The sequence below is a fragment of the Paraburkholderia sp. SIMBA_030 genome, from assembly GCF_046535245.1.
Lineage (GTDB): Bacteria > Pseudomonadota > Gammaproteobacteria > Burkholderiales > Burkholderiaceae > Paraburkholderia.
On sequence record NZ_JAWRXB010000012.1, the window covers coordinates 228,005 to 268,931 of the forward strand.

Here is a 40,927-nt window from a genome sequence, read left to right on the forward strand (position 1 = left end):
GTATGACGCGTTGCGTTTTTGCGGTGCGCTCTACCTGCTGTATCTGGCCTGGCAGGCGGTCAAACCCGGCGGACGCTCACCGTTCCAGGTGCGCGATCTGCCGCACGACAGCCGCCGCAAACTGTTCACGATGGGACTCGTGACGAACCTCGCGAATCCGAAGATCGCGGTGATGTATCTGTCGCTGCTGCCGCAATTCATTTCGCCGGGGCACGGCAGCGTGCTGGCGCAGTCGATCGCGCTCGGCTGCGTGCAGATCGTGGTGAGCGTCACCGTCAATGCGCTGATTGCCGGCATGGCCGGTTCGATTGCCGGGTTTCTCGCCGGACGTCCGGTCTGGCTGCTGGTGCAACGCTGGTTGATGGGCACCGTGCTCGCCGGGCTCGCGGTACGGATCGCGTTCGATTCGCGCCGTTGAATGCCTCATGGCGATCAGTTGGGAAGGTAAGCCGCGTTCTCCGTCACATCGAAAAGCAGGGCTTGAACACGTCCGACTTTCCCATCGACAACCCGTTTGTCGAATCGCCTGGCGTGACGCTGATTCGGCATCGTGTCGTAGTCGAGCTGTACCGTGCCGGCGATGCGGTCTTCGCTCGCCGCGGGCCGTTGCCGAAAATCGTACACAATGGGCGGCCGGGCCGTTTATCATAGGGCTCACAAACCAAAAACGCCGCTCGGCCATGCGACGGTACGCACGCCGCGACCCACTCGAGCCGGCGGCGCCTGCCGCGACATCATCCATGAACTCCACGCCCAACGCTTTTTCCCGTCCGTCCATCCGCGCGCTGACGCAACTCGAAGGGCGCGTGCTTGGCGTGCTGGTCGAGAAACAGCACACCGTACCGGACAGTTATCCGCTTTCGCTCAACGCGCTGACCTTGGGCTGCAACCAGAAAACCGGCCGCGCGCCGGTGATGAACGCGACTGAAGCTGAGGTGTTGACGGCCATCGACGGCTTGAAGCGTCTGAGCCTGGTGCTGGAGGGCAGCAGCAGCCGTGTGCCACGGTTCGAGCACAACATGAATCGTGTGTTTGGATTGCCGGGCCAGTCGGCTGCTTTGCTCACCACTTTGCTGTTGCGCGGCCCGCAGACCGCGGCCGAGTTGCGATTGAACAGCGCGCGCTTGCATGGTTTTGCGGACATCTCATCGGTTGAGGCATTTCTCGACGAACTCGCTGCCGGTGAACCTCCGCGCGTGGTGAAGCTTGCCCGCACGCCGGGCGAGCGGGAGAACCGCTGGATGCATTTGTTGTGCGGCGAGGTCAGCGCCGGTGATCTTGCCCAACCGGGCGGGGATGACGATCTGGTGCCGTTGTCGGCGTTCGAAGCTGTTAAGGCGGAGCAGAAGCGGCTCGCTGAGGAGGTGAGTCGACTTCAGGCGGTGGTGGGGCGGATGGCCGCGGAATTGGGGATTAGGCTCGACGATCTCGAAGGGCCGGTGTAAATCGCCTGCTCCGTTGGGCTTTATTTGATTTTTGCCGGTGCGGCCAAAAAACGCCGGAAAATCATGCCGATTGGGGGCGTATCAGGTGCGGGTCCGATTGTGCTGGCGCCGAGCTTAAGTGATGCTCAAGCGCACTGCGTTGCGCGCTCAATCATCGCGGCTTCTTTCCGTGTTGCCGGACAGGGTGCGTTGCGTACGATAAAAAACCGCCGGCGGCACGTTCGGCGAATCTTCCGCCAGCCGGTCCAGTTCGTCGCGAATTGCCGTGAGGTAGTGACCGTCGCGCGCATCGGCGTCGCCGGCAAAGATCGCTTCAAGCCTGCGCCGCACGGCGCCGTACCTGGCGCCGGCGGCACGATGCTTTTCCGCGCGCTCGGCAAATCGGAAGAAGGTTTGCAGCGCGGCAGAGACCGCGGCCGTTACGCTCACCAGACCTACGATGATCCTGAGCACCGGTGAGACGGCCACCGCATTCAGGGACGCAAACACCGCGGTGCCGACAAAGGCCGTCAGCGCGGTCACCAGCCAGCCGACGCGGCGGTCCCGCGCGGACAGCAGATCGGCCATGTCGTAATGGCTCATCTGGGATTCACGCGCGCGCCGGATCCACTTCAGCAGAAGCGCGTCTTCGTCGACCGGCGGTTCGTACGCAGTCAGGTTCTTCATGTGGCTGTGATAGTTGTCCAGTTCCGCAAGCGTGGCGCATGCGCTTGACGATACTGTGCCACATGCCGGTGATGAGATGAACCCCGTCCCGGTGGGTGCAATCAGGCAAGCAGTCTTCGCACGCGAGGAATCACCTGTTCGGCAAAGCTGCGCATGCCGGTCTCGATCTGCTATTCCAGTTTCTGCCCATATCGATCGATGAAATCGGTCTTTGGCAGTGCGTCGACCTTTTATATATTGGGCGATTCCACATACCCTCATGGACCTCGATCGATGCACCTCGCCTTCTCCGACTCCCGAAGCCTGCGGCGCCTTTGCGTGTGCCTGATGCTGATTGGCGCCGTGCTTTCCGCCGGCTTTGCGCAGGCCAACGAAACAGTGTCGATCAGCTATCAGCGTTCATCGACACTGTTCATTCTGCTGAAACGAACCGGCGCGCTGGAGAAGAAGCTCAACGCGCTCGGCTACGACGTGAGCTGGCACGAGTTTTCGACAGGCCTGCTGCTATCGCTCAACGCCGGCAGCGTCGATCTCCACGCGGATGTGGCCGACGCCTTCGCGCTCTTCGCGCAAGCCGCCAACGCGCCGTTGACGTACTACGCCGAAGAAACGTCGGCGCCTAACGCCCAGGCGATCATCGTGCCGCCGGATTCGCCGATTCATACGGTGGCCGATCTGAAGGGCAAACGGGTCGCGGTTTCCAAAGGTTCGGGCTGCAATTTCCTGCTGCTGTCCGCGTTGGCCAAAGCGGGTCTGACAATCGACGACATCCAGGTGCGCTATCTGCAAGCACCTGACGCGCTCGCTGCATTCCGCGGCGGCAACGTCGATGCGTGGGCCATCTGGGATCCGTTCCTCGCGGCGCAGCAGCGCGAAGCGCATGTCCGCGTGATCGCGGACGGCGGTGGCGGCGTCGCGCAATACAACCGTTTCTATACGGCAACGACCGCGTTCGCCGACAAACATCCGGACGTGCTGCGAGTCGTATTCGACGAGCTGCAAGCGACCGGCAAGTGGGTCAAGGCGCATCCGCACGACGCCGCGCAGATTCTCGGCCCGGTGTGGGGCAACATTCCCGCGCCCACCGTCGAGCTGGCCAACGGCCGCCGCAGCTACGACATCGTGCCGGTCAGGCGCGATCAGCTGGTGGAGCAGCAGCGCATCGCCGACGCATATCACGCGGCCGGACTGATCCCCGCCGCATTGAAAGCAACGGACATCCGCATTTGGACGCCGCCGGCGAAGTAATCGGCGCGTGAGTGCAGCGCGGCCGGATAATGAAAGGCCGCGAAAGCGGCCCGAGTTGTTTTAGCTTGCGTGATCGGGCTATTGACTTGATGCCGTCTGTCGCGCTACGCCGAAGCGTTCGTTATGCGCGGTCCCATTCAGATAGAAGTTGCCGATCGCGGCCTCGCGAACGATGGCCGGATTGTGCGACGCCAGCACGCGTGCATTTCGCCAGTAGCGATCGAAGCGGCGCGCCTCGCTGGTCGCCGAAGCGCCGCCCACTTCGAACAGCAATGTAGCGGCTTCCAGCGTTTGCTCGATGACGATCTGCTGCGCCTGGAAGGTCTGGATATCCAGGCGGATATAGGTTTGCTCATCGGTGCGGCCTGCCTGTCGCGCGACCGAGACTTCATCGATTGCGCGCGCGAGCGACGTGCTGATGCTCTGTGTCGAATAGGCGAGGCTCGCAAGGCGGCCGACTACACGATGCACCAAAGGATTGTCGCGTGGGCTGGATTCACCTGGGATGCCGAAGATTCTGGTTTTCCCCTGCGTGAACGCGACGGCATCGCGCAGCGCCGCACGGCTGATGCCGGCGAGGTTGGCGACATGCAGCGCCTGATAGTAAGCGGTGAGCAGGCTGTTGCGGCGCGGCTCGGACGCGTTATAACGGCGGTACAGGTTCTCGGGCGCGACCGGCACATGGTCGAAACGCGCCGTGCCGCTGCCGGTGAGACGTTGCCCGAAACCGTCCCAATCGTCGATGCGGACGAGGCCGGGCGTATCGGTTTTGACCAGCACGCGGACGTCGCTCTGACCGTCGTGGGCGGTGACGTCGACCCAGTCCGCGTAGAGTGCGCCGGTTGTGTAGTACTTCTCACCGTCGAGATGCCACGTGTCATTGGTTTGGCTCAGACGTACGCTGTTGTTGGTGACGCCGGTACGTTCGGAAACGGCGCCGCCGACGATTTGACCTTGCGCGATGCGTGTCAGCCAGCGGTCGCGAAGCGGTTCATCGCCATTTTCCAGCAGCGATTCGATGAAGCCGCCATGTACTCGCAGGATCTGCGGGAGATTCGAGTCGGCTTCGCCGAGTCGCGTGACTAACGCAAAGAATTCTGTGAGTGCGATGCCGTCGCCGCCATATTGTTTCGGCACGCGAAGCTTTGTGTAGCCCGCTTCGCGCAGCCATTCCACCGGTGCGTAGGCTAGTTCGCGATTTTGCTCACGATGGATTGCGCCTTCGGCGATTCTGTTGAAGATCGGCGCGAAGCGGCGGGTCAGGTCGTCTTCGCCGAACAGGCGGGTTGTATCCGCGATGGGAGTGGAAAGGCGGGTTTGGCCTTGCTCGCCGGATGGGGCCGCGCCCGGCCCGGTTTGTGTGAAGGCACGGGATTCGATTGCTGTCATGGAGTCTCCGAAACGGGATAAGAGCAATGCGAGATGCTCAATCCGCTAACGGTAAGGGAGGCGTCGGGTGGCGGGCAAATAAGGATTTGCCAGATTCTCAGCAGCGGCGAAGAAATGGTTTTTTGCTTTGGCGGCGCCGTGGCTGTTGTGTCTTCGGCGGTGGCCTTTCCTCGACGCAACGCCTTCCCGTTTCACCGGGACGGCCACGGTCCACACGACAGTCGCAATGGGATTAATCCGATTTCCCAAATTCGTTGTTGTCCGACGACGTTTGACAATGCTTGACTTGATTATTACGAATTGCTTTCGGTAACCTTGCGCACCATCTGTCACGATCCGTTGTGAGAACAACGAAACAAGAAGAATGAACAAGAACGCTTTCCGGCTGGTGTTCAGCCGACGCCTCGGGATGCTCGTCGCCGTAGAGGAAACGGCGAGCGGCGCAGGCAAGACCAGTCAGGGAGAAACCGCAGGCCCGGCATCCACCGCTTCGGCTTCAGCGGCTGGCCGGCAGGGGTTCCGGTTTGCGTTGCATGCTGTCGCGTTCGCCGTACTGGCGCTGGGGCTCGGCGGCGCGATGTTCGCCCCGCTGGTCGTCCATGCGCAGATCGTGCCGGGTGGCGGAGCGTAATACGTGGGGAATCTAAAAATCTGGATTGGTGGGGTACTAGTGCTGGCGTTTGCGTACCTCTTCTTTCATGACGTACTGGTCAAAAACCCAACAGACGTCTCACGCAAGTTCAATTTGATGAAGTCTGACAGTGACTACATGCTTGGGATGGGTGGAGACGTGGTGTTTCGAAAGGATTTGGATCGTGGAAGCTCAGCGTCCATAACGCGCGGCGTCAGCGCAGACTCATGGTCTGACCAATTATTTGAAAAATATCGGGTAGCCCTTCAGGGGCGAGGATGGAAAGTCAGGCAGCACGCCGACCATGAAAAATGGGAAGCATGCAAGCTTGGTGTACTAGCCACACTCGACATGAAGCCGGAGTTCTTTCCCGCGCTCTCCGCCAACACATATGGGATTCGCTTCGAGTACAGCGCATCGAGCATTCGCGAATGTGGTCCGTAAGCGAAAAGAACTTCCGGTGACCAAGACTGTTAGATGACTACGATGAAAATCAGAAAGAGGCTGGCGGCCTTGCCGCTCACAGCCCTAGTAACGCTCGCGTCCAACGCGCAGCAGGCGCCGACGCCCGCCGATACGGCCGCCGCAGCACGCGCGAATGCCGAACAGAACCAGCAGGTCCAGCAGCAGCGTGAGGCGCAGGAACGCGAGAAGACCATCAGCGCGCCTTCGGTGCGCTCGACCGTGCCGAAGCCCGGCGCGTATCCCGACCTGCCCGTCGAGCAGCCGTGCTTCCGCATCGGGGCGTTCGCGCCGGAAACGCCCGAAACCCTGCCGAGGGTCGTGCGTGCGAAGGGGGCCTCGGCACTGCCCCAGGACCCGTTTGCATTCGCCCGCGACTGGCTCGCCTACTACACCGGCCAGTGCATCGGCAAACAGGGCCTCGACGTGATCGTGAAAGGATTGCAGCAGACGATCCTCAGTCGGGGTTACATCACGACGCGGGTGCTGCTGCCCGAACAGGACCTGTCGTCCGGCACGCTGAAGCTGGCGCTCGTGCCCGGCGTAATCCGGCAACTGGCCTTCGCCGATCCTGATACGCGCGGTACGTGGAAGACCGCGTTCCCGGCCCGTGCCGGCGACCTGCTGGACCTGCGCGACCTCGAACAGGGACTGGAGCAGATGAAGCGCGTCGCGAGCCAGGACGTGGACATGAAGATCGAGCCGACCGACACGCCCGGCGAGAGCGATGTCGTGATCGCAGTGAGGCGCGTGAAGCCCTGGAGCGTCGTCGCGTCAATCGACAATTCAGGCTCACGTGCAACCGGCAAACTGCAGGGCAACCTGAGCGTCGGCCTCGACAACCCGCTGGGACTGAACGACATCCTCACGCTTGGCGCGAACCAGGATCTGGAGTTTGACGACAAGGGGCTCGGCTCGCACGGCTTCAACGGCTCGTATTCGGTGCCGTGGGGCTACTGGACGGCGACGCTCTCGGGCAATACGAACACGTACTACCAGCAGATCGCGGGCGTGAACCAGACATTCGTCTCCAGCGGCAATGCGCAGACGGCGGGCCTGAAGCTGCAACGCGTGATCCACCGCAGCCAGACTGACGTGTCGGGCGTGGAGTTCCAGCTGACGAAGCGCTTCGGCGCCAGCTTCATCGATGACACGGAAATTACGCAGCAGAAGCGCGACAACACGTTCTTCGAGGCGGGGCTGACCAACCGGCATTACTTCGGCGCCGCGCAGTTCGACGGCACGCTCGCGTACCGCCAGGGCATCAACGAATTCGGTGCGACACCGGACCCGTACGACACCGGCCCGACGTACCGTTTCCACATGGCGGTGCTCGATGCAAACCTGTCGGTGCCGTTCGCCATCGCGACACAGAATTTCCGGTATGTGACGACGGTGCACGGCCAGTTCACGAACGACACGCTGTTCTTCATCGATGACCTGACGATCGGCAGCCGTTACACGGTGCGCGGCTTCGACGGTGAAACGCTGCTCGCCGCGGAGAAAGGTTTTTACTGGCGCAACGAACTTCAGATGCCGATCGGCCAGACCGGACAGTCGCTGTATGCAGGGATCGACTACGGCCACGTGTTCGGCCCGAACACGGCGTTTCTCGCCGGCACGCAACTGGCGGGTGCGGTGATCGGCGTGCGCGGCAGGGTGCCGGCGAAATACGGTGCGTTCGCATACGACCTGTTTGCGGGCACACCGCTGTATAAGCCGTCAGGCTTCGATACGGCACGGGTGACGGTCGGTTTTCAGCTGACCGCCCAGTTCTGACTGGTCATGCCTGAGTGTCCCCTCGGCCTCAGGCATTTGGCGCAACGGCTTCGGTCGCTGCGCATTTTTTCTTCAAGGTGTTTCCTTTCAAGGTGGGTGAAAAAGCATGATGAAAAGACAAGGGGTATTGCTGGCAAGCCTGATGGGTATCGCAATGCTTATGGCGGCATGTGGGGGGCACGATGGGAATGGCAGCAATCCCGCCACGGGCCAGAGCGTGGACGACGCTCAATCGACGACGCCACAGCCGGCCGCTTTTTCCTGTCCTGCCGGATACAAGAAATTTGATCTCGCGGACGGCACTGTCCCGAACGCCGACGTGTCCATCATCACGGATGATGGAATAGCGATGTTTACGTTCAGGACGCCGGCAACCGGAAGAACAGATGTTGCCGTGTGCCTCGGCAAGCCGGACCCAGTTCCGGCTGGCGTTCAGGCGGACTACGTGTACGAGTTGATCGAGCATGGAGACATAAAACAATTGCTGGATCGCAGGCTTACACTGAATTTCACGACCGACGTAAGGCCAACGCGCACGCCGACGAGGATTGAGCAAGCGAAGATAACCGACGGTGCGGTGACGTATTTGCCCGTGATTGACGGGCCGATTTATGTCGCCCCGCCCAACTATAGTCTTGTAGCAAAACCGAATGAGGCTGGGCTCTATGTGGTCCGGTTGACCCAATAGGGTCGCTGCCATTTGGACGGCTTCGCGCACCAGCTATTTGCCGGTATGCCCCCTCTACAAGCCGGCGGATTTTCCGACCGCACACGTGACGGTGTGTTTCCACTCACCGCGCAGTTCTGACATGCGTATGGGACTGCCTGATCGCCCCTACGCGCCAGGCATGTCGTCGCTGGTCCAGATTGCCGGACGCGCGCATTTTTAAAACTAACTCACTTCTCCAACGGAGCCATACAAATGAAACCATCCATAAGGTCCGCTGCCCTGTCTGTGGCAACTGTCGCCGTCATCCTGAGCGGCTGTGCGACCGAGACCTCGCGCACGCTGGCTGTGCCGGAGGTCAGTGCCGCGCAGATACCGTTCACCGGCAGTCCGGTCCAGATCGCCGTCGGCAAGTTCGATAACCGTTCGAGCTACATGCGCGGCATCTTCTCCGACGGCGTGGACCGGTTGGGCAGCCAGGCGAAGACGATTCTGGTCACCCGTCTGCAGCAGAGCCGGCGCTTTAACGTGCTCGATCGCGAAAACCTCGACGAGATCAGGCAGGAAGCAGGCTTCCTGAAAAAGGCGCAAGCCGTGAAGGGCGCGAACTACGTCGTGACCGGTGACGTAACGGAGTTCGGCCGCAAGGAAGTCGGCGACCAGCAGTTGTTCGGCATCCTCGGGCGCGGCAAGAGCCAGGTTGCCTATGCAAAGGTGAACCTCAACGTCGTCGACACGACGACGTCCGAAGTCGTGGTGTCGAGCCAGGGCGCGGGCGAATTCAGCCTGTCGAACCGGGAAATCATCGGCTTTGGCGGCACGGCCAGCTACGACTCCACACTGAACGGCAAGGTGCTTGATCTCGCGATCCAGGACGCGGTGAACCATCTGGCCGGACAGGTCGATGCTGGCGCCCTGAGGGCGGCCCGCTAGGCGCGTCGGGCTATTACAGGGTACTTGATTCAACCACCAGTCTTCAATCACAGGAATGACAATCACGATGAGACACAGGACCATGAAACGGCGCACGTGGCTGCCGGCAATGGCAGCCGCCGTTATGCTCTCCGGCTGCGCGGGCAGCGGGCAGACCCCGCCGCTCTATCAGTGGACCGGCTACCAGCCGCAGGTCTACGAGTACTTCAAGGGAACCAGGAGTTCGCAGGAACAGGTTGATGCACTGGAAAAGGCGCTCCAGGAAATCCAGGCGAAAGGCGATACGCCACCACCTGGCTTTCATGCCCACCTCGGGATGCTCTACGCGGGCATCGGCAAGGGAGACCAGGCCCAGCAGGAATTTCAGACCGAGAAGCAGCTGTTTCCGGAATCGTCAACCTACATGGATTTCCTGACAAAGAAATCCACCCAGCGATAAGGACGCAGCCATGCGCAGATTTCTTTCTCTCAGATTCCTGTTCGCGCTGTCGATGGCCGCGCTGCTTACCGCGTGCGCGGCTCCTGTGCAGCACGCCGACTATACGGCGTTCCGCAAGAGCCAGCCGCGCTCGATTCTCGTGCTGCCACCGCTGAACGAAACGTCCGACGTGCAGGCGACGTACGGCATGCTGTCGCAGATGACGCAACCGCTGGCTGAATCCGGTTATTACGTCGTGCCGGTCGCCGTGATGGACGAGACTTTCAGGCACAACGGCCTGGCCACGCCGGTGGATATCCAGGAGGTCTCGCCCGCAAAACTGCGCGAGATCTTCGGTGTCGACACGGCGTTGTATTCGAAAGTCACGCAGTACGGTTCCACGTACAGGGTGATCGACAGCACGACGGTCGTCGCGGCCTCGGCGAAGCTCGTTGATCTGAAAACGGGCGATGTGTTGTGGCAGGGCACAGGCCGCGCGACCGGCAAGGAAGTTGGCATGAACGTCAACGTGGGTTCCGGGCTGGTTGGCATGCTGGTGCAGGCGGCCGTCAAGCAGGTTGCCCACACACTGACGGACGAAAGTCACGATGTGGCGGCGTTGACGAGCACCCGCCTGCTCGGCGCCGGACCGCCGAACGGCCTGCTGTATGGTCCGCGCTCGCCGAAATACGGCACCGACTGATACTGGGCGTGCCTGTTCATGTGCGCGGCACGATACAACGTTGCCGCGCACCTCACACCACCTGGAAGACAAGCCTGTTACGACAGCGGAAGCCATCGGCGGCTTTGTTGGGGGAGAAACCTACCTTATTCCACTAACCGCCCGCCTCCGCGCCAACCCCCGCACTGCGAGCAAACAAACAACCATCACGGTAAGTGACAAAACCGTAGTCACAGTCCCAAGCGCATAAATCACGGGTGTAGTCACCGAAGTGGTGAGCCCCTGCAACTCCAGTGGCAAAGTATTCTGATCACCGATAGCCTGCGAGGTACGAGCAATCTCATCCCATGAAAGAGTGAACCCGAACATGGCGACGCCGACCACCGAAGGTCCGATGATTGGCAGAACGACATGCCGAAAGCTCTGCCACGGCGTGGCGCCCAGGTCCCTTGAAGCCTCCTCATAAGCCGGATTGAACCGGTTAAAAACGGCGAACATCACCAACAAACCAAAAGGCAACGTCCAGGTGAGATGCGCGCCAAGCGCAGAGGTGAACAACCCCATCGAAGTGGTATAGCCATCGGCGAAAGACTGATACCCCCATGCGGCGGCGAGATACTTGACACCGTTATCCAGCAAGCGAAACGTCAACCCAATCCCAAGCGAAACAATGATCGAGGGCATGATGAGGCTGGCGACAGACACATAAAACACCGCCGTATCGCCCCGAAAGCGCCTGCGAAAAGCCAATCCCGCAGCAACGGAAAACAGCACAGTGAGAACTGTGACAGCCAAAGCGAGCCGCACGGATCGCCCAAATGCGGCCCAGATATCGACGTCGCCGACACCGTCGCGCAACACGGCAAACCAGTGCAGAGAAACACCACGCATCGGAAACGTGAGTCCGCCCTCAGGCCCCTGAAAGGACAGAATAAAAATTGTGATGACCGGTCCATACAAAAACAGCACGAACCCCCCGAACAGCAATGCGAGCCAGTAAAAGCTCGCTGCACGATGCTCGCGATGTTTGAGGCGAGTAGCCTGCATGTCAAAGCTCCTTCCGGATGTCGACCACCCGCGTCAAGCCCCACACAATCATCAACACGACTACAAGAAGAATGATCGCGTTAGCCGCCGCAGCGGGAAATTGCAGGTAGCCGGTCTGAACCTGAATGATCTTGCCGACCGAAGCAATCTGCTGACCGCCCATCACGCCCACGGTCAAAAAATCGCCCATCACGATCGTGATCACGAAGATCGAGCCGATCACGATCCCGGTCTTCGACAACGGCAACACCACGTTACGAATCACCTGCCAGCCACTCGCGCCGGCATCGCGCGCGGCTTCGAGCAATGAGCGGTCGATGCGCATCATCGCGTTGAAAATCGGCACGATCATGAAAAAGGTGTACAGGTGGACGAATGCCAGCACCACCGAAAAATTCGAATAGAGCAGCCATTCGAGCGGCCGGTCGATCAGATGCGCGCCCAGCAGTGCCTGATTGACGAGCCCGTTGCGGCCGAGCAGCGGCATCCACGAAATCATCCGGATCACGTTCGAAGTCCAGAACGGAATCGTGCAGACGAGGAACAGCACCGTCTGCATACTCGTCGTGCGCACGTGGAACGACAGGAAGTACGCGATCGAAAAACCCAGCAGCAACGTGACGGCCCACACGATCGCGCAGAACCTGAGCGTGGACCAATACGTCTTGAACGTCACGCAGACATCCGTCATCGACGAGCAGCCATTGAAAATCGCCGCGTAATTCTTGAGCGTGAAGGCCGGAATGATCTGGTATTCGTTGAAGTCCCAGAAACTGACGATCAGCGTGATGACGAGCGGCACAATGAAGAACAGCACAAACGTCACCGTGAGCGGGGTGGCCTGCAGCCATGCCGGCGCGCGCCGGTGCTTGACGGCTTCATCCTGCGCGTGGGAGGGAAAGTCGATCGTTGCCATGGGCGGTATCCGAGGATTTACTGCGGCGGATTCACTGCGGTGGAATTCCAGCGCCGTCGATAATGCTGCGGCTGCCGGCGCGCGAGGCGCCGGCAGCGTGTCAACCCGCTACGGCGATCAAGCCGCGATGAACTCGTTCCACTTCTGCACCATATAAATGTTCTCGTCCATCACCGCATTCCAGCAGGCAATTGCGCCCATCCGCTGGTTGTACGAGCCGCCGTCGCGCACGGTGCCGGCCTTTTCGAGCAACTGGCCGTCCGGCGCCTTGATGTCCTGGGTGGCCGGCTTGCCTTCGATCCAGTAATCCCACTCGTAAGCTTGCATGTGGGCTTTCGCGGTTTCGAGCACGCCCGAGTAGTAGCCCTGGCGCATCAGGTAAGCGCCGGCCCAGCCGTTCTGGAACCAGTTGACGAACTCGTACGCGGCATCGAGCTTCCTGCCTTGCAGCGAGCGCGGAAAGCCGAAGCCCGATGCCCACGAGCGGTAGCCTTCCTTGAGCGGCTGGAACGTGCAGGCGACACCCATGGTGCGCACCTTCGTCACTGCCGGCGACCACATTGACTGGATCACCACTTCACCGGAGGCCATCAGGTTCACGCTTTCGTTAAAGTCCTTCCAGAACGCGCGGAACTGGCCGGCGCGTTTGGCTTCGATCAGAATCTTGATGGTCTGGTCGATTTCGGCCTTCGTCATATTGCCCTTGTCGCCATACTTGACGTGCCCCATCGCCTCGATCGCCATCGCCGAATCCATGATGCCGATCGCGGGGATGTTGAGCAGCGCCGCCTTACCCTTGAACTGCGGATTGAGCAGTTCGGCCCAGCTGTTGATCGGGCGCTTGATCAGGTCGGGGCGAATGCCGAGCGTATCGGCGTTATACGTCGTGGGAATTAGCGTCATCCACTCGGTGGGTGTCGCGGAGAATTCGGTGGAGCGCGGACCGGTCAGGAACATGACCTTCTTCGGCGCGGTACCTTGATCGCCGATCTTCTTGCCGTTCACTTCGCCACGCGTAAGTACCGGCGTGATCTTGTCGGCGAGCTTGATCCGCTTTGCGTCGAGGCCCGCGAGCGTGCCGGCCGGAATCAGCTTCTTGAGCGCAAAATATTCGGTGTCGACAATGTCGAAGGAGTTCGGCTGCGTGATGATGCGCTTGGCGACGTCGTCGGTGGTCACCGGCACGTATTGAATCTCGATGCCGGTGTCTTCCTTGAATTTCTTCGCGATGTCGGCGCTTTGGTTGACCGCCGTGCCGAGGTAGCGCAACGTGATTTTCTCTTGCGCATGCACGTACGGAAAGCCGGCAATACCGGCCGCCGCCACCGCGCCCTTGATGAACGTGCGGCGCGACAGGCCTTTTTCCGTCGGCTCGGATGCGGCCGCTGCCGGGCTCTCGTTCGCTTCACTCATTGCTTTCTCCTCAGTTGACGCTCGGTTGACGTTCCAGTTCATCAGACGTTCTCTTTACCGCCATATAGCGCGATACCGTGCAAACGCTCAAGCTGCCAGCGGGTGGGCGTCCTGTTCGTTCCACCAGACCACCACGCGCGCGTTGGGACCCAGCCGCGCCGGATCGTAATCGCCGTCGCTCACGAGCGAGATCAGTTCGGGTGAGCCGTCGAGCGGGTCGAGTGTCACGCGCAAATGGGTGCCCTGGTATTCCGCTTCGCGCACCGTGCACGGCACGCCGCCAATTCGCGTGAGACCGCTTTCGCCGCCCGCCGTCTGGACCGGCGTCACGCCGTGCGGGACCACGCGCAAATGGTCGGCGCGCACGGTAAACAAGCGGCCGTTCGTATTGAATACGTTGTGGCCGCCAAGAAAGCGCGCGACGAACTCGGTACGCGGACGGTTGAAGACTTCGTGCGGCGACCCGCTTTGTTCGATGCGGCCATGGCTCATCACGACCACCAGATCGGCGAGCGCCATCGCTTCTTCCTGCGAGTGCGTGACATGCACGAAGGTGATGCCGAGTTCTTTCTGCCAGCGCTTGAGTTCGGCGCGCATCTGAACCCGCAGGAATGGATCGAGCGCGGACAGCGGTTCGTCGAGCAACAGGCAGCCGGGCTGATTCAGCAACGCACGCGCGAGCGCCACGCGCTGCTGCTGGCCGCCCGATAGTTGCGCCGGTTTGCGTTCGGCATACGCCGACATCGCGACGAGCTCCAGCAGTTCGCCTGCACGTTTGCGGCGCATGTCCTTAGCGACGCCGCGCATCTTCAGGCTGAACGCGACGTTATCGAGCGCGCTCAGATGCGGGAACAGCGCATAGTTCTGAAACACCATGGCGGTGCCGCGGGCGGCGGGCTCTTCGCGTGTGACGTTGCGGCTCGCGATCAGGATGTCGCCTTCGGTGACCGATTCATGCCCGGCGATCATGCGCAAGGTCGACGTCTTGCCGCATCCGGATGGCCCGAGCAGACAGCAGTACTGGCCGCCCGCAATGCGCAGATCGATCGCGTCGACGGCGAGCGCGTCGCCGTATTGCTTCGACACGTGCACCAGTTCGATATCGGCGGCTTTGGTTTCGAGCACCGTTGAAGCAGGCTGAATCATGAAGTGGGTGTCCTCGTGAACGGCGAAGGCTGGCCGCGAGCGCGGTGGAAACCCGCAGCGTATGCGAAACCATGCAAACGCAAGACATGTGCCATCCGTCGCATCGGCATGCTTGCTCATTGCAAGCGCGCTGCGGTGCTTAACGTCTACAAGTTGGCTCACATATTGCAAACGATCCGACGCATCGATCGTCGGCGATCAAACGGGCTTATCTGCGCGATCGCGGTGCGTTTTCGATCCGTGACGGGGCACGATCCGGCCAACCCGGTTCATCCGGCGCACTACCCGTCGCTTATCGTCACCGATGGCTTCTTTAAATGAACGACTCACGGAACATGCCCACAGTGCAGAACCGCGCTCGCCAGTTGCTCGCCACGCACGGCCGCTTCGCCTATCGCCCGATCACGGACAGCGACGCGTTCCGCTGGCCCGGTGATACCGGACTTGCGGTCTATCTAGGCTTCAACATCGAACACTTTGCCTTCGGCGAAGGACTCGGCGCCGCGCTCGGGCCGATCTCGCCGCAACCGGATGTGCTGAATTACAGTTGGCGCGAGTATGGCAACCGGGTAGGGGCCTGGCGTTGCATCGAACTGTTCGATCAGCTCGACTTGCCGGCCGGCGCGCTCATCAATACCGCGCTCTACGACCATTGCCCGGAACTGATTGCGGCCTGCGTGGCGCGTGGCGACGAATTGATCGGCCACGGTCACACGAATGCGCATCGGCAGAGCGATCTCGACGAACACGGCGAACGTGCGCTGCTTCTGCATTGCCGCGAGCGCATCGCCGAGGAAGCCGGCACGCCGCCGGACGGCTGGCTCTCGCCGTGGATCTCGGAGTCGCATCTGACGCCCGATCTGCTGGCCGAGACCGGCTATCGCTACACGCTGAACTGGTGCCACGACGACCGCCCCGTGCGAATGAGCACGCGTGGCGCGCCGTTGTGGTCGATTCCGTATCCGCAGGAACTCAACGATTTGCCGATGATGGTGGGCCGTCATATGGACGGCCGCGCTTTCGGCGAGATGATCGTCGATCAGTTCGACGAGATGCTCGAACAGGCCAACCGCGCAACGAGTCCGCAGGCGCTCGTGATGGGCATCGCGCTGCATCCTTACCTGGTGGGGCAACCGTATCGGCTGAGGCATCTGCGCCGTGCGCTTGAACACATCGCCGCCGCGCGGGCGAAAGGCGATGTGTGGATCACGACGCCAGGCGCGATCGCGCGTCATATGGACGACCTGGAACGGGAAGGCGTACTGCACCCGGCACGCGCATGAACGCTGAAGCCGGCGCGGCCACCGCGAAAAATACGCGAAAGCACGACGCGGACGTCGACGCGCGCATCTATCAGTCGATCTTTGACGGCGTGCTGAACCACCGTCTGACGCCCGGCACGAAGCTGCCGGAACCCGATCTGTGCCAGCTGTTCGGCGTGGGACGCGCCGTCGTGCGACGAGTGCTGGAAAAGCTCGCCTACGACGGCATCGTCGTGTTGCGTCCGAACAAGGGCGCGGTGATCGCCGAACCGACGCCGGAAGAGACGCGCGAGATCTTCGAAGCGCGGCGCTCCGTCGAACGCATGCTGGTCGAGTTGGCGGTTCAGCGCGCGAGCGGCAAGGACATCGAGGTGTTGCGTCAACAACTGGCCGACGAGCACGAAGCGATGCATCGCTTCGATCAGCCGTCGTGGGCCACGCTCACCAGCGGTTTTCACATGCGCATCGCCGCGCTGGCGGGTAATTCGATCCTGCAAAACTATCTGAAGGAACTGGTGTCGCGCTGCTCGCTGATCGTCGGCGTGTACGAACCGCCGGGTCACGCGCCATGTGAGCACGCGGAACACGCGGCAATCGTCGATTGCATCGAGGCGCGCGACGCAACCGGCGCGATGGCCCATATGGAAGCACATCTTCGCGACCTCCAGGAGCGTATTGAAACGTCGCGAATGCGGGGCGAAAAAAGTCTTGGCCAGTTGCTCGGCATCTCTGCGGCCAACCATGGAAATCGACTTTGAAGCGATCACCGAATATCAGCGCTACAAGCTGATGGCGAGCCTGATCGTGCCGCGCCCGATCGCACTCGTCACCACACTCAAGTGATTCAGGCGTCTTCATCGACGCCGAGCGCGCGGCCGTCGCTGCGCGGATCGTGCGCACCACAGGCCGCGCCGTTCGGCTCGATGCGGATCACGCCGGGGTGACCCGCGAGCGGACTTTGCGCCGGAATGGCGCTCACCTCGTGACCACGCGCGGCTAGCTCCGCGAACACGTCGGCGCCCGCGTCTTCCTCGAGCTTCAACGCATCGCGCGTATCGGAGAAGGTCTTGCCGAGCAGAAAGCGCGGGCGGGCGAGGGCGGTGAGCGGATCCATGCCGTAATCGATCAGGCGCGTGAGAATCGCGGCTAGCGTTTGTGGCTGACCGTCCGCGCCTTGCGTGCCGAACAGCAGATGTGGACCTCCGTGTTTCAGGTAAATGCCGGGATTGAGCGTGTGGAAGGGCCGTTTGCCGGGTTGCACGGCGTTGTGATGGACGGGATTCGTGCTGAACGACGCGCCGCGGTTGTGCCACAGAATCCCCGTATCGCCCGCAACCACGCCGCTGCCCCAATCGAAGTAGACCGTTTGCAGCACGCTTACGCTGCGGCCCTGACTATCCGTCGCGCCGATGAACACAGTATCGCCCGGACGGAAAACGTGCGGCCATGCGCGGGCCGCGCGCATGTCGATCGAGCGCGCGTGCGCGTCGAGACTGGCGGGCGACAGCATGTCGTCGACCGGCACGTGGTTGAACTCGGGGTCCGATACGAAGCGGTCGCGATCCACGAACGCGCATTTCACCGCTTCAACCAGCAGGTGGTAGTAATCGGCGCTGCCTTCGGCGATCGACCCAAGGTCGAAGCGATCGAGCGTGCCCATGATCTGCAAGGTCGTGACGCCCTGAGTCGGCGGGCGCATGCTCACCAGCTCGCCGCCGCGATAGGCGACGCGCAATGGCGCTTCATCGCGTGCCTGCGTTCTTGCGAGATCGTTCAAAGTCAGCGGCGAGCCTGCCTCCTGCAAACCGCGCGCGATCCGTTCCGCCAGCTCGCCTTCATAAAACTCGAGCGCGCCGAGGCGGGCAATCCTCTCGATGCTGCGCGCAAGCGCCGGCTGCACAAAGCGCTCTGCGATCGCGGGAATCCTGCCGTGCGGTGCGAAGATCGCCGCAAAGCCTGGCTGCGCGTGCAGTTCATCAGCGCGCAAGCTTTGCCAGAAGTGCTGCGACGGCGTAACTGGAAATCCGTCCGATGCATACTCGAGTGCACGGTCGAATAGCGAGGCCCATGACCGTTGACCGCCCCATGAGGTCTTGCTGATCGCGTAAGCCTGATGCCACGTATCGACGGTCGCTGCGGTGGTGAGGGCGGATGCAGCGCCGCGCAAAGGAACGGCGCCGTCGAACGAAGGAAGTGTCGCCGCAGCCTGGCCGACGCCTGACACCGTGCGCAACATCCCGTGCCGGTCGCCGATCACCCAGAAGGCGTCGCCGCCAAGACCCGTGAAATGCGGATACGTCACGCACAGCGCCGCACCAATCGCAATCGCGGCTTCGATCGCATTGCCTCCCGTGCGCAATACGTCGAGTCCGGCGGTACTCGCGAGCGCATGAGGGCTGGTGACCATGCCGCCGCTCGAGCGGGCGAGATTCAGGTGGTGCATCGCTACTCCTGGCGCGCGCCTCGCAAGCGTCATTCGTACGAGAACGCTCCGCCGAATTTATCCATGCGCTCGAGCGCCATGCCCGAGCCGCGCACCACGCACGTGAGCGGCGCTTCGGCGACGAACACCGGCAGGCCGGTCTCTTCGGCCAGCAGCCGGTCGAGATCGCGCAGCAACGCGCCGCCGCCCGCCAGCATGATGCCGCGCTCGGCGATGTCGGCGCCGAGTTCCGGCGGTGTCTGTTCAAGCGCGATCTTGACCGCCGAGACAATCTGGTTCAACGGATCGGTGAGCGCTTCGAGAATCTCGTTGCTGGAAACCGTGAAGCTGCGCGGGATGCCTTCCGACATGTTGCGGCCCTTGACTTCCATCTCCTTGATTTCCGAGCCCGGAAACGCGGAGCCGATTTCCTTCTTGATCGCCTCGGCCGTCTGCTCGCCGATCAGCATCCCGTAGTTGCGGCGGATGTAGTTGACGATGGCGTCGTCGAACTTGTCGCCGCCCACGCGCACCGAGCCTTTGTAGACGATGCCGCCCAGCGAGATCACGCCCACCTCGGTGGTGCCGCCGCCGATGTCCACCACCATCGAGCCGGTCGCCTCCGACACCGGCAGGCCGGCGCCGGTTGCCGCGGCCATCGGCTCTTCGATCAGATAGACCTGCGAGGCGCCCGCGCTATGCGCGGCTTCCTTGATCGCGCGCCGTTCGACCTGGGTGGAGCCGCACGGCACGCAGATGATGATGCGCGGCGACGGCGCGAACATCCGCGATTCGTGCGCCATCTGGATGAAGCGCTTGATCATCTGCTGGGTGATGTTGAAGTCGGCGATCACGCCGTCCTTCATCGGGCGGATCGCCTCGATGTTGCCCGGCACTTTGCCGAGCATCTGTTTCGCTTCCTTGCCGACGGCCAGAATGATCTTTTTGCCGTTCGGGCCGCCTTCCTGGCGGATCGACACGACCGACGGTTCGTCCAGCACGATGCCCTTGCCGCGCATGTAGATCAGGGTGTTCGACGTGCCGAGATCGATCGCCAGGTCGTTGGAAAAATAGCCGCGCAGAAAACCAAACATGCCAATTCCTGTCTCGCTGATGCCGGGGCGCGTGAGCGCGCCGCTCGGGAACGCCGCTCGGGGGCGGCGGCAGGCGACCGGATGACGGTCGGGAGAGGGAAGAATAACAGCAACGCGGCAGGCGCATGGGAACATGCCGCCGCGAAAGGCAAGAATATTACCGGATCGTAATCTCTCTCCCCACCGCTTGCCGGTATGATTAAAAAATCAAGCAAAGCGGAGTCAACCCCATGCGAATCCTGGTGATCGAGGACGAGCTGAAAACAGCGGCCTATCTGAAGAAAGGCCTTGAGGAGTCCGGCTACGCAGTCGACGTGGCGAACGACGGCCCGCAAGGCCTCATGCTCGCGCAGGAAGAGGAATACGACGTGATCGTGCTCGACGTGATGCTGCCGGGCATGGACGGCTGGACCATCGTCAAAACGCTGCGCAGCACGCGCACGACCCCGGTGCTGTTCCTGACCGCTCGCGACGACGTCGACGACCGCGTCCGCGGCCTCGAACTCGGGGCAGACGACTACCTGGTCAAACCCTTCGCATTCGTCGAATTGCTGGCGCGCGTGCGCACGCTGGCGCGCCGTGGGCCGCCGCGTGAGAGCGAGCTGATCAAGGTGGGCGACCTGGAAATGGACGTCAATCGCCGGCGCGTGAAGCGCGCCGGCATACGCATCGATCTCACGCCGCGCGAGTTCTCGCTGCTGCAATTGCTCGCGCGCCGTCAAGGCGAAGTGCTGAGCCGCACGCAAATCGCATCCTATGTCTGGGATATGAACTTCGACAGCGACACCAATGTCGTCGAAGTCGCGATCCGGCGGCTGCGCACCAAGATCGACGACAACTTTCCCGTCAAGCTGATCCATACGGTGCGCGGCGTCGGCTATGTGCTCGAACTGAAGGACGCCCCTTGATGCGCAGCCGCTCGCTCGCCGCGACGCTCGCGTTTGCATTCGGCGCCACCACGCTCACCGTCTTCGTTCTGGTCGGCAGTTTTCTGTATCTCGCGCTGGAACGGCAGATCAAGGCGCAAGACGATCTCGACATCGTGCTCGCCGCCCGTCATGCACGACGTCTTGCACAGGAGCTCGGCACGTCGAAGGGGATTCGCGAACACAGCGACCGTCTGACCAGCATCGTGCTTGGCAATCGTGCGATGTCGATGGAAGTCTTCGATCCCGACGGACGTCAGGTGTTCGGACACAACCTCGCCAACACCTTCGCCGCGCCGGTCGGCGCCGCTGAAGCCCATGACGCCGGCGCAGCCAGTGAGGCCAGTGAGACCGCAGCCAGCGACCCCAATGAAGCCAGCGAGGCCAGTGAAGCCAACGAAGCCAGCGGCGTCGCGACCACCGCCGCCTTGCCGCCGTTGACGCGCATTCCTGCTTCAGCGCGCATCACCGAGACCGCCATCGCTGACTGGAGCGGCCGCGACGGCGCACCGATCCGCGGCATCCTGACTGACGCGAGGTTGCGTGACGGCGAAGTGGCCAGCGTGTTGGTGGCGCGCAACATGAGCGACCGCTGGCTGATGCTCGATCGCTATCGCGACAAGCTGCACCTGGCGGGCACCGCCGGCGTGATTCTCGCGATGCTGCTGGGCTATCTGCTGATTCGCGCAGCATTGCGGCCGTTGCGCGATATCGCGGCAAGCGCGAGCCGCGTCACGGTCAATCGTCTGAATACACGGGTTGCCGTTGCGCGCGTGCCGCGTGAACTCGAAGCGCTGGTGGTGTCCTTGAATGCAATGCTTGAGCGCGTGGAGCAAGGCTTTCAGCGTCTGTCGCGTTTCACCGCCGACCTCGCACACGATATGCGCACGCCGCTCAGCAACATGCGCGGCGCCGCCGAAGTGGCGCTTGCCCGGCCTCGTTCCGCGGACGAATACGAGGCGCTGCTGGCGTCGAATCTGGAGGAATGCGATCGCCTGTCGCGAATGATCGAAAACGTGCTGTTCCTCGCGCGCGCCGAACATCCGCAGTTCGTCAAACACATGCGCGAGTTCGACGCCGGACAGGAATTGACGCACATTGGCGAGTACTTCGAAGGTATCGCCGAAGATGCGAACGTCAGCCTGCGCGTTACCGGCGCCGCCAGGCTGACGGCCGATCTGGAGCTGTTTCGCCGCGCCGTCAGCAATCTGCTCGCCAACGCAATCCGCTACACGCCGCGCGGCGGCGAGATCGTGCTCGACGCCGCTGCATCCGGCGACGAGGTGCGCGTCACCGTCTCGAACCAGGGGCAGCCGATTGCTCAAGAGCATCTCGAACGGATTTTCGACCGTTTCTATCGTATCGACCCGTCGCGCAGTTCACTGCCGTCTTCCGGCTTATCGCAAGGGTCCACGGGTTCCACCGGCCTCGGCCTCGCCATTGTGCGCACGATCATGGAACTGCATGGCGGCTCGGTGCATGCCGAGAGCGACGCGCGAAGCACGCGTTTCATTCTCACGTTCCGGCGGGTTGCGTGACTTGACCGTGCCACGTGCCGCCCAACGCCTTCAGCAACAACACACTCGACTCCAACTGGCGCGCGGCAATCTGATCCGCGGTGCGCTGGTTCGTCAATGCGATCGTCTGTGCGGTCACCACGTCGAGATAGCTGACTGCGCCGGCTTTGAAGCGGTTGGTCGTCAGCCGCAATGACAGGTCGGCGGCCGTCGTCGCGCGCTGCTGGCTGGCGGCTTCGTCGGCGAGCGAATGTAAGGCTGACAGATTGTCTTCGACCTGCTGGAACGCCACCAGCACCGTTTGCCGGTAGTCGGCGACCGTGCCGTCGTATTGTGCCGTCGCGCCGTGCAGAGCGGCCGTGCGCCTGCCGCCGTCGAACAGCGTGCCGGCGAGTTGCGACCCGAGGGACCAGAACAGACTCGGCGCGGTCAGCCACGGCGCGAAGAACGTGCTCTCCAGCCCGGTGCTGGCCGACAGAACCAGGTCCGGGAAAAATGCCGCGTGCGCCACGCCGATCTGCGCGTTCGCCGACGCCACGCGCCGTTCGGCGGCGGCAATGTCGGGCCGCCGTTCGAGCAATTGCGACGGCAGTCCGACCGGAATCGGCGGCGCGCTCGGCGAGGAGCCGTTCGGCGGCAGCGTGAAGCTCGAAGCGGGTTCGCCGATCAAGGTCGCGATCGCATGCTGCATTTGCGCGCGCGTCACGTCGATGTCGGTGTCCTGGGTGCGCGTCGCTTCGAGTTGCGTGGTGGCCTGGGCGACCGCGGATGCATCGATCGCGCCGTTTTTCAGTTGCTGCTGCAGCAGTTGCAGCGCGGCGGCGTACGCGCTCACGCTATCGTCGAGCAGCTTCTTCTGCGTATCGAGCGAGCGTAGCGCGAAATAGTCGACGGCCAGATCGGCGCTCATCGACAGCCGCACGGCTTCGAGGTCCGCTTCGCTTGCCTGGGCGTCGGCCTGCGCGCCGACCACGCTGTCGTGCACCCGGCCGAACAGATCGGGCTCCCAGCTCGCCGACACGCCGGTCGAATAGTCGGGAATGGTCTTGCCCGCGAGCGCGCGGTCCACGAGGTTCTGCGAGGTCCGCGAGCGATTTTGCGCGAGACCGGCCGTGACGGTCGGGAACAAGCCGGCGCGCTGATAATCGACCATCGAACGCGCTTGCTGGACCTGCGCGACCGCTTTGCGCACGGTCTGATTCGAGACGTCGATACGCGCTTCGAGTTGATTGAGTACCGGGTCGTTGAAAATGGTCCACCATGGGCCGCGCGGCGCCGCGTCGGCAGGCGCGGCCTGCGCCCAGCCGGCTGTGGCGCCTGCGTACTGCGCGGGGATCTCGGTGGTGGGCCGCTGGTAGGGCGGCAGCGTCGAGCACGCGCTCAGTAGTGCACCGATCAGCGTGACGGCAAGCACACGGCGCGATAGCGGGCACCGACGCGGGTGCAAGTGCGTTTGCAAGCGCGGCAGCAAGCGCAGCTCCAATCGCGGCAGCAAGCGCAAGCTCAAGCGCGGCCGCAAGCACAGGCCCAACCGCGGACTCGGTAAACGGCGCATCAACGTGCGTGGCAATTTCATCTGAAACATCGGCAGATCCTTTCGAAGACGGGCGCTCAGCTATGGGTGGCCGGGATGATCTGGACGGCTTGTCCGGCGCTCAGCGAATCGCCCGGGCTGTCGATGACCCGGTCGGTTGCCGCGAGACCCGTGGTGATTTCCACATGCGTGCCGAAATCGCGGCCGATGTGAACCGTCTTCAGCGCCACCTTGCCGTTCTTGTCCACCACGGCGACTGTCACGCCGTCCGGGCGGAACAGCAGAGCGCTGACCGGCAGATCGAGCGCGGGCGACGACGCTTGCAACTGCAGATGCACCTGCGCGTACGCGCCGGGCATCAACGCGCCATCCTTGTTATCGACGTCGACTTCGACCCGCAACGTGCGGCTCGCGGGGTCGATCGCGCCCGTGCTGCGCGCCACCTTCGCGGCGATCTGCCGGCCCGGATACTGCTGGGCCGTCAGATACACGCCGGTGTCGGGCGTGACGTAGGGCGCGTCGTTCTGCGGCACGTCGATGAACACGCGCAGCACGCCGGTCTGCTGAATGTGAAACAGCTCGCCCGACATGCCGGCCGTGCCGGGCGTGCCGCCCGCCGTCACCAGTGCGCCGACGTCGACGTTGCGGGCGGTGATGACACCGTCGAACGGCGCGGTGATCTTCTCGTACGAGACCAGTTCGGCCAGATGCGCGACGTTGGCCTGCGCCGACGCCAGCATCGCGCGCCGCGCTTCCATGTCGCTGACCTTGGTATCCGCGTCCTGCTGCGCGACCGATTGCGTTTTCAGCATGTCCTGCCAGCGCTGTGCGGTGGTCTTTGCGTAATCGAAGTTGGCCTGCGCGGTCGCTTCGTCGGCGCGGGCCTGGCGCAGTTGCGCGTCCAGATCGGGCGCGTCGATGGTGGCGAGCGTCTGGCCGCTTTTTACCTTGGCGCCGATATCGGTGTTCCAGTGGGCCAGATAGCCGCTCGTGCGTGCGTAGATCGACGCTTCCGCGAACGGCGTTACCGCGCCGGGCAGCAGTAGTTCGTGGACCGACGGCGCGGCGCGCGGCGTGACCACCGCCACGTTGACGAAGCTCTGTGCTGCCGTTTGCTGCGTCAGCGCGGTGCTCGCATGCAAACGCGGCACGATGCCGGCGATCAGCAAGGCAGCGGCAAGTCCGCCCAACGCGAGCGGCCACAGGCGGCGGCGCGGGTTTGGGCCGGCATCCGCGGCGGGCGTGGACGCGCGTGCAGCCGTGTCGGCGGGCGTGAACGCGGACGCAGCCGTGTCGGCGTGGGTGGTTGTTTCTGCGTCGCTCATTGGCCGACCGGAATGAGCAGATTGATCGGACCGTACGGGCGGAAGGGATGAATCGTTCATGGGAAGGGTCTCGTCGGAATCAATGTGTGCGGGCGGGTATGCCGGATTCTTGCGTGTCTTGTCGAGCCGCGCGGCGTCTTTCGAGCCACGCATGCACCGTCCCGTAGACGACCGGCACGAACAGCAAGGTCGAGACCGTGCCGAGCGCGAGGCCGCCGATCACCGCCCGCCCGAGCGGGGCGTTCTGTTCGCCGCCGTCGCCGAGGCCGAGCGCCATCGGCAGCATGCCGATCAGCATCGCGAGTGCGGTCATCAGCACTGGACGGAAGCGGCTGAAGCCGGCTTCGAGCGCCGCCTGCAACGGCGGCTTGCCGCCGTGATGCAGTTCGCGCGCGGTGTTGATCACGAGAATGCTGTTGGCCGTCGCAATGCCGATGCACAGAATGGTCCCCGTCAATGCCGGTACGCTCAGGCGTGTGCCAGTGCTGAAGAGCATCCACGCGATGCCCGCGAGCGAGCCCGGCAAGCCGCTGATGGTGATGAACGGATCGAGCCACGACTGGAAGTTGACGACCATCAGCAGGTAGACGAGGGCGATCGCGAATACGAGGCCGCTTGCGAGACCTGTGAACGAGTCGTGCATCGCCTGCACCTGGCCGCGCACGACGATCGATGCACCGGGCGGCAGTTGTGGCCGGATCTGATCGACGAGCCGGGTCACGTCGGCCGCCACGCCGCCGAGGTCGCGGCCTTGAGCCGACGCAAAAATGTCCAGCACGGGCTGCACGTTGTAGTGCGACACGACCGCCTGCTGGGTGCCGCGCGACAGCGTGCTCAGCGCGCCGAGCAGGTTCTGCGGCGCGGGGCCGGCGGGATTGGCCGCGGCCGTCGTGGTGCCGCCGGCCGTGCCCGCACCGCCGATCTGCGCGACCGGAATGTTGGCCAGTGCCTGAAGCGAGTTGATATCGTACTGAGGCATCATCGACATCAGCGGATAGCTGACGCCGTTCTTCGGGTCGAGCCAGAAATTCGGCGATGTTTGCGAACTGCCGGACAACGCGATCAGCAGGTTTTGCGACACGTCGCGTTGCAGCAGACCGGCCTGAATCGCGCGCGTGCGGTCGACGTTCACGTTGATCGCCGGGGCGTCGCCCGGTTGCTGGATACGCGCGTCCACCAGGCCGCGCACACTGCGCAATTGCGTGAGCAAACGGTCCGCGACGACGCGGTTGGCGTCGAGCTTGTTGCCGACGATCTGGATATCGATCGGCGCGGGCAGGCCGAAGTTGAGAATCTGGCTGACGATGTCGGCCGGCAGGAACGCAAAGGTCACGCCGGGGAACGCGTGGGCGAGCGTGGTACGCAGCGTCGCCACGTATTGCGCGGTGGGTTTGTGATGGGCCGCGAGCGTGATCATCACATCCGCATCTTCGGGGCCGATCGGGTCCGACGAGTCGTAGGTCAGATTGATGCCGCTCACCGGCACGCCGATGTTGTCGAGCATCGCCGCCAGTTCCTGCTTCGGAATTACGCTGCGTACGCGGGCTTCGACTTCATCGGTGATACGTGCCGTGTCTTCGATACGTGTGCCGGTCGGCGCGCGCAGATGCAGGCGGATTTCGCCGGTATCGACGGCCGGGAAAAAGTCGCTGCCGGCAAACGGCACCAGCGCGAGCGAGCCGATACACAGAAGCAGGAAGATCGCGATGAAACGGCGCGGCCTCGCGATCGCCGAGCCCAGCACGCCGCGATAGCGTTCGCGCAACCGTTCGAAGCGCTGCTCGAAGCCCGCCTGGAAGCGGATCAGGCGGGCAAACGGACCGTTGCCCGTGAGCGGCGCATTGCTGCGCGCGCGCATCAGGTACATCGCGAGCGTCGGCACCAGCGTGCGCGAAAAGAAGTACGACGCGCACATCGCGAACACCACGGCTTCCGCGAGCGGCACGAACAGATAGCGCGCGACGCCGGACAGCAGGAACATCGGCACGAACACGATGCAGATCGACAGCGTCGACACGAAAGTCGGCACCGCGATTTCGCCGGAGCCGATCAGAATCGCATCCTGCAGCGACTCGCCGTTCTCCAGATGATGCGTGATGTTCTCGATCGCGACGGTGGCGTCGTCGACGAGAATGCCCACGGCGAGTGCAAGCCCGCCGAGCGTCATGATGTTGATGGTTTGCCCGAGTGCCGCGAGTGCGATCAGCGAGGTCAGCACCGCGAGCGGAATCGATACCGCGATGATCAGCGTGGCACGCCAGCTGCCGAGAAACAGCAGGATCATCAAGGCGGTCAGGCAAGCGGCGATCAGCGCTTCGCGCGCCACGCCCACCACCGCTGACTTCACGAATACGGATTGATCGGACAACGCGGTGATGTGCAGCGCGCTGGGCAAGCCGGCGGCGATATGCGGCAGCATCGCCTTGACCTGCTGGATGATGGTCAGCGTCGACGTGCTGCCGGATTTCTCGACGGTCAGAAGCGCCGCGCGTTTGCCGTTGCTGCGCACGATGTTGGTTTGCGGCGCATAGCCGTCGCGCACATGGGCGACGTCATGCACGTACACCACGCCGCCGGCGACGGTCTTGATCGGCAGATCGTTCAGCGCGGCGACGGTGTCGGTGCTGCCGTTCATCTGCACGTTGTATTCCTTCGTGCCGATCTTCGCGGTGCCGCCCGGCAGAATCAGGTTTTGTGCGTTGACCGCGTTGACCACGTCGAGCGGGGAGAGGCCTTTTGCCTGCAATGCGCGCGGATCGATGTCGACCATGATCTGCCGCACCTTGCCGCCGAACGGCAACGGCACCGAAGCGCCCTGGACCGTCGCCAGTTGCGTGCGGATCTGGCTGTTGCCGAGGTCGTAGAGCTGCTGTTCGGACAGCGTGTCGCTGGACAGTCCCAGTTGCAGGATCGGCACTGTCGACGCGTTGTACGTAATGATGTTCGGCGGCAGCGTGCCGGGCGGCAGCACGCGCAGAATCGACGCCGAATTGGAGGCCGCCTCGGCAATCGCGCGGTTGATGTCCGCGCCCTGGTGGAAAAAGATTTTCACGACCGACACGCCGTTCAGCGATTGCGATTCGATGTGCTCGATATCGTCGACGTCGGAGGTGAGCGCGCGCTCGTAATTCGACGTGATGCGATTGGCCATGTCCTGCGCGGAAAAGCCGTTATACGACCAGACGATGCTGACCACCGGAATGTCGATGTTCGGAAAGATATCGGTCGGCGTACGCAGTATCGCGAGCGGGCCGACGATAAAGATCAGCACCGCGAGAACCACGAACGTATATGGGCGGCGCAGCGCGAGCTTGACAATCCACATGACGGATTCCTGAAAAGAGACAGAGGGAGGCGGCCGTCTTCGACATAATGAGCGGCGCTTGATACGAGCTTCGTTAGGTCAGGAGTGTGGATGATGGGGCCTTACCCGCTACGGTCTGCTAGATTACAAGTCTGTTATCTGCGAGAGGGTTGAAGCGCGGCGTGCGGGTGGAGGTGCAGATATCAAAACGGTAATGTGCGGGTCAGTGCGCGGACAGCTGAAATGACAAGAATGGGAGGCGTGGTTCAAGCCACTTACTTCTAGTCAAATCGGAGAGACGTCATGAAATTGCTTACTGCCTTTGTTGCTGCTGCTCTTGGCTTGTCGTTCGGCGCGAATGCTTTCGCACAAAGTGCTTCGTCAGGACTGACCCGCGCTGAGGTTGTTGCGCAACTGGCGCAAGCGCAGGCGGAAGGCTATGTGCCGACGTCGGAAAATAACTATCCGCCTACGGATGCCGCCATCGCGCGGAACCGCGAGATTTATGCTATTCAGCATGGTATTGATGGTCATGGCGCGGTGAAAACCGCGGGGTCGGCCGTGGTGCATACTGAGTCCGTATCGAATTGATGGTGATTTTTTTGCCTGCTCGGCGATTTGGTTGTGCGCCTGCGGCGTTGGCCTTTCCTTGATTTGTTAGTGGTCTATTAGCGTTCCCCCTGTGCGGGGGGCACCTACTTTTCTTTGCCGGCCGCAAAGAAAAGTAGGCAAAAGAAAGCGGCTCAAACCGCTAATTCTTAAGCGGGGCCCCTGGCTTGGAGGAGGTAGTGGAGCATCTGGAATCGGTGTTCTCGCACACTCCGCGCTGGTGACAAGGCAGTCATTTTTCCGGCGGCGCTGCGCGCGCCGTAGCGGTACTTCACAACACCGATAGCGGATTGGCGCCTCCGGCATCATTTCTCCCGCCTCGCACTATGTGCGCCGCGGACGGGTCTGCCAGGGAAACCAGTGGCTTCGTTTGCGCGTGGTTGGGGGCCATCGGCTTCGCCCCGGCGAGGTGCTGAATTATGGAAGTGCGGGTCGCTTGGCCGAGCGAAACACAGTTGCGAGTTGCGTCAGCGAAGCAAAGGAATGCAGTCGCGAGTGACGCTAGCGCCGCAAAGATAGGCCGTTACGCTTGATCCACGGCAGGTGCCGGAAGTACCCGATGGTTTTGTGAAGTACCGCCACGGCGCGCGCAGCGCCGCCGGAAGTATGACGGCCTTGTCACCAGCGCGGAGTGTGCGGGAGCACGGATTCCAGATGCTCCACTACCTCCTCCAAGCCAGGAGACCCGCTTAAAAGTTAGCGGTTTGAGCCGCTTTCTTTTGCCTACTTTTCTTTGCGGCCGGCAAAGAAAAGTAGGTGCTCCCCCGCACAGGGGGAACGCTAATAGACCACAACGAAATCAAGGAAAGGCCAACACCGCAGGCACACAGACAACAAGCGCCGAGCAGGCAGCAAAAAGCAAGGAAAGACCAACACCGTAGGCAAACAGCCAAACCCGCCGGGAGGGCAACCGGAACATGAGTAACCCTGACGATTTCATCGTGCGAACCATGTCGACCGGCGAGGTCGAGCTATCGGTTGAGTGGGCTGCCTCGGAGGGCTGGAACCCCGGCCTCCACGATGCACCGTGCTTTCGGTCAGCCGACCCGGACGGTTTCTTCATCGGCGAATGGCGAGGCGAACCGATCGCCTGCATTTCAGCGGTTGCCTACGACGAACACTTCGGCTTCATCGGCCTGTATATCGTGAAACCCGCCTTTCGCGGCAAAGGCTTCGGCATCCGCATATGGCAACGCGGGATGAACTATCTGCAAAACCGCAACGTAGGCCTCGACGGCGTCCTCGCTCAGCAGGCGAACTACAGAAAGTCCGGCTTTGCACTCGCGTATCGCAACATCCGCTTTCAGGGCGTCGCGCAAGGCGCAACTCACTCGAACCTTTCAAATGCCTCGGACCTGCCGTTCGAGCAGCTTGTCGACTACGACCGCCAATGCTTTCCTGCCGCGCGTGCGCGCTTCCTCGCCGCATGGATCGGGCAACCGGACGCCGTCGCGCTGGCGGCAGACCGCGCTGGCCGTGTCGCGGGATACGGCGTGCTGCGCCGTTGCAGGACAGGTTGCAAGATCGGCCCGCTGTTCGCGGATAGCGAGCAGATTGCGAGCGATCTGTTCGACGGCCTGGTCGCGCGTATGCCGGGCGAGGTCATCGTTCTCGACGTGCCTGAGACCAACCCGGCCGCTGTCGCGCTGGCCGAACGGCACGGCATGACAAGTGTCTTTGAAACCGCGCGAATGTACACGCGGGAGCCTCCCACGCTTGCACTCGAACGTGTGTTCGGCGTGACCTCGTTTGAACTCGGGTGAGATCGGCTGAGATCGGGCGAGTTCAAGCCAGGTTGGCCGCAAGCGCGCCTTTGCTTGCGTTACGGGGCAAACGCGCGGGCAAAGGCGCTTGCGGGTTAGCCGGGCGTTTGCGTCGCCGGGACTATTTCCATTTCGATCCGAGATTCTCCAACCCGGCTTTTCTGAGGTCCTCCACCACCATCGCGATGCGGAACTCGCAGTCGGCGTTGAATTTCAGAAACCAGGGCTCCGCGAGTGCAGGAATCCCCGACGGATCATCGAGGTTGACGACGAGTACTGCTCCGCGTGCCCCATTTTGCTCGGTAAAGTACGCGGCCTCCGGTTTCGTCTCTTCGAGAATCCTCGCCATCACTTCCCCGACCGTGCCGTCGCGCACAAAAGTGTTGAACGGTTCATGGGGTATTCGTATGTTGAGAAGCATACGCATGGTCATCCTCCTTTCTGATTGACGCCCAACCGGGCATCTTAAGAGTAGGCGGTTTCCGGCGCGGGGCATCGGCATTCGTCACCAGCGTGGGGGCTCATGCGACCTCGCACGCCCGCTACGATGCACCGCTTTCGTCGGACATCAAGGGATACGCACTTTCGTCGCGTTGCATGCAAGCCGGTTATGGAAACGCGGGAATGGTCGGATCTGTCCCCCGGATGTCGGCCTCCGCGTGGTGAAGCTTGACCATCTGTTCGATTTCGTCAACGCGATCTTTCGCAACATCGACCAGCATCAGGATTTCACCGCGCGCGATCGCGTCCTCGAAGCGCTTCAATCGCGTGTTCGGCACGTCGACGCCGATCATCGGCGCCACCCACGCGCCGAACCCCGCGCCGGCGAGCGTGATTGCAACCAGCGCGCCGCCCGCAATCGTCAGACCGGCAGGTGGGAAGGCCATTGCGACCAGGCCTGCCAGCGCCCCGACAGCGCCGCCCGCCGCCGTCCCTCGCGCGAGTGCCGGAAGCAGGTCGCTGCGCTGCGTAAGCGTGGCTTCCGGCAAATGTTCGAGCGGCACGTCCTGTCTGGCAATCACGTGAATATGTCGCCACTCGATCCGCTCCAGCAAGAGTTCGTTGATGATCGCCTTCGCGCTTTGCGCGTGAGGTAACAAAAAGTACAGGCGTCTCATGTTGGCCTCCGAAAGAGGGGGAGACCAGAGCAGGGCGTCGGACTCCCGCAAGTATTCTCGCGCGAACGAACGATGGGAGGAAGTAGGGATGTTCGCCGAAAGGTGTGGGGCGTGACCCGCTATGTATGCGCGAGCGCTGCCGCCGTCAGCGTGGCTCGCCGTCACCTTGCCGGCCAACCCAGCCGCTGCCGAACCGCCGCGAAGCATCCGGACGCAGGTGCACGCAATGCGGTAACCTGATGCAACGGCGGCGGCCTTTGCCGTCGTTGGACAACGGCGTGCTCTCACGACTGAAGTCATGGAAAATTTCGACGACGCGCGCAACCGGATGGTCGAGCATCAACTGCGAGCCCGGGGCATTCGCGACACGCGCGTGCTGGAGGCGATGCGCGCGGTGCCGAGGCACCGATTCGTCCCGGAGGCATTGTCCGGGTTCGCGTACAGCGATACGCCTTTGCCGATCGGCGAAGAGCAAACGATCTCGCAGCCGGCCGTGGTCGCACGAATGATTGAAGCGGCTGAGGTCAAACCCGGCGACCGCGTGCTCGACGTCGGCACAGGCTCCGGCTATGCGGCCGCTGTGCTCGCGCAGCTTGCCGCTCACGTGGATAGTGTCGAGCGGCATCGCTCGCTTGCGGACCGTGCGCGCGCCGTGCTGGCGGAACAGGGCTACGGCAATGTCGACGTACATCATGCCGACGGCACGCTGGGCCTGCCTGAGCGCGCGCCGTTCGACGCGATCATTGCCGCGGCGGGCGGGCCCCGGGTTCCGCAATCATGGCTCGACCAGCTGGCGCCCGGTGGGCGTATTGTCATGCCGGTCGGACGGGGGCGCGAGCATCAGCGGCTCATCAAGCTGACGCGCAAAAGCGAAACCCGATTCGATGAAGAACATCTGGGCGATGTGGTTTTTGTGCCTTTGATCGGCGAAGAAGGGTGGTTTTCGGATTCCGCTTAGTAATACAGCCGTAGATATAACGAAGCGGGAGGCGCACAGTGATCAGTTCGGCGGCCGCTGTGGCAGATTGTCGATGCGCGGCCCGCAAACTCTGGACTGCCCGAGGCACGCTGAAAGTGCCTGCTCGCCGAACCATTTCTGCGTGTCCAGGTTGTAGTGCACACTCCCGTCCCCGCCGCCTAGCGTACCGCCGTCGAAAATGCCGAAGCCAGGCGGCTGTCCATTCCAGTCAGGCGACTTCGACGCATCGACGAAACTGAAGACGCGAGAGTTCGCTTCGATGAAGCTGCCGAACACCTTTTGCATGGATTCAAGCGCGGCGGGATTATAAGGAGCGACCCCGTTGGTGACGTTGTCGTAAGCAACCGACAACGGCCTCACGATCATCACCGGAAATGTCGAGCCCACCGCCGCAAAGAAACTGCTGAAGAGGTGCGCGTAATTCTGCGGCGCGCGGCGAATCGTCGTCGCATTGCCAGCGGTATTCAGCGGAGCGGCTTCCGCCTCCCACTGGTTCCACTCCAGGCCCAGGATCCGCGGTTTCTTACCGGTCGCGAGAATCTGTTTCAGTCCGAGGTACATCATGCGGCGAGCAAACGGTGCAAGCGCATAGGTCGGCGTCTTGCTCGAATCGAGCATGGGCTGCCAGAGATTCACGCCGTGCATCGTCCAGTCGCAGCAGCCGCTGAATGCATCGTCCGCGACATCCACGCCCTGGCTGCCCCAGCCGATATGAACGATGTACAGATCGGGCAACGGCTCACCCGCGTTGATCGCCGACTGCCACGCATACGCGGCGAAATTGGCGGCATTGCCGCTGCCGCCGTAGTAGCCCAGGTTCATGTCGGACGATGTGCTGTCGGTCCAGTTCACCCACGACACGTGATCGATGGAGGAGATCGGTTGAGTGAACGGCGCACCCGATCCGTCTGCGTTGCCGGTGATGTTTCCCCAGCCGTCGTTCCGGATACCCCATACGTTGGGGGCCGGCATGCCACCGCCGGTCCCGGCACCCGATGCTCCCGTCAACGTCAGATCGGCGGGTAGGCCGTTAAGACCGGCGCTGTTGCTCTGCCCCATCACGAACAGGACCGCTACCTCATCGGGCCGGAATCGCGAGCCTTTGTTCCAGGCTGTCGCCGCGACAGAATTCGACTGGGCCATCGCGTCCGCGGCGACGGCCACCTGCACCCCGCTCGCAGCCAATACGACCGGCAGGGCAATCCGCATCAAGAGGTTCTTCATACCTGTCTCCCTGAGTCTTCGATCACTGTTTCACCGGCTGGCTGACCGGCTGGCTCACCGCCTCACCCAGACCATCGATATCGGGACCGTAGTTGCCTGAAACCATGGAGAACTTGATGGTGTTGGCTACGCCGGCCTTGAGCGGGACCACGACCTGAACACTCGAGAGGATTGGGAAGTCCCAGGTGCCTTCACCCGGAAACTGCACCGGAATCGGCGGGCCGTTGTTGACGCTCACGTTCATCGCGCGAGGCTGACCACCGCCGTCGTCCGCACTGATATAAACCACGGGGACCGCATAGTTGCCATCGGCAGCCGCGACGATTCCGTTGAACTGCAGGCTGGAATCCGAGTTCACGAAATTGCCGAGCTTTTCGTGACCGCTGCAGATATTGCATGCCTGTACCGATGCATCCTGAATGATGTTGGTGGGGCCTTCCGCTTCATGGATGACGGGCGGCAACGCGGGCTGCGGAGCGGCGATCAGCGTCACCTTGCCGATTGACGGAGCGCGACCGCCCTTGCCTGGAAGAACGAACGTCAGCTTGTTGCTACCCGGCACGAACGGCATGTAGACCGTGACGGTGCCCTGAGACTGACCAGTGGTGACGGGGAGCTGGATCGTCGTCAGCACGCTCTCGTTCAGAATCAGCGACACCTTCACCGCGGACTTCCCATTGTTCCGGTAAGTGACGTCGATGTACCCGCCCGTGGTTGCATTCACCGTATATCGGGCCACGCCGTCTTCATGCGTCATCGGTTTGGCCGCCTGGACCTTCGATGCATCGTCCGTGCCGACGATCGTCAGCATGACGGAGCCACCGGCCGGAACGGCAGGCACCGTGTATCCGGATGTGTGCGAACCGAGATCCTTGTGTGCCCAGATATCCCGAACCTCGGCCGAAGCGGCAGGGTCCAGTCCGAGGTCCTTCCAGTTCACCGTGATCGGTGCGGCGAACCCGGTCGTATTGAGTAGCACCACCGCGCGGCGACCTTGACCGGACAGCAGTTTCGCCCACACGCCCAGACCGTTCTGCGGGACGGCCACGCGGATCGCCTGCATGCCGCGCGGATCCTGATCGACGGCAAGCACCTCCGGATTGGTCAGCGTGTCCATCGTGGCCGCGCTGAGCGGCGTCGTGAGATCGACACCCAGGATAAGCGGTGCGCCGGAAATGGCCCACAAGCTCATGTGCGTCTGGTCCTGAGCGGCAGTCAGACCGAACCCGGCAAGCATCATGTCCGCATCGTTATAAGCGCCCGTATGCTGTGCTTCAGGAAAGAGGTTGCCGTAGAAATTCTGGTTCACGATTCTGGAAAAATCCGGCGTGCTTTGATGGCCCGGCGTGCCCGTGTCGTAAGTGATGTCCTCGGTCGTTCTCCACAGATCCGCGACTTGCCCCCAGTCATACGAGCGGCCCGTCTTGTCGACATGGAAACTGTTCGGATTGATGCTGTAGACGATCGGTCGATTCATCGCGGCGCCTGCACTATTCAGTGCATCGCGCATCTTCTGGAAACCGGCCACCTGATCGTCGGTGGTGCCGTCCGGCGAACACCAGTCGTACTTCACGTAGTCGACGTCCCATGACGCAAACGTGTTGGCATCCTGCACCTCATGCCCGAGGCTGCCCATCGGATTGGTATGTCCGGGGTACAGGTTGTTGCGCTGCGCACAGGTCTCGGCGGCGGGCACTTCGTATATCCCGAACTTGAGGCCTCTGGCGTGAGCGTAGTCGGCCAGCGCCTTTATTCCGCTGGGAAACTTCACGGGGTCGGCGACCAGGTTGCCTTGCGCATCGCGATTTGGCGCGAACCAGCAGTCGTCGACGTTGATGTAGTTGTAGCCCGCTTTCATCAACGCGCCGTCCTTCTTCAGGCCGCCGGAGATAACGTCCGCGGCCGTCTTCACCAGATCTTCGGTGATGTTGCAGCCGTACGCATTCCACGAGGCCCAGCCCATGGGTGGCAACGCGATCGACGTTTGAGCCTGCGTTTGCGACGAGGCGTCTTGCGATGGTGAAACGTTTGCGGAGTTGGCCGCAGCCTGCATGACGCTCGTGGCGTTGGAGGCACCTTGCTGGTCACCTCCGCAGGCGGACAGACCAAAAACCATCATGACGCTCACGAGAAACAGATACACCTGTGTGCGACCCAGGATCTTCATGATTTTCCCTCGTTGAGAATGAAACTGGGACTTCCGGTCAACTGCTGTGCGGCGTTTTGTTTCGGGCTGCCCGACCCGTAGGAGCTTTACGAAGCCGGCTGCAGGTTGCCGTCGAATCGAGCCGTTCCGTTTTCCCGCATCGTTACCGCACGGGCCACGTTGCCGTATTGCAGTGTCGTTTGTGTTCCGCCGACGCTGGTGAGCTTGACGGACGACAGCGCGCCACGGCTCCACTTGAGATCCACCGTAAACCCGCCTTTCGCGCGGACTCCCGTCAGATGCCCAGTGTTCCATTGCGACGGCAGTGCAGGAAGCAGCGTGATGCGATCCATCCTGCTTTGCAGTAGCATTTCCAGTATTGCGGCCGGACCGCCGAAGTTCGCATCGATCTGGAAAGCCGACGAGTTGCTCGACAGCGCATACGCGTCGAACATGTTGGCAAACGTGCCGCTCACGCCGTCGTTGCCCGCCGAATAGCGCAGCAGCTTCGGAATCATCGAATAGCAGTTGGCGGCATCGTGGAACTTTGCCCAGCAAGCGACGCGCCATGCAAGCGCCCAACCGAACGAGTCGAAGCCGCGCGCGAGCAACAGCGCCCTCACGCCGGCCACGAGCTTTGGATCGCTGTCGAGCGTGATGCGCTCGCCTTCGAACCAGCCGATCAGCGGCGACAGATGCCGATGCCCCGTCTCGCCGACGATGCTGTCGTTCATCCATTCCTGAAGCTGCCCTGTCGTGGGACTCACCTTCGGCAGATAGAGCTGCGCCTTCATGCTCGCGATCGAGCGCGCAAAATCCGCGTCCTTGCCGAGCAGCTGGCTCGCCGTCAGATAGTTCGTGAACAGATCCCACACGAGTTCCTGCGCGTAGGTGATCCCGAGCTGCTGATGCGGTCCCTGCTCCGGCGACCAGTCCTTGTCGTCGACGAGCAGACCCGTCGCGGGGTCTCTGATCAGACGCGCCTGCCAGAACTCGCACGCGGACTTCATTACCGGATAGATGCGGGCGAGATAAGCCTTGTCCAGCGTGTACTGGTAGTGATTCCACAGCGTGCGGCAATACCAGGCACTGGCAGGAGGACTCCAGTCCCAGCCGATAGAACCGTAGATGCCCGTCGAAATAGCCACCGTCCAGCCCGCGACGTTGCCGTTCGAATTGCTGTAATTCACGTTGGCGGCATCGTTGAAATGATTCTTCGTGGACTGTACCCACGAAGGCAATTGCCCGGTGACGTAGTCGACGAACGGTTGCTGACACTCCGGCAACCCGGCCCGGTCGGCGAGCCAGTAGTTCATCTGGATGTTGATGTCGGTGTGGTAGTCGGCCATCCACGGCGGGTTGTTCGTTGTACTCCACAGGCCCTGCAGATTCGCCGGCATCGAGCCGCGCGACGACGAGATCGTGAGGTAGCGCCCAAACTGCACGTACATCGCCTCGAGTTCGGGGTCGGCCACGTTGGGATTCACTTGCCGTGCGAGTAGCCGCTCCGGGATCGTCAGCGCTCGTTGCGCGTCGCTTGAGCGGCCGAGATCGATGTCCATGCGCGCGAAGAGCGCGCGATAGTCCCGTACGTGGCGATCGAGCAGATCGCTGTAGCGCCGGGACACGGCGCTCTGCACGTCCGCGATCACCGCGTCGCGCGGATTGATACCCGTCAGATAGTTTTCGACATAGCGCCCGTTGTAGTCGGTGCGCGCCGCAATGATGATCGTGAGCGCCGGACAACCCTGCAGCGTGATCTGCGCAGTAGACGAGTTGAGCGAAGCGACGCCTGCGTCCGGAACGACCATCATGTAGGTCGAGTACAGCTCTCCGCTGCCGCTTACCGAGCCCGAGAACGACAGCGCACGATTCGATTCGCCGATGGTTTGCGTGCCCTGTCCGTCGGTCAGCGACACGGTGCCGTTATAGCTGCCGCCATCGGAGGTGAGCCGCACGACGATCACGTTGTCGGGGAAGCTGCTGAAAATCTCGCGCCGATAGGTCTTGCCCCCGACTCGGTACTGCGTGCGCACGACCGAGTTGCTGATGTCGAGCGAGCGCTGGTAGTTCGTGGCGCCGGCGTGAGCGGGCAGATCGATGTAGAGCTTACCGAGTGTCAGGTAGGTACCCATCCCTGTCGTCGTGTAGGCCGGATCGACGACGTCCTTGCTGCCCGACCACAGCGTGATTTCGTTCAGATAGAGCGCTTCGTGATCGCTCGCGCCGCCGGCCATCGCGCCGAGACGTCCATTGCCGACCGGCAGACCCTGAAACTGGATCAAAGACTCGACGGCAGGCGAGTCGTACTGGAACAGCAGCGCCTGACTGGCGGGAACGAACGCAGGATTCGCCTGCGCCGCAGCGTTGACTGAATCAAAAGTTTGGGATGAACCTGAGGAGGGATCGCCGGTCGCGCCGGGCGAGGAACTGGTTGCAACTCCGGCACGTGCCGCAACGGGGAGAATGGCAGCTGCACTGCCCAACTTCAGCAGCTTGCGACGTTTTTGATCAACGGAAATCTTCATCGTGTCTCCTGCTAGAGATTTATGCTGAATCCACCTATGAATATTTCATTTAAATATGCACTCGCAAGATTTGGTAAGACCATTAGGTTATTCCCCTAGTACGACGTCGCAGATAGTGGGATGGATCGGCATCGTCTCGGGCGATACAGGTGGATTTCAGCTCTCAAATAAATAAGGAACCCTTAGTTTTTAGTTTGCAGATTTTCATGTCGATATAGATGCCGTCATATAGCCTGCCCAGAGGGCTTCGATGCGCCAAAGCACTCCCCCGCAGCGCGCATCTACGGCGCCCTTGTCTATCTCACAGGATATCTAATTATTTTGAGGATTTTCATGGCGCATGAATGGCGCCATGCAGTTCACGCCCTCACTAGTGCGCCGACTCGCGCGCTTCCCGCCGCGTGGCGCCATCTCGCGAACGAACCCTCCGCTCGCGCGCGATCTCGGCCAGTTGCCACGATGCAAGCGCCATGCATCCAAACACGACTTCGCGCATTCTCTTGACCAACGCCAGTGAAAGCGCCGCATCGCGATCGACCCCAAACATCTGCGCGAGCAACACGACCGCGGCGTCCTGCACACCAAGCCCAGCCGGAATGAAAAAAGCCGCGTGCCGAACCGCCTGGGTAATCGCCTCTATCGCGAGTGCGCCGCTTAGCGACACGGGATGCCCCAGCATGGCAAGTGCCCAGTAAGTCTCAAGCGCGCCCAGCGCGTAGCCGGCAAACTGCCACAGGAAACTGCGCAGTAACAGCCCGCCGCGAGACATCAGCGCGTCGATCTCCAGGTCGAGCTGCTTGCCGTCGATGCTCCGCAATAGCGGATGCGCGTCGCCCAGCAAGCCGGCCGCCCAGCGTTCAATCGCGTGAAAAATGCCGCCACGGCGTGCGAGTACGATCGCCACGACCGGCAGCGGAATGGAGAGCAAAAACGCCACGCCGATGCTTCGCAGTGCATCCGCGTGCTGTGCCGACACGACGATCAGCACAATACCCAGCGCGGAAAATGCGTACTGGACGGCCATCGTCACAAGGACCTCGACGATGACCGATGCGCTCACGCTACAGGTGTCGGGCACGCGCCATCGCGCCAGCCGGATGCCGACAATTTCACCGCCGATGCTCGCCACGGGCATCAAACGGCTGACTGCCTCGCGCACGGTGGCGACCCACCACAGAAACCCGAGTGACGCCCGCTTGCCGAGCAGCAGCCGCCACGCATGAGCGTCGAGCAATAACGGCAACGCATGCAGCGGTACAAGCCATAACAGGACAAAGCCGGCTTGCCCGATCACATGCATCACGTCGCCGATGCCATGATGCAAGGCGAGGGCGAGCAGCACCCCGATGCCGATCGGAAGCCCGGCCCACTGAAGCCACTTCATGCCGCTTGCAAACGGTGGGCGGACAGGTCGGCGAAACCGCCACGCACGGCGCCCGCGGCATCGAGTGCCGCCGCGACGCGCGTGGACAGCAGCGCGGCGAGTTCGTCCGCATGCCGGTATGTCCGCATGCCTGCCGTGAGCGCGCCGTCCCCCGGCGAGGCAGGATGACAGTAGATTTCGCCGACGCCGGCGGGCAGGCGAGCGATCGCATCGAGCAGCGTGCTCTCGTCCATCTGTCCCGTGCGGGCGATGCCGACCACGTAATCGTTATGCGCGATGTTGGCCTGATCGAGCCGCGCACGCATATGCGAAACCCAGGGTTTGAGCCACAGAGGGGTATCGAACTCGCAAGGCAGACGCATCGCCCGCATGCCGTACTCTTTGCCGATCTCGAGAATCAGCGAGAGTACTGTGGGGTGCATGTGAAAGTGCTTGTGCGTATTGACGTGATCGAGCGGCAAACCCGTTCTTGCAAAAGCGTCGAACTGGGCACGGATTTCCATCGCAAGTTGCGCGCGCACGTGTGGCAAAAAGAAGAAACGGAATCCGTCGCGCACCATGTTGTCGCCGAACATCCCCTGGGCGTCGACCAGCGCCGGGATCATGGCGCGCGGCAGGATTGCCGCGCCGTCCGCAAGCACCAGATGCAAACCGACCCGCAGGCCCGGCAGAGACCGCGCCCGCTGGACGGCATCCTGTACCGCGGGTGCGCCGACCATCAGGCTTGCCGCGGTCAGTACGCCGTCCCGGCAGGCGAGCTCGACAGCTTCGTTGACACGCCGATGCAGACCGAAGTCATCAGCCGTGATGATCAGCCTGCGCTGCGGCTGCCGATCCGGCTGCGCCCGGCCACCGGGTACGCGCTCCATCTCCATCACGCCTGGTGGGCGCGCAGGAACCGGAAGAATTCGACGCCTTCACGCAGGCGCCGTTTCATCATGTCCCAGCTC

37 protein-coding genes and 1 pseudogene (1 of these 38 only partly in view) are annotated in these 40,927 nt (G+C 62.4%); 19 read left to right on the forward strand and 19 right to left on the reverse strand.

The genetic code is table 11. From position 1 onward, the window contains the following. Positions 1–418, forward strand: partial view of a LysE family translocator gene (locus SB772_RS22000; protein ID WP_410835312.1) — the 3' portion only. The gene continues 215 nt to the left of window position 1, outside the view; only the last 418 of its 633 coding nucleotides appear in the window; its start codon lies beyond the left edge, outside the window; it ends in the stop codon at positions 416–418. Positions 419–432: 14 nt separating this feature from the next. On the opposite strand, the gene SB772_RS22005 is transcribed toward SB772_RS22000, so the two are convergent. Continuing rightward, positions 433–624 carry a hypothetical protein gene (locus SB772_RS22005; RefSeq protein ID WP_410835313.1) on the reverse strand — a complete coding sequence of 64 codons (192 nt, stop codon included), beginning with the start codon at positions 622–624 and terminating at the stop codon, positions 433–435. Positions 625–740: 116 nt separating this feature from the next. Between SB772_RS22005 and SB772_RS22010 the strand changes: the two genes are divergently transcribed. Next, positions 741–1,445, forward strand: coding sequence for a YceH family protein (locus SB772_RS22010; protein WP_410835314.1), 705 nt, complete (start codon positions 741–743; stop codon positions 1,443–1,445). 147 nt (positions 1,446–1,592) lie between these two features. On the opposite strand, the gene SB772_RS22015 is transcribed toward SB772_RS22010, so the two are convergent. Then, positions 1,593–2,111 (reverse strand): SLATT domain-containing protein, encoded by a 519-nt coding sequence (locus SB772_RS22015; RefSeq protein WP_410835315.1) that lies wholly within the window; start codon positions 2,109–2,111, stop codon positions 1,593–1,595. A 273-nt stretch (positions 2,112–2,384) separates the two neighbouring features. Here SB772_RS22015 and SB772_RS22020 point away from each other — a divergent pair, with 273 nt between their 5' ends. Continuing rightward, positions 2,385–3,359, forward strand: coding sequence for an aliphatic sulfonate ABC transporter substrate-binding protein (locus SB772_RS22020; protein WP_410835316.1), 975 nt, complete (start codon positions 2,385–2,387; stop codon positions 3,357–3,359). A 78-nt stretch (positions 3,360–3,437) separates the two neighbouring features. Here SB772_RS22020 and SB772_RS22025 read toward each other — a convergent pair whose 3' ends face one another. Continuing rightward, a complete protein-coding gene (locus SB772_RS22025) occupies positions 3,438–4,748 on the reverse strand; it encodes an acyl-CoA dehydrogenase family protein (RefSeq protein WP_410835317.1) in 1,311 nt (436 codons plus the stop codon). Between the two features lie 364 nt (positions 4,749–5,112). Between SB772_RS22025 and SB772_RS22030 the strand changes: the two genes are divergently transcribed. The 7 genes from SB772_RS22030 (at position 5,113) to SB772_RS22060 (ending at position 10,341) form a co-directional block, all read left to right on the forward strand. Next, complete coding sequence (locus SB772_RS22030; protein WP_410835318.1) at positions 5,113–5,379, forward strand: ESPR domain-containing protein; 267 nt, start codon at positions 5,113–5,115, stop codon at positions 5,377–5,379. Positions 5,380–5,382: 3 nt separating this feature from the next. Further along, positions 5,383–5,823: a hypothetical protein gene (locus tag SB772_RS22035; RefSeq protein ID WP_410835319.1), complete on the forward strand. Its 441-nt coding sequence runs from the start codon at positions 5,383–5,385 to the stop codon at positions 5,821–5,823. 42 nt (positions 5,824–5,865) lie between these two features. Then, positions 5,866–7,620 (forward strand): ShlB/FhaC/HecB family hemolysin secretion/activation protein, encoded by a 1,755-nt coding sequence (locus tag SB772_RS22040; protein WP_410835354.1) that lies wholly within the window; start codon positions 5,866–5,868, stop codon positions 7,618–7,620. Between the two features lie 106 nt (positions 7,621–7,726). Continuing rightward, positions 7,727–8,308 (forward strand): hypothetical protein, encoded by a 582-nt coding sequence (locus SB772_RS22045; RefSeq protein ID WP_410835320.1) that lies wholly within the window; start codon positions 7,727–7,729, stop codon positions 8,306–8,308. Positions 8,309–8,542: 234 nt separating this feature from the next. Further along, positions 8,543–9,220 (forward strand): CsgG/HfaB family protein, encoded by a 678-nt coding sequence (locus SB772_RS22050; RefSeq protein ID WP_410835321.1) that lies wholly within the window; start codon positions 8,543–8,545, stop codon positions 9,218–9,220. 82 nt (positions 9,221–9,302) lie between these two features. Then, positions 9,303–9,659, forward strand: a complete 357-nt coding sequence (locus SB772_RS22055) for a DUF4810 domain-containing protein (protein ID WP_410835322.1) — start codon at positions 9,303–9,305, stop codon at positions 9,657–9,659. Between the two features lie 10 nt (positions 9,660–9,669). Then, a complete protein-coding gene (locus tag SB772_RS22060; RefSeq protein WP_410835323.1) occupies positions 9,670–10,341 on the forward strand; it encodes a DUF799 domain-containing protein in 672 nt (223 codons plus the stop codon). A 120-nt stretch (positions 10,342–10,461) separates the two neighbouring features. Here the strand turns inward: SB772_RS22060 and SB772_RS22065 are convergent, their stop codons facing one another. From SB772_RS22065 to SB772_RS22080, 4 genes are all read right to left on the reverse strand, one after another. Continuing rightward, on the reverse strand, positions 10,462–11,367 hold the full coding sequence (locus SB772_RS22065) for an ABC transporter permease (protein ID WP_410835324.1): 906 nt from the start codon (positions 11,365–11,367) through the stop codon (positions 10,462–10,464). A gap of 1 nt (position 11,368) precedes the next feature. Continuing rightward, complete coding sequence (locus SB772_RS22070; protein WP_410835325.1) at positions 11,369–12,283, reverse strand: ABC transporter permease; 915 nt, start codon at positions 12,281–12,283, stop codon at positions 11,369–11,371. A gap of 117 nt (positions 12,284–12,400) precedes the next feature. After that, a complete protein-coding gene (locus tag SB772_RS22075; protein WP_410835326.1) occupies positions 12,401–13,696 on the reverse strand; it encodes an ABC transporter substrate-binding protein in 1,296 nt (431 codons plus the stop codon). Between the two features lie 87 nt (positions 13,697–13,783). Beyond that, on the reverse strand, positions 13,784–14,842 hold the full coding sequence (locus tag SB772_RS22080) for an ABC transporter ATP-binding protein (protein WP_410835327.1): 1,059 nt from the start codon (positions 14,840–14,842) through the stop codon (positions 13,784–13,786). 15 nt (positions 14,843–14,857) lie between these two features. Here SB772_RS22080 and SB772_RS22085 point away from each other — a divergent pair, with 15 nt between their 5' ends. From SB772_RS22085 to SB772_RS22100, 4 genes and pseudogenes are all read left to right on the forward strand, one after another. Then, positions 14,858–15,163: a hypothetical protein gene (locus tag SB772_RS22085; RefSeq protein ID WP_410835328.1), complete on the forward strand. Its 306-nt coding sequence runs from the start codon at positions 14,858–14,860 to the stop codon at positions 15,161–15,163. Then, complete coding sequence (locus tag SB772_RS22090; RefSeq protein ID WP_410835329.1) at positions 15,160–16,125, forward strand: polysaccharide deacetylase family protein; 966 nt, start codon at positions 15,160–15,162, stop codon at positions 16,123–16,125. The genes SB772_RS22085 and SB772_RS22090 overlap by 4 nt, the downstream gene beginning before the upstream one ends. Then, a complete protein-coding gene (locus SB772_RS22095) occupies positions 16,122–16,862 on the forward strand; it encodes a GntR family transcriptional regulator (RefSeq protein WP_410835330.1) in 741 nt (246 codons plus the stop codon). Before SB772_RS22090 ends, SB772_RS22095 begins: the two co-directional genes overlap by 4 nt. Beyond that, positions 16,846–16,941, forward strand: a pseudogene (locus SB772_RS22100) (flavin reductase family protein); the annotation flags it as partial. The gene SB772_RS22095 and the pseudogene SB772_RS22100, both read left to right, overlap by 17 nt. A gap of 7 nt (positions 16,942–16,948) precedes the next feature. Here the strand turns inward: SB772_RS22100 and SB772_RS22105 are convergent. Further along, positions 16,949–18,547 (reverse strand): gamma-glutamyltransferase family protein, encoded by a 1,599-nt coding sequence (locus SB772_RS22105; protein WP_410835331.1) that lies wholly within the window; start codon positions 18,545–18,547, stop codon positions 16,949–16,951. Between the two features lie 29 nt (positions 18,548–18,576). Further along, positions 18,577–19,620, reverse strand: coding sequence for a rod shape-determining protein (locus SB772_RS22110; protein WP_410835332.1), 1,044 nt, complete (start codon positions 19,618–19,620; stop codon positions 18,577–18,579). A 230-nt stretch (positions 19,621–19,850) separates the two neighbouring features. Here SB772_RS22110 and SB772_RS22115 point away from each other — a divergent pair, with 230 nt between their 5' ends. Then, positions 19,851–20,528 (forward strand): heavy metal response regulator transcription factor, encoded by a 678-nt coding sequence (locus SB772_RS22115; protein WP_410835333.1) that lies wholly within the window; start codon positions 19,851–19,853, stop codon positions 20,526–20,528. After that, positions 20,528–22,084, forward strand: a complete 1,557-nt coding sequence (locus SB772_RS22120; protein WP_410835334.1) for a heavy metal sensor histidine kinase — start codon at positions 20,528–20,530, stop codon at positions 22,082–22,084. Before SB772_RS22115 ends, SB772_RS22120 begins: the two co-directional genes overlap by 1 nt. Here the strand turns inward: SB772_RS22120 and SB772_RS22125 are convergent. From SB772_RS22125 to SB772_RS22135, 3 genes are all read right to left on the reverse strand, one after another. Continuing rightward, positions 22,062–23,510 (reverse strand): efflux transporter outer membrane subunit, encoded by a 1,449-nt coding sequence (locus SB772_RS22125; RefSeq protein ID WP_410835355.1) that lies wholly within the window; start codon positions 23,508–23,510, stop codon positions 22,062–22,064. The two genes, SB772_RS22120 and SB772_RS22125, sit on opposite strands and share 23 nt — an antisense overlap. A 164-nt stretch (positions 23,511–23,674) precedes the next feature. Further along, positions 23,675–24,982, reverse strand: coding sequence for an efflux RND transporter periplasmic adaptor subunit (locus SB772_RS22130; protein ID WP_410835335.1), 1,308 nt, complete (start codon positions 24,980–24,982; stop codon positions 23,675–23,677). A gap of 19 nt (positions 24,983–25,001) precedes the next feature. Next, the gene (locus SB772_RS22135; RefSeq protein ID WP_410835336.1) at positions 25,002–28,247 is read right to left on the reverse strand and encodes an efflux RND transporter permease subunit; all 3,246 of its coding nucleotides are present in this window, start codon (positions 28,245–28,247) and stop codon (positions 25,002–25,004) included. Between the two features lie 282 nt (positions 28,248–28,529). Between SB772_RS22135 and SB772_RS22140 the strand changes: the two genes are divergently transcribed. Both SB772_RS22140 and SB772_RS22145 read left to right on the forward strand, forming a co-directional pair. Further along, complete coding sequence (locus SB772_RS22140; RefSeq protein WP_410835337.1) at positions 28,530–28,817, forward strand: DUF4148 domain-containing protein; 288 nt, start codon at positions 28,530–28,532, stop codon at positions 28,815–28,817. A gap of 935 nt (positions 28,818–29,752) precedes the next feature. Continuing rightward, entirely contained in the window at positions 29,753–30,598 is an 846-nt protein-coding gene (locus tag SB772_RS22145) for a GNAT family N-acetyltransferase (RefSeq protein WP_410835338.1), read from the forward strand. Positions 30,599–30,719: 121 nt separating this feature from the next. Here SB772_RS22145 and SB772_RS22150 read toward each other — a convergent pair whose 3' ends face one another. Both SB772_RS22150 and SB772_RS22155 read right to left on the reverse strand, forming a co-directional pair. After that, the gene (locus tag SB772_RS22150) at positions 30,720–31,025 is read right to left on the reverse strand and encodes a panthothenate synthetase (RefSeq protein ID WP_410835339.1); all 306 of its coding nucleotides are present in this window, start codon (positions 31,023–31,025) and stop codon (positions 30,720–30,722) included. Between the two features lie 181 nt (positions 31,026–31,206). Beyond that, a complete protein-coding gene (locus SB772_RS22155) occupies positions 31,207–31,716 on the reverse strand; it encodes a DUF1269 domain-containing protein (RefSeq protein ID WP_410835340.1) in 510 nt (169 codons plus the stop codon). Positions 31,717–32,014: 298 nt separating this feature from the next. On the opposite strand from SB772_RS22155, the gene SB772_RS22160 reads away from it, so the two are divergent. After that, positions 32,015–32,674, forward strand: a complete 660-nt coding sequence (locus tag SB772_RS22160) for a protein-L-isoaspartate(D-aspartate) O-methyltransferase (protein WP_410835341.1) — start codon at positions 32,015–32,017, stop codon at positions 32,672–32,674. Positions 32,675–32,716: 42 nt separating this feature from the next. Here SB772_RS22160 and SB772_RS22165 read toward each other — a convergent pair whose 3' ends face one another. The 5 genes from SB772_RS22165 to hpnK all read right to left on the reverse strand — a co-directional run bounded on the left by SB772_RS22165 (position 32,717) and on the right by hpnK (position 40,846). Continuing rightward, positions 32,717–33,919, reverse strand: a complete 1,203-nt coding sequence (locus SB772_RS22165) for a hypothetical protein (protein WP_410835342.1) — start codon at positions 33,917–33,919, stop codon at positions 32,717–32,719. 22 nt (positions 33,920–33,941) lie between these two features. Further along, positions 33,942–36,086: an alpha-galactosidase D gene (locus tag SB772_RS22170; RefSeq protein WP_410835343.1), complete on the reverse strand. Its 2,145-nt coding sequence runs from the start codon at positions 36,084–36,086 to the stop codon at positions 33,942–33,944. Positions 36,087–36,172: 86 nt separating this feature from the next. Further along, positions 36,173–38,593, reverse strand: a complete 2,421-nt coding sequence (locus SB772_RS22175; protein ID WP_410835344.1) for a glycosyl hydrolase family 95 catalytic domain-containing protein — start codon at positions 38,591–38,593, stop codon at positions 36,173–36,175. 370 nt (positions 38,594–38,963) lie between these two features. Continuing rightward, on the reverse strand, positions 38,964–39,977 hold the full coding sequence (locus tag SB772_RS22180) for a lysylphosphatidylglycerol synthase domain-containing protein (protein ID WP_410835345.1): 1,014 nt from the start codon (positions 39,975–39,977) through the stop codon (positions 38,964–38,966). Continuing rightward, complete coding sequence (gene hpnK / locus SB772_RS22185; RefSeq protein WP_410835346.1) at positions 39,974–40,846, reverse strand: hopanoid biosynthesis-associated protein HpnK; 873 nt, start codon at positions 40,844–40,846, stop codon at positions 39,974–39,976. The genes SB772_RS22180 and hpnK overlap by 4 nt, the downstream gene beginning before the upstream one ends. Positions 40,847–40,927 lie beyond the last annotated feature (81 nt).

Excerpts from the sequence above, each read along its gene's own strand:
- SB772_RS22135 (WP_410835336.1), bottom strand. The coding sequence starts at position 28,247 with ATGTGGATTGTCAAGCTCGCGCTGCGCCGCCCATATACGTTCGTGGTT.
- SB772_RS22160 (WP_410835341.1), top strand. The coding sequence starts at position 32,015 with ATGGAAAATTTCGACGACGCGCGCAACCGGATGGTCGAGCATCAACTG.
- SB772_RS22175 (WP_410835344.1), bottom strand. The coding sequence starts at position 38,593 with ATGAAGATTTCCGTTGATCAAAAACGTCGCAAGCTGCTGAAGTTGGGC.
- SB772_RS22010 (WP_410835314.1), top strand. The coding sequence starts at position 741 with ATGAACTCCACGCCCAACGCTTTTTCCCGTCCGTCCATCCGCGCGCTG.
- SB772_RS22050 (WP_410835321.1), top strand. The coding sequence starts at position 8,543 with ATGAAACCATCCATAAGGTCCGCTGCCCTGTCTGTGGCAACTGTCGCC.
- SB772_RS22055 (WP_410835322.1), top strand. The coding sequence starts at position 9,303 with ATGAAACGGCGCACGTGGCTGCCGGCAATGGCAGCCGCCGTTATGCTC.
- SB772_RS22045 (WP_410835320.1), top strand. The coding sequence starts at position 7,727 with ATGATGAAAAGACAAGGGGTATTGCTGGCAAGCCTGATGGGTATCGCA.
- SB772_RS22170 (WP_410835343.1), bottom strand. The coding sequence starts at position 36,086 with ATGAAGATCCTGGGTCGCACACAGGTGTATCTGTTTCTCGTGAGCGTC.
- SB772_RS22105 (WP_410835331.1), bottom strand. The coding sequence starts at position 18,547 with ATGCACCACCTGAATCTCGCCCGCTCGAGCGGCGGCATGGTCACCAGC.
- hpnK (WP_410835346.1), bottom strand. The coding sequence starts at position 40,846 with ATGGAGCGCGTACCCGGTGGCCGGGCGCAGCCGGATCGGCAGCCGCAG.
- SB772_RS22110 (WP_410835332.1), bottom strand. The coding sequence starts at position 19,620 with ATGTTTGGTTTTCTGCGCGGCTATTTTTCCAACGACCTGGCGATCGAT.
- SB772_RS22150 (WP_410835339.1), bottom strand. The coding sequence starts at position 31,025 with ATGCGTATGCTTCTCAACATACGAATACCCCATGAACCGTTCAACACT.
- SB772_RS22070 (WP_410835325.1), bottom strand. The coding sequence starts at position 12,283 with ATGGCAACGATCGACTTTCCCTCCCACGCGCAGGATGAAGCCGTCAAG.
- SB772_RS22020 (WP_410835316.1), top strand. The coding sequence starts at position 2,385 with ATGCACCTCGCCTTCTCCGACTCCCGAAGCCTGCGGCGCCTTTGCGTG.
- SB772_RS22145 (WP_410835338.1), top strand. The coding sequence starts at position 29,753 with ATGAGTAACCCTGACGATTTCATCGTGCGAACCATGTCGACCGGCGAG.
- SB772_RS22095 (WP_410835330.1), top strand. The coding sequence starts at position 16,122 with ATGAACGCTGAAGCCGGCGCGGCCACCGCGAAAAATACGCGAAAGCAC.
- SB772_RS22090 (WP_410835329.1), top strand. The coding sequence starts at position 15,160 with ATGAACGACTCACGGAACATGCCCACAGTGCAGAACCGCGCTCGCCAG.
- SB772_RS22165 (WP_410835342.1), bottom strand. The coding sequence starts at position 33,919 with ATGAAGAACCTCTTGATGCGGATTGCCCTGCCGGTCGTATTGGCTGCG.
- SB772_RS22015 (WP_410835315.1), bottom strand. The coding sequence starts at position 2,111 with ATGAAGAACCTGACTGCGTACGAACCGCCGGTCGACGAAGACGCGCTT.
- SB772_RS22075 (WP_410835326.1), bottom strand. The coding sequence starts at position 13,696 with ATGAGTGAAGCGAACGAGAGCCCGGCAGCGGCCGCATCCGAGCCGACG.
- SB772_RS22065 (WP_410835324.1), bottom strand. The coding sequence starts at position 11,367 with ATGCAGGCTACTCGCCTCAAACATCGCGAGCATCGTGCAGCGAGCTTT.
- SB772_RS22130 (WP_410835335.1), bottom strand. The coding sequence starts at position 24,982 with ATGAACGATTCATCCCTTCCGCCCGTACGGTCCGATCAATCTGCTCAT.
- SB772_RS22155 (WP_410835340.1), bottom strand. The coding sequence starts at position 31,716 with ATGAGACGCCTGTACTTTTTGTTACCTCACGCGCAAAGCGCGAAGGCG.
- SB772_RS22040 (WP_410835354.1), top strand. The coding sequence starts at position 5,866 with ATGAAAATCAGAAAGAGGCTGGCGGCCTTGCCGCTCACAGCCCTAGTA.
- SB772_RS22140 (WP_410835337.1), top strand. The coding sequence starts at position 28,530 with ATGAAATTGCTTACTGCCTTTGTTGCTGCTGCTCTTGGCTTGTCGTTC.
- SB772_RS22060 (WP_410835323.1), top strand. The coding sequence starts at position 9,670 with ATGCGCAGATTTCTTTCTCTCAGATTCCTGTTCGCGCTGTCGATGGCC.
- SB772_RS22030 (WP_410835318.1), top strand. The coding sequence starts at position 5,113 with ATGAACAAGAACGCTTTCCGGCTGGTGTTCAGCCGACGCCTCGGGATG.
- SB772_RS22120 (WP_410835334.1), top strand. The coding sequence starts at position 20,528 with ATGCGCAGCCGCTCGCTCGCCGCGACGCTCGCGTTTGCATTCGGCGCC.
- SB772_RS22180 (WP_410835345.1), bottom strand. The coding sequence starts at position 39,977 with ATGAAGTGGCTTCAGTGGGCCGGGCTTCCGATCGGCATCGGGGTGCTG.
- SB772_RS22115 (WP_410835333.1), top strand. The coding sequence starts at position 19,851 with ATGCGAATCCTGGTGATCGAGGACGAGCTGAAAACAGCGGCCTATCTG.
- SB772_RS22025 (WP_410835317.1), bottom strand. The coding sequence starts at position 4,748 with ATGACAGCAATCGAATCCCGTGCCTTCACACAAACCGGGCCGGGCGCG.
- SB772_RS22080 (WP_410835327.1), bottom strand. The coding sequence starts at position 14,842 with ATGATTCAGCCTGCTTCAACGGTGCTCGAAACCAAAGCCGCCGATATC.